Origin of the sequence: Clostridioides sp. ZZV14-6150, from assembly GCF_020657875.1 — a bacterium.
GTDB lineage: Bacteria > Bacillota > Clostridia > Peptostreptococcales > Peptostreptococcaceae > Clostridioides.
Map to the genome: position 1 here is coordinate 1 of NZ_JAGWDA010000019.1, position 57671 is coordinate 57671.

46 protein-coding genes, 1 pseudogene and 1 other annotated feature (1 of these 48 running past the window's edge) are annotated in these 57671 nt (G+C 28.1%); of the genes and pseudogenes, 1 reads left to right on the forward strand and 46 read right to left on the reverse strand.

Annotated features, from left to right (window positions below; all coding sequences use genetic code 11):
• Positions 1-70: 70 nt before the first annotated feature.
• From KGF41_RS17670 to KGF41_RS17840, 35 genes and pseudogenes are all read right to left on the reverse strand, one after another.
• Positions 71-364, reverse strand: a pseudogene (locus tag KGF41_RS17670) (fumarate hydratase C-terminal domain-containing protein); the annotation flags it as partial.
• A gap of 13 nt (positions 365-377) precedes the next feature.
• Complete coding sequence (locus tag KGF41_RS17675) at positions 378-1217, reverse strand: fumarate hydratase (RefSeq protein ID WP_227829822.1); 840 nt, start codon at positions 1215-1217, stop codon at positions 378-380.
• A gap of 184 nt (positions 1218-1401) precedes the next feature.
• Positions 1402-1881, reverse strand: coding sequence for a Cys-tRNA(Pro) deacylase (gene ybaK, locus KGF41_RS17680; RefSeq protein ID WP_227829823.1), 480 nt, complete (start codon positions 1879-1881; stop codon positions 1402-1404).
• 120 nt (positions 1882-2001) lie between these two features.
• Entirely contained in the window at positions 2002-2700 is a 699-nt protein-coding gene (locus KGF41_RS17685; protein WP_227842966.1) for an ABC transporter ATP-binding protein, read from the reverse strand.
• A complete protein-coding gene (locus tag KGF41_RS17690) occupies positions 2688-3473 on the reverse strand; it encodes an ABC transporter permease (RefSeq protein WP_227842967.1) in 786 nt (261 codons plus the stop codon). The genes KGF41_RS17685 and KGF41_RS17690 overlap by 13 nt, the downstream gene beginning before the upstream one ends.
• Positions 3445-4440 (reverse strand): ABC transporter substrate-binding protein, encoded by a 996-nt coding sequence (locus KGF41_RS17695; RefSeq protein ID WP_227842968.1) that lies wholly within the window; start codon positions 4438-4440, stop codon positions 3445-3447. Before KGF41_RS17695 ends, KGF41_RS17690 begins: the two co-directional genes overlap by 29 nt.
• A gap of 115 nt (positions 4441-4555) precedes the next feature.
• Positions 4556-6490, reverse strand: coding sequence for a YgiQ family radical SAM protein (locus tag KGF41_RS17700; protein WP_227829827.1), 1935 nt, complete (start codon positions 6488-6490; stop codon positions 4556-4558).
• Positions 6491-6723: 233 nt separating this feature from the next.
• Positions 6724-10269 (reverse strand): diguanylate cyclase domain-containing protein, encoded by a 3546-nt coding sequence (locus KGF41_RS17705; protein ID WP_227829828.1) that lies wholly within the window; start codon positions 10267-10269, stop codon positions 6724-6726.
• Positions 10270-10988: 719 nt separating this feature from the next.
• A complete protein-coding gene (locus KGF41_RS17710) occupies positions 10989-12239 on the reverse strand; it encodes a DUF1015 domain-containing protein (RefSeq protein ID WP_227829829.1) in 1251 nt (416 codons plus the stop codon).
• A gap of 31 nt (positions 12240-12270) precedes the next feature.
• Positions 12271-13212, reverse strand: coding sequence for a D-2-hydroxyacid dehydrogenase (locus KGF41_RS17715; RefSeq protein ID WP_227829830.1), 942 nt, complete (start codon positions 13210-13212; stop codon positions 12271-12273).
• A 239-nt stretch (positions 13213-13451) separates the two neighbouring features.
• Entirely contained in the window at positions 13452-14528 is a 1077-nt protein-coding gene (locus KGF41_RS17720; RefSeq protein WP_227829831.1) for a pyridoxal-phosphate-dependent aminotransferase family protein, read from the reverse strand.
• A 354-nt stretch (positions 14529-14882) separates the two neighbouring features.
• Positions 14883-15398, reverse strand: a complete 516-nt coding sequence (locus KGF41_RS17725) for a PaaI family thioesterase (RefSeq protein WP_227829832.1) — start codon at positions 15396-15398, stop codon at positions 14883-14885.
• Between the two features lie 309 nt (positions 15399-15707).
• Positions 15708-16778: a 3-isopropylmalate dehydrogenase gene (gene leuB, locus KGF41_RS17730; RefSeq protein ID WP_227850715.1), complete on the reverse strand. Its 1071-nt coding sequence runs from the start codon at positions 16776-16778 to the stop codon at positions 15708-15710.
• A 6-nt stretch (positions 16779-16784) separates the two neighbouring features.
• Entirely contained in the window at positions 16785-17276 is a 492-nt protein-coding gene (gene leuD / locus KGF41_RS17735; protein ID WP_227850716.1) for a 3-isopropylmalate dehydratase small subunit, read from the reverse strand.
• A gap of 14 nt (positions 17277-17290) precedes the next feature.
• Positions 17291-18568, reverse strand: a complete 1278-nt coding sequence (gene leuC, locus KGF41_RS17740) for a 3-isopropylmalate dehydratase large subunit (protein ID WP_227850717.1) — start codon at positions 18566-18568, stop codon at positions 17291-17293.
• Complete coding sequence (gene leuA, locus KGF41_RS17745; RefSeq protein ID WP_227850718.1) at positions 18525-20267, reverse strand: 2-isopropylmalate synthase; 1743 nt, start codon at positions 20265-20267, stop codon at positions 18525-18527. The genes leuC and leuA overlap by 44 nt, the downstream gene beginning before the upstream one ends.
• A gap of 129 nt (positions 20268-20396) precedes the next feature.
• Positions 20397-20641: a binding site (T-box leader), on the reverse strand.
• A 156-nt stretch (positions 20642-20797) separates the two neighbouring features.
• Positions 20798-21244: a hypothetical protein gene (locus KGF41_RS17750; protein WP_227857023.1), complete on the reverse strand. Its 447-nt coding sequence runs from the start codon at positions 21242-21244 to the stop codon at positions 20798-20800.
• Positions 21245-21264: 20 nt separating this feature from the next.
• A complete protein-coding gene (locus KGF41_RS17755; protein ID WP_227857024.1) occupies positions 21265-21984 on the reverse strand; it encodes a phosphatase in 720 nt (239 codons plus the stop codon).
• 117 nt (positions 21985-22101) lie between these two features.
• The gene (locus KGF41_RS17760; protein WP_227829839.1) at positions 22102-23367 is read right to left on the reverse strand and encodes a 30S ribosomal protein S1; all 1266 of its coding nucleotides are present in this window, start codon (positions 23365-23367) and stop codon (positions 22102-22104) included.
• A 212-nt stretch (positions 23368-23579) separates the two neighbouring features.
• Positions 23580-24947 (reverse strand): MATE family efflux transporter, encoded by a 1368-nt coding sequence (locus tag KGF41_RS17765; RefSeq protein WP_227829840.1) that lies wholly within the window; start codon positions 24945-24947, stop codon positions 23580-23582.
• A gap of 242 nt (positions 24948-25189) precedes the next feature.
• On the reverse strand, positions 25190-25627 hold the full coding sequence (locus KGF41_RS17770) for a COG2426 family protein (RefSeq protein WP_227829841.1): 438 nt from the start codon (positions 25625-25627) through the stop codon (positions 25190-25192).
• A gap of 31 nt (positions 25628-25658) precedes the next feature.
• Positions 25659-26288, reverse strand: coding sequence for an HAD family hydrolase (locus tag KGF41_RS17775; protein ID WP_227829842.1), 630 nt, complete (start codon positions 26286-26288; stop codon positions 25659-25661).
• Positions 26289-26309: 21 nt separating this feature from the next.
• On the reverse strand, positions 26310-27197 hold the full coding sequence (locus tag KGF41_RS17780; protein WP_227829843.1) for a decaprenyl-phosphate phosphoribosyltransferase: 888 nt from the start codon (positions 27195-27197) through the stop codon (positions 26310-26312).
• A 28-nt stretch (positions 27198-27225) separates the two neighbouring features.
• On the reverse strand, positions 27226-28449 hold the full coding sequence (locus KGF41_RS17785) for a DUF6080 domain-containing protein (RefSeq protein ID WP_227857025.1): 1224 nt from the start codon (positions 28447-28449) through the stop codon (positions 27226-27228).
• A 488-nt stretch (positions 28450-28937) separates the two neighbouring features.
• Positions 28938-30080: an aldo/keto reductase gene (locus KGF41_RS17790; protein ID WP_227857026.1), complete on the reverse strand. Its 1143-nt coding sequence runs from the start codon at positions 30078-30080 to the stop codon at positions 28938-28940.
• 139 nt (positions 30081-30219) lie between these two features.
• Positions 30220-31086, reverse strand: a complete 867-nt coding sequence (locus KGF41_RS17795) for a cation diffusion facilitator family transporter (RefSeq protein WP_227829846.1) — start codon at positions 31084-31086, stop codon at positions 30220-30222.
• A 253-nt stretch (positions 31087-31339) separates the two neighbouring features.
• Positions 31340-32887: a glycine betaine ABC transporter substrate-binding protein gene (locus KGF41_RS17800; RefSeq protein WP_227829847.1), complete on the reverse strand. Its 1548-nt coding sequence runs from the start codon at positions 32885-32887 to the stop codon at positions 31340-31342.
• Positions 32880-34016 carry an ABC transporter ATP-binding protein gene (locus KGF41_RS17805; protein ID WP_227829848.1) on the reverse strand — a complete coding sequence of 379 codons (1137 nt, stop codon included), beginning with the start codon at positions 34014-34016 and terminating at the stop codon, positions 32880-32882. Before KGF41_RS17805 ends, KGF41_RS17800 begins: the two co-directional genes overlap by 8 nt.
• Before the next feature lie 271 nt (positions 34017-34287).
• Entirely contained in the window at positions 34288-35385 is a 1098-nt protein-coding gene (dinB, locus tag KGF41_RS17810) for a DNA polymerase IV (protein WP_227829849.1), read from the reverse strand.
• A gap of 396 nt (positions 35386-35781) precedes the next feature.
• A complete protein-coding gene (locus tag KGF41_RS17815) occupies positions 35782-37287 on the reverse strand; it encodes a DUF1846 domain-containing protein (RefSeq protein WP_227840885.1) in 1506 nt (501 codons plus the stop codon).
• Between the two features lie 261 nt (positions 37288-37548).
• A complete protein-coding gene (locus KGF41_RS17820; protein ID WP_227842975.1) occupies positions 37549-37899 on the reverse strand; it encodes a DUF6483 family protein in 351 nt (116 codons plus the stop codon).
• 222 nt (positions 37900-38121) lie between these two features.
• Positions 38122-38313, reverse strand: coding sequence for a hypothetical protein (locus KGF41_RS17825; RefSeq protein ID WP_003418667.1), 192 nt, complete (start codon positions 38311-38313; stop codon positions 38122-38124).
• A gap of 120 nt (positions 38314-38433) precedes the next feature.
• On the reverse strand, positions 38434-39348 hold the full coding sequence (locus KGF41_RS17830; protein WP_227829852.1) for an MBL fold metallo-hydrolase: 915 nt from the start codon (positions 39346-39348) through the stop codon (positions 38434-38436).
• Positions 39349-39518: 170 nt separating this feature from the next.
• Positions 39519-41015, reverse strand: a complete 1497-nt coding sequence (locus tag KGF41_RS17835) for a 4Fe-4S dicluster domain-containing protein (protein WP_227841404.1) — start codon at positions 41013-41015, stop codon at positions 39519-39521.
• A 262-nt stretch (positions 41016-41277) separates the two neighbouring features.
• On the reverse strand, positions 41278-42768 hold the full coding sequence (locus tag KGF41_RS17840) for a 4Fe-4S dicluster domain-containing protein (RefSeq protein ID WP_227829854.1): 1491 nt from the start codon (positions 42766-42768) through the stop codon (positions 41278-41280).
• Between the two features lie 466 nt (positions 42769-43234).
• Here KGF41_RS17840 and KGF41_RS17845 point away from each other — a divergent pair, with 466 nt between their 5' ends.
• Positions 43235-43435: a cold-shock protein gene (locus KGF41_RS17845; protein ID WP_227436749.1), complete on the forward strand. Its 201-nt coding sequence runs from the start codon at positions 43235-43237 to the stop codon at positions 43433-43435.
• Positions 43436-43597: 162 nt separating this feature from the next.
• Here the strand turns inward: KGF41_RS17845 and speB are convergent, their stop codons facing one another.
• From speB to glgD, 11 genes are all read right to left on the reverse strand, one after another.
• Positions 43598-44476, reverse strand: a complete 879-nt coding sequence (speB, locus tag KGF41_RS17850; protein WP_227857027.1) for an agmatinase — start codon at positions 44474-44476, stop codon at positions 43598-43600.
• Positions 44466-45317, reverse strand: a complete 852-nt coding sequence (gene speE / locus KGF41_RS17855) for a polyamine aminopropyltransferase (protein WP_227841431.1) — start codon at positions 45315-45317, stop codon at positions 44466-44468. The genes speB and speE overlap by 11 nt, the downstream gene beginning before the upstream one ends.
• Before the next feature lie 35 nt (positions 45318-45352).
• The gene (gene speD / locus KGF41_RS17860) at positions 45353-45766 is read right to left on the reverse strand and encodes an adenosylmethionine decarboxylase (RefSeq protein ID WP_227436754.1); all 414 of its coding nucleotides are present in this window, start codon (positions 45764-45766) and stop codon (positions 45353-45355) included.
• A 60-nt stretch (positions 45767-45826) separates the two neighbouring features.
• Positions 45827-47302, reverse strand: a complete 1476-nt coding sequence (locus KGF41_RS17865; RefSeq protein ID WP_227857028.1) for an aminotransferase class I/II-fold pyridoxal phosphate-dependent enzyme — start codon at positions 47300-47302, stop codon at positions 45827-45829.
• 533 nt (positions 47303-47835) lie between these two features.
• Positions 47836-49140 carry an MATE family efflux transporter gene (locus tag KGF41_RS17870; protein WP_227857029.1) on the reverse strand — a complete coding sequence of 435 codons (1305 nt, stop codon included), beginning with the start codon at positions 49138-49140 and terminating at the stop codon, positions 47836-47838.
• Positions 49141-49237: 97 nt separating this feature from the next.
• Positions 49238-50050 (reverse strand): MerR family transcriptional regulator, encoded by an 813-nt coding sequence (locus KGF41_RS17875; protein ID WP_227829867.1) that lies wholly within the window; start codon positions 50048-50050, stop codon positions 49238-49240.
• A gap of 170 nt (positions 50051-50220) precedes the next feature.
• Positions 50221-50859 (reverse strand): GntR family transcriptional regulator, encoded by a 639-nt coding sequence (locus tag KGF41_RS17880; protein WP_227829859.1) that lies wholly within the window; start codon positions 50857-50859, stop codon positions 50221-50223.
• A 234-nt stretch (positions 50860-51093) separates the two neighbouring features.
• Positions 51094-52959 (reverse strand): glycoside hydrolase family 13 protein, encoded by a 1866-nt coding sequence (locus KGF41_RS17885; RefSeq protein ID WP_227842982.1) that lies wholly within the window; start codon positions 52957-52959, stop codon positions 51094-51096.
• Between the two features lie 6 nt (positions 52960-52965).
• The gene (locus KGF41_RS17890) at positions 52966-55386 is read right to left on the reverse strand and encodes a glycogen/starch/alpha-glucan phosphorylase (protein ID WP_227857030.1); all 2421 of its coding nucleotides are present in this window, start codon (positions 55384-55386) and stop codon (positions 52966-52968) included.
• A gap of 13 nt (positions 55387-55399) precedes the next feature.
• Entirely contained in the window at positions 55400-56842 is a 1443-nt protein-coding gene (gene glgA / locus KGF41_RS17895) for a glycogen synthase GlgA (RefSeq protein WP_227857031.1), read from the reverse strand.
• A gap of 28 nt (positions 56843-56870) precedes the next feature.
• Positions 56871-57671 carry the 3' portion of a glucose-1-phosphate adenylyltransferase subunit GlgD gene (gene glgD, locus KGF41_RS17900; protein WP_227829863.1) on the reverse strand. 330 nt of this gene lie beyond the right edge of the window, so the window shows 801 of its 1131 coding nt (coding positions 331-1131); its start codon lies beyond the right edge, outside the window; its stop codon occupies positions 56871-56873.

Sequence of the window (57671 nt, forward strand, 5' to 3'; positions counted from 1 at the left end):
TTTCCCTATATGCTGACTATTTTAGCTACTAACTCATGACTAAAGTCACGAGTGTGCGTAGCTATTTTTTAATCAATCTAAGACCTCTCTCTAAAAGAGGTATAGTTAAATCATCCATTCTATAACTCGTCGTTGGACCTGCTGCTCCTATAACTTCTCCTGGTTTTGTTGGAGTAGGACCTACATAGTATATACCTTGACCATTTACATCGAATGGTAACTCTTCACCTTTATTTATACAATCTATCAATCTTTTATGAGCCGCATCTCTTGCTGTATAAAGTATACCGCTTAGACTAATTGTATCTCCACAATTTAATTTAGCTATATCAATCTCACTTACAGGTGTAGTTATCTTTATCATTTTATTTTTCCTCCTAAATTACTACCTTTTTATGTCTCGATGCATGGCAGTTTATATTTACAACAACAGGAAGACCTGCTATATGTGTAGGAAAAGTCTCTATATTTAAACCTAAAGCTGTTGTAGTTCCTCCTAACCCCTGAGGTCCTATACCCAATTTATTAATAGAGGCTAATAATTCACTTTCTAATTTTGCAATATTTTCATCTTCATTAAATTCACCTAGTTCTCTAAAAAGTGCTTTTTTAGCTATTTGAGCACATTTATCTACCGTTCCACCTATACCAACTCCAATTACCATAGGAGGACATGGATTAGGTCCAGCTTCTGAAACTGTATCAATAATAAATTTTTTAATTCCTTCTAATCCATCTGATGGCTTTAACATCTTCATTTTACTCATATTTTCGCTTCCAAATCCCTTAGCAGCAAACTCTATTTTAATTTTATCACCTTTTACCATTTCATAATGAATAATGGCAGGAGTATTATCCTTTGTATTTATTCTACTAATTGGACTTACAACAGATTTTCTCAAGTATCCTTCCTCGTATCCTTGTCTTACTCCCTCATTTATAGCGTCAGTAATTGTATCTCCTTCAACTAAAACCTCTTGTCCTATCTCAACAAAAAATACAGCCATACCAGTATCTTGGCATATTGGTATATTTTTTTTCTTTGCTATTTCAGCATTTTCAACTAATATATTTAATATGTTTTTTCCAACTTCACTTTTTTCAGTTTTAGCTTTCTCTTTTATACAGCTTAAGACATCATCTCCTAAGTATAAACTAGCTTCTATGCAAAGTTTTTTTACTTGTTCAACAATTTGTTCAGATTTTATCTTTCTCAAGCGAACATCCCTCCATTACTTTATAAAAAATATTCGTAATCATATTTACACTTTACCATCATTTTTAAAATTTCTCAATATTTTTATGTCAATTACATAATAGTAGTTAAATGTTTATTTTTAAGTCATTATTTATTTTATTAATTATATAATTTTTTTGTCATTAATTTTCTATCTACAATACCTATTTTTTTATTAAATCTGCAAACTCTACTTTTATAAGTTTCTGTAAGTCAAGTGGTGATAATTCTATTTGGTATCCTATTTTACCAGCACTTACTATAATTGTATCTAATTGTTTTGCACTTTCATTTAAAAAAGTCTTATAAAGCTTCTTCATCCCTACAGGAGAACAACCACCTCTAATATATCCTGTAAGCTTATTTATATCTTTTACATGAATCATATCCACACTTTTTTCTTTAGCTACTTTTGCAGCTTTTTTTAAGTCTAAACTTTCATGTACTGGTATTACATATACATAAATATTCTTACTAACTCCTTGAGTTACTAGAGTCTTATATACTTCATTTACATCTCTTCCTATATCATGTGCTACCTCAACACCATCTACATGTTCACTTTTGACTTCATAAGATAGTACCTTATAATCAATTTTGTTTGAATCTAAAATTCTCATAGCATTAGTTTTTACTTTAATCATACATTCACTTCCTTTTTATAAAATACGAACATTATCTATATTTTCGAATATTCTGTACTATTTTAATAGAGTATTATAGTTAAAATAATTATATTTTAAAACAACAATATTATTATAACTCTATATTAACTTCAAAACTTCATTTTTTTCCAATTCTCTAGAATTTTTTAGTTCTTTTTTTATTATCATAGGAGAATCTCCTAAAATAAATATATTATCTGCTAAAAATAATGCTTCTTCAATATCATGAGTTACAAATAACACAGTTCTTTTTTCTTTTTTAAGTATATTTTTAAAATTATCAATTATTATTTGTTTATTCTTTGCATCAATTGATTTAAAAGGTTCATCCATTATAATAGTCTTTGATGGATAAATAAAAGCTCTAGCAATGTTTACTCTTTGTCTAATGCCCCCACTAAGCATCTGAGGATAAAATTTTTTATATTTAATAATTCCAACCAAATCTAAATATTCATCACAAATTTTATCTAGTTGAGTTTTACTGTAATATTTATTTACAACTATCTTTATGTTTTCTTCTACAGTTAGCCAATCTATTAGCCTGTCTTCTTGAAATATGTAACTTACCTCTAACTTACTCCCAATTTTATTTGAACTTTCTTTAATATTTAAATTACGAGTATCATTTTCTATAATACCACTTATTATATTTAAGAGAGTAGTTTTCCCACATCCAGACTTCCCAAGTATACAGTTAACATTATCTATGTAAAAATCAATATTAAAATTTTTAAATATAATATGATTATCATATTTTTTATTTATATTCTCAATACTTAACCTTATCTTTTCCATAAAAAAGCTCTCCTTGACAAAAATTTTTGAGCTACTTGTAAAATGGCTGAAATTAAAACTATTATAATTATCCATGCAAATATCCCAGATGTATTAAAATTAATTTTTTCAGTTTGTATCATAGTCCCAATACCATATGTAGGTTGACTATATACCTCTCCTGCTATAGCAACTTTTAAGCTTAGTGAAAATGTCGATACTAATATAGATATAATTTGAAATTTTATAGCTGGTAAATAAATTTTCAATACCTTATCTATAAACCTTATCTTATACACACTTGCCATTTCTAATAAATTCTTATCAATATTCAATATTGCTCCTAAAACACTATCGTATAAGATTGGAAAAACTATAGCAAACCCAACTATAAAAGGTGTACTATCTTTTTCAAACCAAATTAGTGCTAGTACTACTAATATCATCGTTGGTATTGAACGTGCTAGAGCATTAATTGGCTTTAATAAATTTCTAAAAATCCTGCTTAAATATGCTATTATTGACAATATGATAGCAAAAATCAAAGCAAATAAAAAACTAAAAAAACATCTACCTATTGAATAAAGTATGTCTATATAGAAATTAGAATTTAATACGATTTCTTTAATACTATCAAAGACTTGATTTATTGTTGGTAAGAATATATCATTGTTAATTTTTAAAGCAATAATTTGCCACAAAAATAAGAGGATAACACAAGAAAGTGTTACCTCTAATTTGTCTATAAATTGTTCTTTAATTTTCTTATTTTTCAACAAAGTATATTGCTTCATCTGGTACTTTGCCTCCTACCGTCTTATCATCAAAATTAGCTAATTTTTCATAGTAGTTTTTGTAATCATTAATCATATCTTTAACTGGAATGTACTTTAAATTAGCCCTTTTAAGAGCTTTTCCTATTATTTTAGGTTCAGTAGATATCTTTATATTCTCAGAATATTTACCTAATTCCTCAGGATTTTTATTTGCCCAATCTACACTATTTGATAATTGTCCTAAAAAAGAATCTACAAATTCTTTATTGTCTCTTAAAAAATCAGATTTTATAATTAATGTAGATTGAGGATATCCATCTTTTGAACCACTTACTTCTTTCCATGAATCATTTAAACTTTTTATAATTTTTATATCTGGATTCTTGGACATTAAAGTACTAAGTGCAGGTTCTGGAACAATCCCTGTTGTAATTTTTCCTGCAGCCAATAACGGTACTAGTTCACTTGCAGAATTTACATAATTAAAATTTATATCTGCTGGACTTATATCCTTTTGTGATAAAAGACTTCTTATCGTTATATCTGGAGTAAGACCTTTCCCTGTACATCCAACTTCTTTCCCAATTAAATCAGAATAATCCTTTATATCATCTGTTGATACTAAATAAAGCGACCCCATACCTACAGTACCAACTATATTATAACTTGAAGTTTTATTATACGCTATTGCAGCCATATTTGAAGGAACTATAGCTATATCTACATCTTTTTTCATTACTCTAGTAGAAATTGCTTCTGGTGTTTTCTCAATGCTATACATTGTTTCATATCCATCTTTAATTGCTGGATTTTCATTTGCTAATTTAGCTACTGCTACCGCTGGCAATCCATCTGGAACAGCCACCTTTACTTCTTTAACAACTGCTGGTTCTTCTTTTGGCTTTTCATTTTGTCCTTGTGAACACCCCACTAAAAAAATTACACTTAATGCTACTGATAATATTATATAAATATACTTTTTCATCTCGTCCTCCCAAAACTAACTTTTTATAAAATAATTATATTTATTTATATTAATTTCTGTTAATTTATCGAATAATCCTTTTTATTTAAATCTTTTTATTTACCTATGCTTTATTTTAATATTTTTTCTTTCTCTTACTTGGACTTTTTTGTTGTTTTTTATTGTTTCTATTATTTGCATTATGTTTTTTATTTTCAGTAGAAGTCTTAGACTTATTTTTATTAGAATTATTTCTATTAAAATAAGGCTTCTCATCCTTAGGTTTTATTAGACATCGATGTCCAAAACCTATCAAATCCTCTCTTCCAGCTTCAACTAATGCAGAATATACCAAATCATAGTTTCTAGGTGCTCTATACTGTAATAAAGCTCTTTGCATTGCTTTGTCACGTTTTGATTTTGGAACATAAACTGGCTTCATTGTAAGTGGGTCTATTCCTGTATAAAACATTGTAGTTGATAGTGTTCCAGGAGTTGGATAAAAATCTTGAACTTGCTCTGGTTGATAATGAGTATCTCTCAAATATTCAGCTAACTCTATAGCACTATTTAATGTAGACCCTGGATGACTAGACATTAAATATGGTATCAAATATTGTTTTTTACCTAATTCTTCATTTATAGCAAAAAATTTCTGTCTAAACTTATCATAAGTTTTTCCTGCTGGCTTTTGCATATATTCTAAAACTTCTTCTGATATGTGTTCTGGAGCCACCTTCAATTGACCACTTACATGATGTTCTATTAGCTCTCTAAGAAACTTATTATTTTTATCTGCCATTACATAATCATACCTAATACCAGAGCGTACAAACACTTTTTTTATGTTAGGTAATTTTCTTACAGCTCTAAGTAAATGTAGATACTCACTATGGTCTGCATCTAAGTTTTTACATGGTGATGGAGATAAACATTGTCTATTTTTACATGCACCCTTAGTAATTTGTTTGTTACATGCTGGTCTTCTAAAATTAGCTGTTGGCCCTCCAACATCATGTATATATCCTTTAAAATCATTTAATTTTGTTATTCCTACTGCTTCATCAATAATTGATTTCTCACTTCTACTTTGAACAGCTCTTCCTTGATGAAATGTTATTGCACAAAATGAACAACTACCAAAACACCCTCTTGAACTTACTATGCTAAATTTTACTTCTTCTATAGCTGGTATACCACCAGATTTCTCATATACAGGATGATATGTTTTTTGATATGGTAATCCATAAACTTCATCCAATTCTTCTCTATTTAGAGGCTTCTCTGGCTTATTTTGAACTAAATACTTACTTCCATGAGGTTGAACAATTATATTTCCTCTAAATGGGTCTTGTTCATCATATTGAATTTTAAAAGCCTCTACATATTTCATTTTATCTTCACATATTTCTTTATATGAGGGAATCAATATATAGTTATCATATATTTCTTCTAATGTATCTGAAACATAACATGTCCCATCAATATGTCTAATATACTTTGGGTCATATCCATCATTAAGTGCATTAGCTACATCCACAATCTGCTTTTCACTCATTCCATAAACTAATAAGTCTGCTCCACTATCTATCAACATTGACTTTCTAACCTTATCACTCCAATAATCATAATGGGCAAATCTTCTTAGACTAGCTTCAATTCCTCCTATTACTATTGCAACATCGCTATATGCTTCTCTTATTTTATTACAATAGACTATTGTGGCTCTATCTGGTCTATAACCCATTTTTCCACCAGGAGAATACATATCCTTATCTCTATGCTTTTTACTCACTGAATAGTGATTCACCATTGAATCCATATTCCCTGCATTAACCAAAAATCCAAGTCTAGGCTTTCCTAATTTCATAAAATCATCTGTCGTCTTCCAATTTGGTTGTGCTATTATACCTACCTTATATCCAGCATTTTCTAAAACTCTAGATATTATTGCTGTACCAAAACTATGATGGTCTACATATGCATCACCTGTAACCAACACAAAGTCTAGCTCTTCCCATCCTCTATCTATCATATCTTGTTTACTTATTGGTAAAAACCTATTTTCCATATCATCACCTGCTCAATATATATTTAACAAATACTTTCTTAAAATTAAAAGTATCTTTTAATTTTGTTCTTAACGCTTAATTATAACACAAAAAATACTTAAAACCACAACTTAAATAATTTATATGAACGTTTTAGGTTCAATAAATCAAAATTGTGATTTTAAGTAAATCTATAATACAGTAATTTAAACGTTTTATTCAATTAGTTAGGAAATCTTTACAAGAAGCTCATTTAAATATTTGCTTCAAACTCAACACTATTTACTTCACTACCAAATATTAAGCATGCATCTTTACCATCAAACCATTTTAAAGCAGTTGTCGTTATGTTTACATTTACACCAAACTTTCTGTTACGCATAAATGATTTATAAGTATCAGTTCCATCTTTTAAACAGCTCATAGGGCATTTCCTACATTGTTTATTCTGATTGTTCCATAGTGCTTTATAACATAAATCACCTACATGTGTATCTGGGGCTGACTCAAGCATCTTTTTATTGATAAATAACAGTTCATATGTGTTTCTGTCAACAACATAAGCCCATATGTCCATGTTATCCATTACAGACTTTTGAACTTCTAAAGAGTCCTCTAGTTTACTTTGGATACGCATTTTTAATAAAAACATACTGAGCATCTTAGAAATAAATGTCAATGTATCCACTTCATCACTAGTCCACATACGATTATAGGAACATTCATCAAATCCTACAAAACCTCTAAATTCATTACCTTCTAAAATTTTACATTGTAATATTGAACATATCCCTTGTGCTTTAAGCAAATTTTTTAAATCGCTATTGAGATTATCAACATCATTACAATAAAACAATCCATCTGCATTGAAATTTAAAAGATAATTACCTAAATGACCATAGTAAATATTCTTAAGATTCTCAATTTCTGCTGTTATTCCTTCATTACACCATTCAAATGTATTTTTACAGTAGAGGTTATCATCCGAGTTTTCAAATATATAGACACGACTCACATTAAAATGTTTACCCACAATATCAAGAATCAAATTTACAGCCATTTCTATATTATTTGATTCATACAGTATATCAAATATATAATTTGTAATATGCTCCTTAAAAGACCTTTCTATATTGGTATTTTCATCTGTATTTCTTGTATTTGCTATGTATTGTACTTTATCAATTTTTTTATCATACAAGGCATAACGATTCTTTCCTTTACCCTTAGCTGAATAAAGAGCTATGTCTGCATTTCTAAACAACTGCATGTACTCTGTGCCATCTTTTGGAAATCTAGCAATTCCTACACTCAAAGATATTTTATAATTATATCCTTTACCTACAAAAGACCTCTCAAACGTTTTGACCAATTCCTCTGCTTTGTTCATAATGTCTCCTGTTTCAGAAATATCTTTCATAAAAACAATGAACTCATCTCCACCAATTCTTCCTACTATATCAGATGCTCTAAATAAATTTATTAAATCATTTGCAATTTCACTTAATACAGCATCACCATATAAATGACCTAAATTATCATTTATACCTTTAAAGTCATCAATATCAATAATCATTAAAGTCCCTTGTCTGTTTTTATCCAATGTTATATATTCTTCTATAAGTGCTTGTGATGCTTTTTTATTATATAAGCCTGTTAGTGGGTCTTTTTCCGCTCTCTCTTTTAATTTTTCAGCTTCTCGCTTTGATTCATCAATATCAGTTAAACTACCTACAACTTTATAAGGTATTCCATTATCATCAAACAGTGTCGTTGCTTTTATACTAAACCATGCATAAGTAGTATCTCTAACTCTAAGTCTAATCTCACACTCCTCATATTCACTGCCTGATGAAGTAAGCTTGGTTAATGAAATAAACTTATCTATATCATCAGGATATATGTCAACTGATTTGATTATATTTTTAGTTGCATTTTTAGTTATAGGGTCATAGCCAAATTTATTATACCAATTAGGAGAAATACTCATTTGGTCTTTTTCTATATTCCATTCAACTATAATATTTTGTGTCTGCTTTATAATAATCTCATGACGTTCTTCACTCTTTTTAAGCTCTTGTTCTAATAATTTAGCAGAAGTAATATCGACAATTACACTACATAGTACTGAGTTTCCACTTTCATCAACTATTTTTCTTCCTTTTAATAAAATCCATATAATGCTACCATCTCGTTTTTCAACTCTTCGTTCACATGCAAATGTATCATTTACTTTAAGTTGCTTATTTATATCATCAATCATTCCAGCTCTATCATCTTTGAAAATCAGCTTGATTAATTTATTATCTAGTTCATCTTCTAACTGTTTACGTGTGTATCCAATCATATTTAAATAACCTTCATTTAAATATATACTATCAAAATCATCATTTATCTCAGTTATCACTATTCCACCAACAATGCTATCATTGATAGTCTCTATTTCAAACATTTTTGAGTCTAATTCTTCTTGTATTTTCTTGAGTTCTGTTATATCAGTTAAAACGCCCTGTATATATTCATTCCCTTTACTATCTTTTATAGATTTGCTTCTATCTAAAACCCAAATTATACTTCCATCTTTTTTTACAATTCTATATTCAACTTCAATTTTATCCTGTCTTTTTAATTGATTCAAAACAATACTATTAACCTTGTCTACATCTTCTTTATAAATCATATTTTTAAATTTATTTTTAAAAACTATATCTAAATCCTCTTCAGAATAACCTGTAAGTTCCAAAAACCCCTGACTTACATAGGTCATAGTCATATATTTATCTTTCAAGCAGTTTTTAACACCACCTAATATATTATCAGTAAGTGCCTTGAATTTTTCTTTTTCATTTATAATAGTCTTAGTATTGTTATTTATAATATAAGCTATATATACCACAAAAATTAATATAACTAATAATATTTCTAGCGCAAATATATATACATCAAATGAAATATTATCTGACTGAATAGATACTACTTCATTTGGTACAACAGAAAAAATATACCAATCATTAATTCCAAGTGGTTGATAATTTAACATAAATTTCTTATTATCTAAATTATAGTTAGAATATCCAGATTTATTATTTTTCATATTTTCTTTTATAACTTTTAAACAATTTACTTCATCACAATTATCATTATTAAAAAGTTTAAATATACATGATAATATTTTACTATTTTCATTTGAATTTTGAGCAATTACATCTCCATTTTTTTTGGCAATATAAACGTGTGCTTTTTTATCAAATGCATATAACCCCAACAATTCATTTAATTTTGTTGAATCATAAGCTCCACTTAAAACACCTGCTACTTTTCCATCTTTATAAATAGGGGTAGCTAAAACTATTATTTCTTTTTTATCAATAATAGATTTTAAAGATTCTGATATATTTCTTTCACCATTTTTAGCTTTTTTAAAATAATCTCTATCTTTTACATTACTAATGATTCCATCATTAGAATAACTTTTTCCATCTAGTGCAGAAATAGACATTCTAATTAAAGAACTTCGCTTTACTCCAGACTCCATTAAATTAATCATCATCTCATTATTTATATTATCTAAATTTCCCATAAAACTAGCAATAGATTCAAGCATGTCAAATTGACCACTAAGTTTTGTCTTAAGATTAATTATATTATGCTCTGTAAATTCTGACAAATATGTATGTGTAGTCTCTTTCAATGTATTATCCAATTTAAACTTAAACTTAAAAATAGCCCCACAGGTTAAAATAATTATAATAATAAACAAGACACTAATACCTAAAAGTTTTGGCTTTAGTCTGTTCACCCATACTCACATCCTCATTATATATAATATATTATATGTTTATATTATTTAATTCTTCAATAGGAAGTGATTTAAAGAAAAAATAAACCTCTCAACTATAAATCAAATTATTGTTAAGCTATTTTGTAAACCCTTGCACTTATTTATATTATCTCTTCCTATTTTAATACATATTTTATTTCTTCCTATATTAGAATCAAACAACATATATTTAAATTTATCTATAAAATTTTTATTTTACATTCCTTATAATTATATATTAATTAATATATAAAAATTATTCTCTTTTATAATACTTATATTAATAAATTCCTTATAATTCTTTTCATGCTTATAAACACCTCAAACAATTTAACTAAGTATAAGTTTCATACTCATACTTGAAACTTAGTTTCCGAATAATAATTCTAGCCTGTCACTTTAATATCCTTTTATTTTTCCACTTTTGCTCATATAACAATATAGTCTATAATAATAAAAAATAGCTTTCAAGGTTTGTCATAAATACTATCTATACAAATTTCCATTCTAAATTATAACACACAATATTGCTGTATTCCTGTCAAATGTAAATTTTTTCCATATAGAAATCTAAAAAAAAGATAACTTTTTTAGAAAAATTATCTCTTATAATTTACAATTAATATACTATTATTTTTAATAAAAAATTAAAGGCCAAAAAGTAGTAAAGTTTACTTTTTAGCCTTTAACTTTATTAATTATTCATTTATTTCGTGTAAGAATAGTCCACATCTTACCTTAGGTTCAAACCATGTTGACTTAGCTGGCATTATCTTGCCTGCATCTGCTACGCTTATTAAATCCTCAATACTAGTAGGATACATTGCAAACGCTACCTTCATATCTTCATTAACTCTTCTTTCTAATTCCTCAATACCTCTAATTCCACCAATAAAATCGATTCTCTTATCTACTCTAGGGTTTTCAATTCCTAAAATAGCATCAATCACATAATTTTGTAGTATAGAAATATCTAATGAGTCAACTGGGTCTTCTATGTCTAACAAATTCTTATTTGCCTTCATTTTGTACCATTTATCACCTAGATACATCCCGAAAGTTCCTTTTTTGTCAGGTTTATATTTTTCTTTACCTTCCATTTGTTCTATATCAAAATTTTCTTTTATTTTATTTATAAATTCTTCTTCATTTAAACCATTTAAGTCTTTAATAACTCTATTATAATCTAAAACCATTAGATTTTCATCTGGTGCAATCATTGCTATAAAATAATTAAATTCTTCTCTTCCAGTATAGTTTGGATTTTTAGCTCTCATTTCTTTAGCTACATTTTCTGCTGAAGCTGTTCTATGATGACCATCTGCAATATATAAATAATCTAATTTTCCAAATTCATTTACTAAATTGCATATTATATCATCACTATCAATCTTCCACACTGTATGCTCTATCTTGTCATCTGTTACAAAATCATATAAAGGTTCATGATTATCCATAAAATCATTTATCATATCATCTATTAATCTTTGATGTTTGTAAGTTACAAGTATAGTTCCCGTATTAGCATCACAGTATTTTATATGATTAGTTCTATCAACTTCCTTTTCTGGTCTAGTGTACTCATGTTTTTTTATTGTTCCATCTAAACTTTCATCAACTGATATACATGCAACTATACCAACTTGAGCTCTGCCATCCATAACTTGTTTGTATATATATATACAATCTTTTTCATCTTTTACTAGAATTTCTTGTTTTCGAAATTCATCCAAATTTTCTCGTGCTTTTAAATAAACTTTTTCATCATATAAATTTATATTTTCATCTAAATCAATTTCTGATTTATCTATATGCAAAAATGAATATGGATTCCCTTTTGCAATTTCTCTAGCTTCTTCACTATTCATAACATCATAAGGAAGTGCTGCTACTTTATCTACTATATATTTATTTGGTCTAATCGCCTTAAATGGTTTAATCGTTGCCATTACTAAATTCCTCCTAATTGTATAAAATATTTTATAATGCTACCCCTATTAGATTGTTGAAGTCAAGAAAGTAGTCTTGAATCACATTTACAATTTCTTCTCCAATTCTTTCTTGAGCTTCTACTGTAGATGCACCAATATGAGGTGTAGGAGAAACTCTTGGGTGATTTACTAAATCTAGATTTAATGTAGGTTCTTGCTCATAAACATCTATAGCTGCTGCTGATAATTTCCCCTCATCTAATGCTTTTAGTAAATCTTTTTCGTCAACCAAACCTCCTCTTGCACAGTTTATTAAATAAGCTCCATCTTTCATCTTATTTATTTCTTTTTCAGTTATTACTGCCCCCTTATTCTTATCAAAAGGTATGTGTAAAGATAAGAAATCTGCTTTTTGTAAAACTTCTTCCATATCACAGAATCTATATTTGTTAAAGCCTTGCGCTTCACCCATTATATCAGTATATATAACATTCATACCTAATAGTTCTGCCCTCTTTGCAACTTCTTTTGCAATTCTTCCAAAACCTACAAGTCCTAATGTTTTTCCATTAATTTCTGTACCTTTGTATTTTTTCTTCTCCCATTTTCCATCTCTCATAGTTACATTTGCAGTATTTATGAATCTTGCAAGTACAAATAATTGACCTATTGTAAGTTCTGCAACAGATATACTACTTGCATTTGGAGTATTCATAACTTTTATGCCATTAGCTTCTGCATATTTAACATCTATATTGTCTAATCCTACTCCACCTCTTACTATCAATTTTAACTTTTTACCTTCTAATGCTTTGTCTATTACATCCTTAGTAACCTTAGTGGCTGAACGTACTACAAGTACATCAACATCTTTAAGTTTATCTCCTAAAACATCCTTTTCATAAAACTCCTCTATCACATTAAAATCTAACTCTCTCAATTTTCTCGCTGCATCTTTCTCTATTCCATCAGTAATTAATATATTATACATAACAAACGCCTCCAATTATATTCACTTAATTTTTCCAATTTTTATTTTTTAAAGTATTTTCATCACTAAAAAACTTTATTTAATTACACTTTCTATTTATATAATTTTCAAAATATTTTTTATTAAAGTCATATCAAATTTTATTAATATTTGTTAAAAATTTAATATGTAATTTTCATAAAACACATTTTATTTTATATATTTTAAATTTAACTTAAAATACACATAATTTTGTAATATTACTTATTAAAACCTAATATATCATCAATATTATTTAATAATTCTTGTACATCTTCGACAGTATAGTCACCCATATGTGAAATTCTAAAAGTTTTTTCTTTTAAATTGCCATAACCATTTGCTATTTGGAATCCTCGTTCTTGTAATTTTGAATTTAAATTTGATACACTAATACCTTGAGTATTTTCTATAACAGTAAGTGTATTGGATAAGTGATTTTCATTGGTAAAAATTTGGAAGTGTTTTTTAGCCCAGATTCTAACTAAGTTTGCCATGTCTTCATGTCGTTTGAATCTGTTATCTAGGCCTTCATCTAATATATTATCTAATTGGAAATCTAAAGCGAACATGTGAGAAAGAGATGGTGTTGAAGGGTATTGGTAGTTTTTCTTGATTAAGTATTCATACATTTCTAACAAATCAAAATAAACTCCTCTAAAAGGTACTTGCTTAGCTCTATCGATTGCTTTTTGAGAAAATGTGCAAATAGACATTCCTGGTGGTAATCCCAGTGCTTTTTGTAATGATGTTATACAAATATCTATTCCAATCTTATCAACCTCGACTTTTATTCCACCGGCTGAACTTACAGTGTCTACACAGTAGACCACATCTTTATATTTTTTAACAACTTCTCCAATTTCTTCTATTGGATTTCTTATTCCAGTTGAAGTTTCATTGTGAGTTACGGTTATTAAATCATATTCTCCAGTAGAAAGCACCTTATCAACCATTTCTGGTGTTGTTGCCTCTCCTAATTCAACTTTAAATATATCCGCTGGGACATTATTAGCCACTGCCATTTTGTACCATCTATCACCAAAGGATCCACAGGAAAATACTGCTGCCTTTTTGGATGTACAGGAACGAATGGAGCCTTCCATTAAACCAGTTCCGGACGACGTGGATAAAAGTATCGTGTTGTTGGTATAGAATAATTTTTGCATTTTTTCACTTATACTTTTTTGAAGTATAGATGCATCTTTCCCTCTATGCCCTATCATTGGTGTAGCCATCTTTTCCAAGACTTCTGCTCTAACATCAATAGGACCAGGAATAAATAATTTCTTACTCATTATAATTCCCTCCTTTTTTAGTTTGTAATATGGATAGTGTGTTTACTGTCCTTATTTTTAATATCTATAATATCAAGCTAAATTAAGTATGTCAACATAAAAATTATTTTTTATATATAATTTATTTTCTATATTTTGTGAAACCATCCATTTTGCACCTTATCATTAGTTCGAATTTTCTGAATTTATGTACTAAAAAAAATACACTTTTTAAATATATAAATTATTTTTTTTAGCATATAAATTTAACGCTATTATAAGATTTTTTTTAAGTATAGCTAAGTTATTTTTATCTTATATTTTTTAATTTTATATTTTTTGATATATCATTTGACATAGTAAATATGTAATTACTTAAAGTTCAATATATTCAACTTTTTCTTCTGATTCAGCAAAAAACCATTCTTCATCAGAAAAATCACCTTCTGCTATTTGACCAATAGGCATCTTCATATATTTTCCAGTTGCTGTTACTGCTATCTCTCCATTTGGCAAAATTATTTCCCCTGTACCTTCAAATAATTTTCTATTTTCTTTAGTTATCCTTCCAACTACTCTTATAGTAGCATCTGTTGGTACTGGTTTTTTATATTTCAATTCTAAAGATACTGTCACACCCCATATTTGGTCATCATTTATACTTACAGCTCTTCCAATAGTCTCATCTAATATTGCAGCAGACATACCTCCATGAACTCTCCCTGGATAACTCTGATGCCAATCTTTTGTATTACAAATTGATACAAGTTCTCCATTTTCAAGTTCATAAAAATCTGCTTTTAATCCTAATTCATTTTGTGTTCCACAAACTAAACAAGATTTACTACTATTTTGCTTTTTTAAAACCTTATACTTTCCCAAAAACTCCATCTCCTAACTAATATTGATAGCCACTTAATATTCATAAATACTAAAACATATTATATAATATTAATTAAATCCCTGCAAATTTCTAATAAGCAAAAATAGGCTATTTCAGCATTAAAATCTTAATCCAAAGTATTATTTTCTAAAAAAAGCACAATATGATTTTATGTAATTAAAATTACCTAAAATCACATCGTGCTTTAAAAATAAAATATATCTTATACCCTAAATATAAAACTATGCCACAATAAATTTTTTACTAATTCCCCCAATTATATGACCCAATTATATTATATAAATTAAACTATAATTCTAAATTTCATTTACTATTAATTCTCCCATTTTCTTTGTACCAACAACAGTTCCTATACTATTATATATATCACTAGTTCTGTATCCTTTTCTAAGTACATTTTGTACTGCATCTTCAATGCATTTAGCTTCATCTTCTAGATTAAAGCTATGTCTTAACATCATTGCCACAGATAAAATAGTTGCAATTGGATTTACAATATCTTTTCCAGCTATATCAGGAGCACTCCCATGTATTGGCTCATACATTCCAAAGCTATCTTCTCGAAGTGATGCAGATGGTAACATACCTATAGAACCTGTAACCATGGATGCTTCGTCAGATATTATATCTCCAAATATGTTATTAGTCACTATTACATCAAATTGGCTAGGGTCTCTTACAACTTGCATAGCAGCGTTATCAACATACATATGTGATAGCTCTACATCATCAAATTCTTTAGCTAAGTTCTCCATAATACCTCTCCAAAGTCTTGAACTTTCAAGCACATTTGCTTTATCTATACTGACAAGTTTCTTCTTTCTATTTCTAGCGATTTCAAAAGCCCTTCTTCCAATTCTTCTTATTTCATTTTCATTGTATACCTCTACATCATAAGCCTCTTCAACACCATCAATAATCTTTCTTCCACGTTCTCCAAAATAAATGCCCCCTGTTAACTCCCTCACAACAACAAAATCAATGCCTTTTTCTACTATATCTGCTCTAAGTGGTGAAGATTCCTTTATACTTTCATATATAGTTGCTGGTCTCAAATTTGCAAATAAACCTAAGGATTCTCTCAATTTTAAAAGACCTGCTTCTGGTCTTGTATCTCCCTTACATTTATCCCACTTTGGACCTCCAACAGCTCCAAGTAATACCGAATCGTTTTTTCGACATATTTCAACAGTTTTATCAGGTAGAGGTTCTCCAGTTTCATCAATTGCACATCCTCCAGCCAATACATATTCACAATCAAATTTATGATTAAATTTATAACAGATTTTATTTAAGACCTTTATACCTTCTTCTATAATTTCTGGCCCAACACCATCACCTTTTATGACTGCTATTTTACAATTCATACACCATTACCCCCTGTTTACCTTTATTGAGTTAATTAGACCTACATTTGTTATGATATTTTGCATAAACTCAGGAAATGGTTCTGCCTTATATTCTGCTCCTTTTGTTATGTTTTTTATTACACCTGTTGAAAAATCCACTTCTATAGTATCGCCTTCTTCTATACTATTAGCAGCTTCCTCACATTCAAGTATTGGAAGCCCTATATTTATAGAATTTCTAAAAAATATTCTAGCAAAAGTTGACGCAATTACACATGATACTCCACTTTCTTTTATTACGATTGGAGCATGTTCTCTTGATGAACCACACCCAAAATTTTTAGTTGCAACTATAATGTCTCCAGCCTTTACTTTAGATACAAATTTATCATCAATATCCTCCATACAGTGCATTGCCAATTCTTTATAATCAGCTATATTTAAATATCTAGCTGGTATTATTACATCTGTATCTATATTATCACCAAATTTAAAAACCCTTCCATTAGCAATCATAAATTTTACCTCCCTTAAATTATTTCTGATGGTTTTGATATTTTTCCAGTTATAGCTGATGATGCTGCTACAGCTGGACTAGCAAGATACACTTCTGAATCAACATGACCCATTCTTCCTACAAAGTTCCTATTTGTTGTTGAAACTGACCTTTCTCCTGCTGCAAGTATACCCATATGCCCTCCAAGACATGGTCCACATGTTGGTGTAGAAACAGCTGCTCCTGCTTCTATAAAGGTAGTAATATAGCCTTTTTCTATTGCTTCAAGATATACCTTTTGAGTTCCAGGAAATATCATTACTCTAACTCCATCTGCAACTTTTTTACCTTTCATGATTTCAGCTGCAACTTCAAGGTCTGATATTCTTCCATTTGTACAAGAGCCTATTACAACTTGGTCTATCTTTATATCTTTCTCAATCTCATCTACTGTTTTAGTATTTTCAGGAAGATGTGGAAAAGCTACTGTTTCTTTTAATTCAGCTAAGTCAATTTCATATATTTCATCATAAATTGCATCTTCATCTGCTTCGTATACATTTACAACTTTTTCTGTTGTTGTACACTTATGTGAATTTATATATTCTATAGTTTTATTATCTACTGGAAAAATTCCATTTTTAGCCCCTGCTTCTATTGCCATATTACAAATAGTAAATCTATCATCCATAGATAGATTACTTACTCCATCTCCACAAAATTCCATCGATTTGTAAAGTGCTCCATCAACACCTATCTTCCCTATTATATGAAGTATCACATCTTTTCCAGTTATCCATTTATTTGGCTTATTCTTTAGGACAAATTTTATTGCACCGGGTACCTTAAACCAACATTTTCCTGTAGCCATCCCAGCTCCCATGTCAGTTGAACCTACGCCAGTGGAAAAAGCACCTAATGCTCCATATGTGCAAGTATGAGAATCGGCACCTATGATTACATCTCCTGCTGTTACTATACCTTTTTCAGGAAGAAGAACATGTTCTATTCCCATATCCCCTACATCAAAGAAATTGACCACTCCTTTGGATTTTGCAAAACTTCTTGTAAACTTACACTGCTCTGCACTCTTTATATCTTTATTAGGTGTAAAATGGTCCAAAACTATTGCCACTTTAGACTTATCATAAACCTCTTCAATTCCTAACTTTTCAAACTCTCTAATAGCTACTGGTGATGTTATATCATTTCCTAAAACTATATCTAGGTTTGCTTCAATCAATTGTCCTTTCTTAACCTCATTTAAATTAGCATGTTTCGCTAAGATTTTCTGCGTCATAGTCATCCCCATTTTCTGCTTCCTCCTCAATATAACTTTTATTTATTGCATTCATAAGAGCATTAATAGCTGCTGTGTTTATATTTTCTGATATGCTTACCCCAAAATAAACTTTATCATTATGTTCTATTCCAACATAGGCTACACCTCTTGAATGTGAACCTTCCTCTAATGCATGTTCCCAATAATATCTAAATTTATAATCTTTCATGCCACATTGTTTTAATGCGTTGTTAAATGAATCTACAGGACCATTTCCTATTCCAACAATTCTTTGTTCATTACCCATATAGGTTACTCTTGCAGTCATCTCAATCACATTAGTATCATCAGAATCATCATTCTCATAATTTATTTCATCCATCGATTTTATCTTATACTTCTTAACTTTATAAGGACTCTCAACATCAATATATTCCTTCTTAAATAAGTTAAATATTGATTCACTACTAAGTTCCTCTCCTATTCTATCAGATTCCATTTTAACTACATTTCCAAAATGAGAATGCATATTTTTAGGTATCATGAAACCATAATCTGTTTCCATTATATAAACAGCTCCGCCTTTTCCTGATTGACTGTTTATTCTAATAATTTCTTTGTATTCTCTACCTATATCATGAGGGTCTATTGGTAGATATGGAACTTCCCAACAACCATCATTTCTAGTGTTAATTGCTATCATACCTTTTCTAATAGCATCTTGATGAGAACCTGAAAAAGCACAATGTACAAGATTTCCTGCATATGGATGTCTGTCATGTACTGTAAGTTTTGTACAATCTTCATATATTTCTATCATTTTATCGATATTACTAAAGTCTAACTCTGGATTTATTCCCTGTGTATAAAGATTAAGACCCACATTTACTATATCCATATTTCCAGTTCTTTCACCATTTCCAAATAATGTACCTTCAAGTCTATCTGCTCCAGCTAATAACCCAAGCTCACTTGCCGCTGTACAAGTCCCCCTATCATTGTGAGTGTGTAAGCTCATTATAATAGAATCTCTACAGCTTATATTTTCACAAAACCATTCTATTTGGTCTGCATATACATTTGGTGTTGCCATTTCTACTGTTGATGGAAGATTTATTATAACTTTCTTTTGTGGTGTTGGTTTCCACACATCTATAACTGCCTCACATATTTCAAGTGCATAGTCCATTTCTGTACCTGTGAAACTTTCAGGTGAATATTCAAAAATAAAATCTGTTTCAGGATATTTTTTTGCTTCTTCATTGAATAATTTTGCTCCCCCAACTGCTATATCTATGATTTCTTGTTTACTCATATTAAAAACCACTTCTCTTTGAAGAACAGATGTAGAGTTATATAAATGTATTATTGCTTTCTTACATCCTTTTACTGATTCAAATGTTTTTTCTATAAGATGAGCTCTGGATTGTGTAAGTACTTGTATAGTTACATCATCTGGAATCATATTTTCATCTATTAACTTTCTTAAAAATGTATACTCTGTATTTGATGCTGATGGAAAACCTACTTCTATTTCTTTAAATCCTGTATCCAAAATCATTTTGAACATTCTGACTTTTTCTTCTACATTCATAGGTGTTGGTAGTGATTGATTTCCATCTCTTAAATCGACACTACACCAAACTGGAGCTTTTGTTATTTCATTATCTGGCCATTTACGATTTGTCATTTTCATTCTATTATATTTTTTATACTTTCCATATTTCATGTTATTCCCCCTCTTCTTTGTTTTTTGTATTCAGTATACCTTATATCGACGCAATTCTTCCCCTTTTTAATTCATAAGTACAAATGTTAAATTTATCATTAGAATAAAAATAACCTCATCTCTAGTAAAACTAGAGACGAGGTTTTGCTCGCGGTACCACTCTATTTAGCTTTTTAAAAAGCTCCCTTAGTAATAGTTACTACTAATTATTATAATAACTATTTTTCCTGTAACGTGGAAATACGGTTATCCTAAATTTTAAAACTTAGGAAACAGCTCCTAGACAAGTTCAGAATTATCAACTGCTAAATCACACCATACTTTAGCTCTCTGGAAGTTTCATGCTTCTTACTACTTCTATTCATCGCTTTTTAAATCATTTAAATTTTCTAAATATTTTGATTTAATAGTTATTATATACACATTAAAATGTATTGTCAACACAAAAAAATAATTATCTGTATTTTTTTATTATTTATTTTTGTCAAGTAATCTTCTAAATCATGCTAACGATTGAAAATAGTATGATATTACTCCTTAAATTTTTTTATCTTTTCATCTATTATACTCAATAATTTTTTTTCATCTTCCAAACTCAACGCATTTAATCTAACTTTGTAATTAAAATTATCAGCATATACATTTAATATTTTTTTTGTCACTTCTATTTTTTCTATTACTTTATAATTAAATTTTTGATTTTTTCTAGCTTTTATACTGAAGATACATTGATTATTTATTGATATTGAATGATTATCAAGAGTAAGATATACTTTTCCCTTATATCTATTTGAAAAATCACGACCTTGTTTAAAAAGAAAAACTGCTGTTATTATACATAAAAGATACAAAAATGTTGTTGAATATATAAAAATTGTGGCCAAGATTATAAGGGCTAAAACCATATTTATAACCATTCCCTTTTTGAAATAACCATTGTCATAATAATTCATATAGATAAACTTATTTTTACTCAAATTTTCTCACTCCTAAAACTCTAAAAATTTATATTAAAAAACTCTACAATTTCATCTTCATGATAATTTATTACTAGTTCTTCTGGAAAATTTACTGATTTTAAAACTTTCTCTGCACTTTCAAATTCACCTATAGAATAACATATATGAGAATCTGTACCAAGAATAACTCTTACACCATATTGTTTACATAACAGCAACATTTCACTTGCATTTTCCCAAGTTCCAGTTCTATGAGAATTCGAACTTAATGAAGAGTTGTTTATTTCTAAAAGAATATTTTTATCCTTTGCTTTTTTTACTATAGACTCATAATCTAAAGGGTATCTACTATCATCTGGATGCCCAATTATCTTTACTTTAGGTTTATCCATCACTTTTAAAATAGCATTTGTATTTTCTCCTTTTGTACCTGAAGCTATACAAGGTCTATGCAAACTTGCAATTATATAATCTAAATGTTGTAGCATATCTTCTGGAACATCTAAGTTTCCATCATAATCCATGATATTTCCTTCTATACCTCTAAGAATCCTTAAATCTTGTATTTGACGTGGAAGTAGATGTAAATTATAGAAGTAAAATGGATGTGGTCCTCCTGGCATATTAGGACCATGATCTGATATACCTAAATATTTTATATTTTTTTGAATTGCTTCTTCAACGTTTTCTTTAAAAGTACTATGTGCATGTCCACTTATTAAAGTATGACAATGTACATCTATAATAGCTTTTTTCATTAATTTTCCTCCTAATATCTTATATAAATTTTGTAGATAGTTAAAGGGCTATTTTAAAACTAAAGCTGTCAAAATAGACAGAGTAATGTTTTAAAACAGCCCCCCTTTTTGATTATTTTATATTTCTAAGTCTTTAAATTTATCTTTAAATAATTCTCCAATACTTCCTAGAGATTCTTCTACTTCTAAAAACTCTGTTATATCTTCTTCTGGTTCTCTAGTTGCCTCTTTTATTGAAACTAACATTCTCTTAGTTTTTGGTTTAAAATCAAGAATTTTAACTTTAATTTCGTCTCCAATATTAACAACATTAGTAACTTTAGCTACTCTAGTATCACTCAATTCAGAAATTGGTAAATAAGCATCTACACCTTCTTTGATCTGAACAAAGGCTCCCTTTTCTATAATTCTAAGAACTTTAGCATTAACAACATCATCAACTTGTAATTCTTTTGCTATTAAATCCCATGGGTCGTTGTTTATATCTTTTAATGCTAGTGCAATTTTTTTAGTTTCTTGATTTACATCTAATACATAAACTTCCACTTCTTGGCCTTCAGAGACAACATCTTCAACACTTTCAACTCTTGCCCAAGCTAGGTTATTTATATGTGCTAATCCTTCAATTCCACCAATATCTATAAAGGCACCATAAGGCATTATCTTTGTTACTTTACCATCTCTTTTTTGACCAACTTCAAGAGAATTAAATAATTCTTCTTTAGCTAATTTAATACGAGCTTTTTCTTCTTCTCTTTCATGTTTAATTCTAGCTCTTTCGGCTTCCTTTTCTGCCTTAATTTGAACTCTTCTTTCTTCTCTCTCTTTATTTATACGTTCTTGTAATACGTCTCTATGAGATGCTACAAATCTATTTTTTCTAGCATCCATTTCTTTTATATATACTTCTAAGTTAAGACCAACAAATTTAGACGTATCTGTAATAAATTTTGTGTCAAGCTGAGAAATTGGTATAAAAAATGTATATGTATTGTAATTAGCAAATACACCTTTTTCTATATTTTTTTCAACATTTACAGTTATTATTCTATGTTCATCATAAGCTTTGTGTAAATCAGCAAAATCTTTTTTTCTATCTAACTGTAACTTAGATAAAGTTATTGTTCCATCTTTTTGAGATACTTTTGTTATTATAGCAGTTATTTCATCATCTATATGATACAAATCTTCTATAGGTTGATTTTTTTCTATATTTAATTCACTTATAGGTATTATTCCATCAAACCCATAACCTAATTCTAGTTGTACTTCGTCATTTCTCACTGCAGTTATTTTTCCAGTTATCAATTCCCCAACTTTCACTTTGCTGAACACTTGCTCTTGTTGCTCAAGTAGCTCTTGCATTGTTAAATCATTTTCCATTATATAAACATCCTTTCCTCTTATTGATTATCATATCTGTAAATATTATACCATTAATATTGCAAATACTTACATTTTTCTTACTATAATTTTAAATTTTAATTCTAGTTTATATCTTTGTAAATTATAAAAAATATCTTCTTAAATTAAAATACAAATTTTAATTTTTATCTAATAAGATATTCTCCTAAAAACCTTATACTATTTAGATTTTACTCCTGTATTGCTTTAGGTTTTGATAGAGAACCTTTATAAAATATAAAGAAACAAATTGCTGTAATAGTAGCTGCTGTTATATCGGCAACTGGCTCTGCTAAAAGTACAGCAAAAAGTTTTTCATCAAAAAACATTGGAAGTATAAATATTAAAGGTATTAAAAGCACAACTTTTCTAAGAAGAGCTAAAATTAAAGATATTTTTGCTTTTCCAAGCGCTAAAAATGTTTGCTGGCAAGCTAATTGTATTCCAAACATAAAAGAACCAGCAAAATATATTTTTATACTCCAACTAGTCATACTAAGTAATTGTGGATTTTTGTTAAATATACTGACAAAAACCGTAGGGAATATCATAAGTAGAATCCACAAAATTGCAGAATATGTAAAACATGACAATAAACATAACTTAAAGGTCTTTTTTACTCTATCAATCTGTCCTGAACCATAATTGTAACTTATTATCGGCTGTGCCCCTTGTGTAAATCCCATGTTAGGAAGCATAAGAATTTGCATTATACTACTCATTATTGCCATTGAACCTACTGCTAAATCGCCTCCATACATCTGTAATTTGCTATTTAATGCTATAAGCACTAAACTCTCTGTAGATTGCATTATAAAAGGAGAAATTCCTAGCCCCAATACTGGTAAAATAATACTTGCTTTAGGCATCATGTATTTCTTTTTTATCTTAAGTATACTTTTCTTTCCAAATAGAAATACCAATACCCAAATAGCAGAAACTCCTTGTGCAATTATAGTGGCTAATGCAGCTCCTTTTACTCCCATACCAAATCCAAATATAAAAATTGGGTCTAGTATTATGTTTATCAAAGCTCCTATAGCAACCGTAATCATACCCGTTGTCGCAAATCCTTGAGTATTTATAAAAGTATTCATACCTAATGAAATTTGAACAAATACTGTACCTATTAAATAAATATTCAAATAATCCATTGAGTATCCAATTGTAGATTCGCTTGCTCCAAATAGCCAAAGTAAGGGTTCTTTTCCAATCTGAAAGCCTATAGTCAAAAGTATCGCCAAAATAACTAACACAGAAAAACTATTACTCATTATTTTCTCTGCTCCATCATTATCCTGTTCGCCCATTTTTATAGCAGCTAGAGGACCTCCCCCCATACCAATTAAATAACTACATGAAGTTATTATAATTATTATAGGAAATGCTACTCCGACACCTGCCATAGCAACTTCTCCACTTTCCATTCTACCAATAAAGATTCTATCTACTATGTTGTACAAAACATTTACAATTTGTGCAATAATAGCTGGTGTAGCCAATTTAAAAAGCAATTTACCCACATTCTCACGACCTAAATCAGTATTTGAATTTTCCATCTTAAAACCTCCTTAATAATTTAATATTTAAATCTATTACTATTAAAAATACATTTTATATAAAAACTTTATTTTATTGATAGACAAGTTTAAATTAATTTCCTCATAAATAATACTATACTATATTTCTTTTATCATAGTAAATATTTTAATACCAAATGAATTTAAATATTTTGCCTAAATAAAAAATATTTTTCACATACTTTCATAAAAAAACTATCCAAATATACTATTGGATAGTTTTATATTATATGTAGAGAAAGGGCTGATACTATAACTCCAGACAATAAATTGCCCAAAAATACCCCTATAAAAGCATCTTTTATTCTCATTTTTAGGATTGAGGCTATCGCAGATGCAGTCCATGTTCCTGTTGTTGGAAGTGGTATACCTACAAATAGTATTATACCTATTATTGAAACGCTTTTTAATTTCTTCATTCTTGAATTTATTTTTTTATCAATTGTGTTAGCAAGTCCCTTAAATAACTTTTTCCCTCTCAAAAACTGCAAGATGTGTCTAAACGTCAATATCAAGGGAATTGATACCAAGGTAGAACCAATCACACTAAATACATAAACCCATATAGGATTTAAGCCCATTGCAATGCCTATAGGAATGGCTCCTCTTAATTCTGTTACAGGAACCATAGACAAAATTAATATGTGCAAATATCCCAAACTATCCCCTCCTATTCTAAGTGATATAAAGCTACGAATTTATTTGTTCTATAACCTCACCATTTTTCTTGTTAACCAAAAATGCATTTTTAGCTAAGGAAAGCATAGGTAAATCACTTTTGGAGTCTGAGTATGCATATGAATTTTCATAATCAATCTCAATTCCAAGTTTATCTAATACAGCATTTATTCTCTGTATTTTTTCAATTCCCTTGCAGTTTTCGCCAATGAATTGGTTTTTGTATCTTGAATTTTCACAAAATAGTTCCGTACCTATAACCTCATCTGCAAAATCATAGTACTTAAAGTACTTCATATATGCATATGGAGATGCAGTTATCATAATTACAACATTATGTTCTTCTTTGTTTTTATAAATTACTTTTTTCATAGACTCATTAATTTTTTTCATTATACAACTATCAAAAAAATCTTTTAACTCATCTTCGCTAAAATCTACTATTGGATAAAAGATTGCCTCTTTGGCTTTTTTCAAAGGGACTATTTTAACCAAATACATGATTAGAGTAAAAATTATGTATGGCAATTTTATAATAGTCTTAAGTGTTTTATTTTTTAAAGAATAAATAAAAAAGTCTACCATACTATCAGTATTTATAACAGTATAATCTATATCGAGCAATAATACACCTTTTTTCATAAGTATTTCCCCACCCTATCACTAAAAAATTAATATTATTAAACATGCAATTACCCATAAAATTACGTTTATTTTTAAAGCATTATCTTTTAGTACAATGTCAGTAGGATTTCCTTCATTTGTTTTATTAATTATATAATTATATCTAAGTACACCATAAACTACAAATATTGTTGTAAATATCATATCTGGCTTTTCTGGATTACTTGTAGAATATAATGCATAACATACAATTGTAGAACTTAATATAACTATCATCATTTGATTTAAATTTTCTATATCATAATCTTCTAGTATTTTTCTATGCTCAACTGCATCATCTTTTAAAATTATTATTTCTTTTTTACGTTTTCCAAGAGCTAAATACAGAGATAAAAAAAATGTACATAATATTATCCAGTTTGATAATCTAACATCTATAGCTACACATCCTGCATAAACTCTAAGTATAAAACCAAGAGATATAGAAAACACATCTAATAGAATTATATTCTTTAACTTAAGAGAATATAATATATTATTTATCAAATATAAAATGAGAATTATAGTCAGTTTGAAATTAATAATCGTTGACAAGCAAATTGAAATTAGAGCTAAAACAACAAATAATATATTCGCACTTCTTTTACTTATTCTTCCACTTGCTACTGGTCTATTACGTTTTTTAGGATGTTTTTTATCTTTATCCATATCTATAGCATCATTTAATGCATATGCTGATGATGATATCAAACAAAAACACACAAAAGCTATAAATGTATTTAACAATAGACTTATATTTAGTATATTGTTTGAAAATATTATAGAAGCAAATATAAATAAATTCTTTATATACTGCTTTATTCTCATTAATCTTATATAATCTGAAATTTTAGTAAGAAGATTAATTATTGTATTTGTCTGTTTCATAAACTTACTACCCTTTCAACATTATTTTTTAAACAGGATATGATTTTATCCCAATATTTAAAATTTCTATAAATCCATTGATATTACTAATTATTATAGTGACTAGCAACAATGATAAAAATATATTGTACATGCTTTTTTCATTTTTTCTAAGTGCTTTAGTAAAGTAAGCTAATAAAACTATAACTGCAAAACTAAAATTTATAGTCATTATACTTGAATTAGTTAGATTGTACCCTATTATACCATGTAAAACTAAATTAAATAAAATTATTCCCATACACAACTTAGGAACTCTTTTTTCTGAGTTCTCAATAACTGCTAAAACACAAAAACAAAATGCTAATAAAGTAAGAATAACTGGTATTGTTGCAACTTCTCCATTTTGCAAAAATAGTCCTTTTTTAATCTCCGCTCCAGGAAAATAAAAAACTGAATACAATAATCTTTCTATAATCATTGCAACTTTTTCTAAAATAGGCTCTCCACTTATAAACTTTGTATCATATTGTATTACATTTCCAAGATTCATAAAACTTTCATAAGATTTTGTTGAAACTACACAAATATATGCCATTAAAATAAATGTAATTAAATGCTTTAATATTTTACCTATTTTCAACTTAAATTCAAATATTATGTTAAAGAAATACAAATATATATTACTAATAGTTATTCCAAATAATGGTATAGCTGCTAATTCTACTAAATAAGAGTTTTTTCCATTCATTTTATTTGCAATAAATATAAAAAATATTAATGTAAACTGACTATATATAAATCTTTCTACATTCAAGGTCATAAATAGTTGTGGAAAAGAAAATATCATTATCATAGTAAGTAAAATTAAAGTTAATCTCTGCATTTTTATTTTTTTAATATGATTAAAAACTAAAGTTATAGATGTAGCACTAGTTATTATTTGTAGACAAATCAATCCAAATCCATAAGCACTATTAAAATCGGTTGTCCCTGGATTTGCTATCGAGGTACATAGTAAATATATTGGATATGCAAAAATTGATATAATAGCTGAAAATAATACATGCTTGCTATTATCTTGATTTATAGCAAATACATTTAAATTGAATAGTACACCTGTATCTGTATCTAATAATACATCATAAGTGTTGTTCAAATCATAAAATATTGTAGTTTTAGAAAAGAATGCTATCGTTATTATTAAATAAGTTATTGTGACTAATATAAATAAAAACATCTCATTTTTATATTTAAATATATTATTTTTCAATATATATCACCCTCCATTCATTATATAGGATTTGTTACTACCTACAATTTATTCTTTTAATTATAATAATCATTTTTATAATATCCTTACTTGTTTTATTGTAATTGAATAATTCCTTATTTACAACCACAATATTTACTTTATTAAAAGCTATAATTAAATAAAAATTATTTGTGTAATATATATTGGAAGCCTATAAAATTAGAGTTTGCAAGTGATTTCAATGTAAAATATTGGAATGATTCAATATAAAAATAGATGCTGTCAGTTAGTGTAGATAAAATTTCACTACAATAAATCAAAGCATAATATAAGGTGCTGTATCAAAATAGAGATAAGCCTCTTTTTCATTGTTGAAATGCTGAAAATATATTTGATTTCATACAAAAAAGAGTGCCTCATGAACTAAAAAGTTCATTTTGAGACACACCCTTATAAATTAAGCTATTATTAAATACTATACAAATTTTAAGTACATTATAAATTGATTATACTGTAACATTATTAACTCCATTTTCTTCCCATTGTTTAATTTCTTTTAACCTAGCAATTATCGGCAAATGCTGAGTACACTCAATTTCACATTTTCCACAAGCTATACATTCTTTAGCTTTTGCTTTACTATTCATTGTATAATTCCAATGTGCTAGCCCATAAACCGATTTTATCATTTCTTCATCACTCTTTTTAAACATCTGTTTTTCATTATAGAAAAGCATATATGCTGGAGTGTTTATATCTTTTGGACATACTTTACAATATCCACAACCTGTACATATTTCATTCATGTTTTTACTTAATCTAGTTTCAATATCATGTATATCTTTATCTGAATATATTTTGTTCTCATCTGCAATTTTACAAGCATCATCTATATCCTGCTTTTTATTAACTCCTATTAACGATATATTTATTTGTGGAATTCCTATGTTAAATCTTAAAGCTGATTCTACAGTACTTTCACCTTCTCTTGCTAGAAAAGAAAGCTCTTCATTGTACTTTGGAATAGTTCCACCACTTAATGGATTCATAGCGACAACACCATATCCATTTTCAACAGCATGTTTAGCACCCTTTAATCTATATGGAAAGTTTAATATATTAATTCCCATAGTAACACCTTCAAACTTATTTTCATCAAGAACTTTTATGACTTCATCTCCTGGCTGATGAGATGAAAATACTATGTGGTCTATCAATCCTTCTTCTTTACATTTTAATAGACCCTCATACTGACCTCCAGGTCTCATTGCAAATTCATAATGTTCCATTTTTCTAATATTCCATATATGATAGAAATTTATTTTAGATACGCCCAATCGCTCTATTGACTTTTTTACAGCATCAATTGCTTTTTCTGCTGTGTCGTATTCTTTTGGCTTCCCTTTTGTAGATACGTAAAAATCTGTTTTACCACCTTTTATTATTTGTCTAAATGCTAGTCCAAATATATCCTCGCTTCTATCATCACAATACCCTGGTGCTGTATCAAAATAATTAATGCCTTTTTCATATGCATATTTAATTAAGTCAGCATTTTCTTGGTCGCTTTTCTCTAAATCAAATCTTAATCCTCCATATCCAACTACTGAAACCATTTTCCCAGTCTTTCCATATTCAACGTATCTCATAATAAATTCCTCCTTAGGTATATTAAGACTTAATTTCTCTATAAAAAATATTATACCATAAATATTTTCAGAAAATATTTATGGTATAATATTTTTTTTATGAATTATAAATTTTTATACTTAGGTCTTCATAGTCAAATTAAAAACTATAAAAAGGTTCAATATGCACTATTACTTGAGCATTTTCATTAATTTCTTCTTGTATTTGTTTCTCAATTTTATGCGTTAAGTCATGAGATTGCTCTACACTTATAAATGGGTCTACCATTACATGCATATCAATATAAATAACACTCTTACTACCTCTACTTCTAATATTATGCACATCTCTCACTTCATTAAATTCAAATACAATTTCCCTTACATACTCTTCATCTACAGCTACTCTATCAACTAAAATTCCAATAGATGGTTTAAATATTCCATAAGCTGAATAAATTATAAACCCAGAAATAATAATAGGAACTACAGATTCTATTATTACTGGAAATCCTAACTTAACACCAACTAAAGTAACCAATACTCCTAAAGACACAAATATATCACTTCTTGTATGCAATGAATCTGAAATCAAGACATAACTATTCAGTTTAGTTCCAACTCTATATTCATATATACAGACAAAAATATTTATAAAAAGAGTAATGACTAAAGCGATTAAACTTTCTATAGTTATAGAAGGTGTAACTGGGTTTGCTAGTCTTGATATAGAACTAAGAATTATCTTAACTGCTATAACAAATAACATACCACTAATAAATAAACTGGTTATAATTTCAAATTTTTTATGCCCATAAGGATGATCTTTATCTTTTGGTTTAGATGCAAAAAAAATACCTATTAATCCTACTATATTAGATGCTCCATCTGACAGAGAATGAAACCCATCTGCTGTCATACTATAGCTTTTAATTTTATTACCAATAATTATTTTTAATAATGCTACAGCAAAATTGGCAAATAAAATTATCCATAACACTTGCTTCACTTTTTTATAATTATCCATAACTGTATACCTCCTCCCTTCGACTTAATCGAAAAAAGACTATGTATCAATATCAATTGACTAGATAAGCAAATTGTATATAAGCACACTTACTATATTTATATTCAAAGTTGGTTGTACTTGTTCATTCAATTTAAAAATTAATTATGAATTAAAAACTATAATATAGGTTTTGTATACAAAAAAAATAAGTTATAGATAGTATTTAAAATACTATCTATAACTTAAGTTCATAATATAAACTATTAATTTTCTATACTAAACCTTCTTTAACTAAGAATGAATGAGCAACTTCTTCTGGTGATTTTCCAAGCTCATCAACTTGATAGTTAAGTTCTCTCATAGTTTCTTCATCTATTTTTCCTGAAAGCATATTCATCACTTTCTCTAACTCAGGATATTTCTTTAGAGTATCTTGTCTCACTAATGGAGCTGCATAATATGGAACAAAGAAGTTTTTGTCATCTTCTAATATCTTAAGATTAAACTTTTTAATAAGACCATCAGTTAAAAATGCATCTACAACCTGAGATTCATCATTGTCTAAAGCTGTATATCTTAAACTTCCATTCATAGCTTTTACATCTTTGAATTTTAGACCATAATCTCTAGAAATACCTACAAAACCATCTTCTCTATTTTCAAACTCTAAAGTTGGTGAGAAAGTAAAGTCACTACTATATTTAGTTAAATCAGAAATAGTGTTTATTCCATACTTCTCTGCAGTTTTAGGCATCATGGCCAATGTATAAGTATTGTTAAATCCAATAGGGTCAAGTAAAGTTAATTGATTCTCTTTTTCCATAGTATCTTTAACAACTTTATATGCTTCATCAGCATCTTTAATTGGTGCATGCTTCATTACATTTACTAAAAGTGTACCTGTATAATCTACATACATATCAAGTTCACCAGACTTAATAGCATTAAATGCAACAGAAGAACCACCTAGATTTAAATTCTTTTTAACGTTAAGGTCTGTATTTTTCTCTATCAATTCAGCATAAACATTACCAAGAATAAGTTGTTCTGTATAATCTTTAGAGCCTATAGTTATTGTCTCTTTTTTGCTTGAAAAACTTGAACCAAAAGTAACAAATAACATTGCAATAATTATTATAGCAGACACTACTTTAAGTCCTATATAATTTTTCTTTGGAACCTTTGGGTTTAACCCTTTTGGAGTAACTGCAACTTCAATCTTACTAAATAAATAATCAACTAATAATGCAATTATACATGATGGAATTGCTCCTGCTAAAATCATATTGTTATTTACAGTTTGTACACCTGAAAATACTAAATATCCCAGACCACCAGCACCTATAAATGCTGCAAGAGTCATAAGACCAACCGCTGTAACAGCAGATATTCTAACCCCACCCATTATTATAGGCAAAGCTAAAGGAAACTGTATTTTAAATAAAGTTTGGTTTCTTGTAAGACCAATACCTTTAGCAGATTCTAATACTACTGGGTCAATACTTGTTATACCTATATATGTGTTCTTTACAATTGGTAATAATGAATATACTACTACCATAAATATTGCTGGTTTGCTTCCTATACCAAGTACTGGTACAAGAAGACCCAAAAGTGCCATTGATGGAACTGCTTGAACTAAGTTTACAAATCCAAGCACAATTTTTCTAAGAGATGAGATTCTTGAAATAATTATTCCTAGAGGGACACCCACTAGTATAGCTATCAAAATGGATGTAACAGTTAAGCTCATATGTTGTATCAAAAGCTCTATAATCTTATCTTTTTGCAATAGTATAAAATTGAAAAAATTACCCAAGGACACTCACCTCCATTTCTAGGAATTGCTCACTTAAAACAGAAAGTAAACTACTTCTAGTAATCAGTCCTACTAGTTTATTTTCACTTGAAACAACTGGAATATATCCAACTGAATTACAGTTCATTATATTTAGTATTTCCACTAAATTATCACCTTCATTTACATGCAAAGGCTCTCTTGACATAATATCACTAAGCAATGTCGATTTATCATGAATATCTTTCATATCTTTTACAGTAACAATACCTTTTAGTGTTCTAGCTCTATCTATGATTAGTAAGCTATCAACCTTACTGCTTCTCATAATTTCTATACCTTGAGTTACAGTTCTTGTTGAATTAACAGCAATAGGATTTTTTATCATAATATCTTTTGCTTTTATATATTCTGGATTATCCCAAACTCTATCTTCTCCAATAAAATCTTTTACAAAATCATTTGCTGGATTTCTAAGTATGTTCTCTGGAGTATCATACTGTGCTATTCTTCCATCTTTCATAATACAAATCTTATCAGCTATCTTTAAAGCTTCATCCATATCATGAGTTACAAATATTATAGTTTTTTTCAGTTCATCTTGAAGAGAAAATAATTGTTCTTGTAAAGATGTTCTTGTTATTGGGTCTAAAGCACTAAAAGGCTCATCCATTAATATTATTTCAGCATCAGTTGCAATGGCTCTTGCAACACCAATTCTTTGCTGTTGACCCCCACTAAGCTCTGAAGGATACTTATTTAGAAAATCATCACTATCAAGACCTACCATTTCAAGTAGTTGTAAAGTTCTTGCCTCAATTTCTTCAACTGACTTTTCCTTTTTTAGACGTGGAATTAACTCTATATTCTCTTTTATTGTAAGATGAGGAAATAGACCTGTGTTCTGTATAACATATCCTATTTTCCTTCTAAGTTCTATTTCATTTTCTTGAGAAATTGGTTTACCATTAATATATATTTCACCAGATGTAGGTTTTATTAATTTGTTTATAAGCTTCAAAGTAGTAGTTTTCCCACAACCACTTGAGCCAATTAAAACCACCAATGTGCCTGTTTCAACGGCTAGAGAAATATCATCTAATACTACATTATTTCCCATTTTCTTGGTTACGTTTCTTATCTCTATCATAATTTATCATCCCCTCTTTCGACAAGCAACCTTTGTCATCGCAATAAGTTGTTTTTATAATTATATCACAATATCCCCTTTATGTAAACAAAGTACGACTTTTGGGTTAATACATATTAGTAAACATTACTGTAAATACCAAGCATTTGTATACAATATTCAAAATCAAAAAATATAAAAAATAATAAAAAAATCTCGATAAAATAATACAACACTAGCCTTAATTATATATAATTAAAACTAGTGTTAATTCATTCATTTAAACAAATAGTTATAGTTGAATACTATCCATATACTCAAATAAAGTAATATCTTTATAAGTTTCTTTTTTATCACTTAAGTTTGATATTGTGACTCCTAATAGTCTAATTTGTTTTCCATTCATTTCAACATTTCTCAATAAATTGTCAACACCACTTCTTATATCATTATATTCATCAATATAATGTTCTAAACTAAGACTTCTAGTTATCTGTGTAAAATCCTCATACTTAATTTTTAATGTCAACGTCTTTCCAAATTTCTCAGAGTTTCTTAATCTATGGCATACTTCCTCACAAAGTTCATCAAGGATATTACGTGTTTCCTCTTCGTCAATATCTAAGTTATGACTTAGTGTGGTCTCTGCTCCAACAGATTTTCTAACTCTATTTGGCTCTACTGGTCTGTCATCTATACCCCTCGCAAATTTATATAAGTCATATCCTCTCTTCTTAAATATACTCTCAAGTTCAAATAAATCTAAACATCTTAAATCATATCCTGTTTTTATACCTAAATTTTTAAGAGTATTTGAAGTGACTTTTCCAACACCAAAAAATTTACTTACAGGCAATTTATCTAAAAAATCCTGAACATTTTCTTCATTTATTACAGTCAGTCCATTAGGCTTTTTTAAATCTGATGCTATCTTAGCAAGAAATTTATTATATGAGATACCTGCTGAAGAGGTAAGTCCAACTTCCTTAAATATATCTCTTTTAATTTGCTTTGCTATTTCAATTGATGAATCAATATTCTTTTTATTTTTCGTTACATCTAAATATGCTTCATCTAAAGATAGTGGCTCTACTAAATCTGTGTATCTATAAAATATATTTCTTATTTGATTTGATACACTTTTATAGACCTCAAATCTAGGTCTTACAAAAACTGCATATGGACACCTATTATAAGCTACAGCGGATGGCATAGCTGAATGTATGCCAAATTTTCTAGCCTCGTAAGAACACGTTGCAACTACTCCTCTGCTTTGTGGATTTCCACCAACAACCACAGGTCTACCTTTTAATTTTTTATTGTCTCTTTGTTCTATAGACGCATAAAAAGCATCCATATCTATATGAATTATTTTTCTATGAAGCTCCATTATTATCACCTTTTAAAGTATAAATAGATTAAATTTATTTACATCACTGTTTTAATTATACCAAACTTATGTTTCTTTATGCTATTTTTTCATTTATTTTATTTATATATCAATATTTTCTCTTACTAAAATAGTTTATAATCAACTAATTCAATATAATTTATAAAAAATCATAAAAAACACTTGCAAAAACTAGGTAAAAGCTTTACAATAGGTATTCCAAGGAACTAAATTAAAATTCCTTATGGATAACAGTATATATATTAATTTAAATGGGATGTTTTAAAAATAAAAGACTGCCTTATACAAGACAGTCTACTGATTTTATTATAATTGTAATGGACTGCTCAAACTATTACTTTAAAACAGCCCATATTTTTTTGTATAATTATATTTTTAGCTATAGTAAAGATTTTGTGAAGGATACTCTGGGTCACAAGTTACATCTATACCAAGCTTTCTAAATGTTTGTTCATCATCTCTATTTAATATAGTAGTAGAATGAGCTTGACACCCTTTTAATAAAGCTAACTTTTCCATAGCAAATTGTGCAGTTGGATTAGTTACAGCGCAAATACTAAGAGCAGTTAAAACCTCTTGACAGCTAAGTGAAACATTTCTACTTGCTAAAGTTTTTGTTTTTAAATTTATAATAGGCTCTAATATTACAGGTGATATTAAATGCATATCATCAGATATATTGGCTAAATGTTTAATTGCATTTAGTACTGCTGCTGCTGTTCCATTCATTAAGTCAGAACCTTTACCAGTTAATATTGTCCCATCTTCTAATTCTAGTGACACTACAGGACAAGTATCATTTTTATCAGCATTTTCTTTTAACTTATTACTGTAATTTCTAGCAGGTAAAACAACGTTTCTATCTTCTGGCTTTAAGTTAAGTTCTTCCATAATCATTTTCATTCTATCATAAGCACCTTTATCAACTTGTCCCTTTTTATACTCACAGGCAGTTTTAAAGTATCTTCTTATAATTTCTTCTATAGAAGCTTTTCTTATTACTTCATCATCTATTATTCCAAAACCAACTCTATTAACACCCATGTCAGTTGGAGATTGGAAAATTGATTCTTTTCCAGTTATTTTTTCTATTATTTTTTTAAGCACTGGGAATAACTCTAAATCTCTATTATAGTTTACTGACATTTCACCATAAGTTTCAAGATGGAATGAATCTATCATATTTACGTCTTTTAAATCTACTGTAGCTGCCTCATAAGCTATATTTAAAGGATGTTTCACAGGTATATTCCAAACTGGGAATGTTTCAAATTTAGAATATCCAACTACATTTCCTCTTTTATTTTCATGGTATAACTGACTTAAGCAAGTACCAAGTTTTCCACTATTAGGTCCTGGTGCTGTTACTACTACAATTGGCTTTGTAGTTTCTATATAATCATTTGCTCCATATCCTTCATCACTAACTATAGTTTCAACATCTGAAGGATATCCCTTTGTTGGATAATGTTTATAAACTTTGATTCCTCTACGCTCTAACTTATTTATAAATACAGTCGTTGCAGGTTGTCCCTCAAATCTAGTGATTACTACACTATTTACATCTAGTTCATAACCTCTTAAATCATCTATTAATCTTAAAACTTCCATATCATAAGTGATACCAAAGTCACCTCTTATTTTATTTCTTTCTATATCTCCTGCATACACGCAAATTACAACTTCAACTTTTTCTTTCATATGTTGTAATACTTTTATCTTTGCATTTTCATCAAAACCTGGAAGTACTCTTTTTGCATGAAGGTCTCCCATTAATTTTCCTCCAAACTCCAAATAAAGCTTGTCAAAATTATTTACTCTCTCTAAGATATATTTAGACTGCTCTTCTAAATATTTTTTGTGGTCAAATCCTATTTTCATCTTAACACCTCACTAAATTAAATTTCTTTTTGATAACAGTATGTTTATATATATTTTTTTAGTAAAACATCTTATAAAAAAATGTTAATACTTTTTCACTCAAAGTAATATTATACATTTAAGATTAATTTTTTTCAAGATAGTTTTATGGTAAATAAGATATACTTATATTATTAATAAAATAAGAATATTATATTTTATATATTTAAATATAATATTCTCATCTTAATGTTAATTTATTTTAATATTTTTATACATACTTTATTCTAAATTTAAAACCTTCCTAATATCTTCTATACCTTGATAAACTTCTTGTTTAGAAAAATTCATAGACTCTAATTCTTCATCAGTTTTTTCCATAAGCATAGTATAAAATTCTATTGCTATATACTGCATATTTTCACTATTTACAGTTTTAGCTTTATCAAATAAAATTTCTTCTGCTTCATTCACATTTCCCTGGAAAACTAATCTTTTTAAAGTTATTAATATAACTTCTTCTTCAGTATTATATACTAAATCTTTTTCTTCATATTCACTGTATTTTTTCCCCAATAAGAATCTTGCAACCATAAGTTTTATCTCATTGAAAATCTTATCCACTATAGCCATATTTACATCTCCTATAAATAAAATTTATTTTCTTTTTAATTATACCAAACTTTCTAGAGAAAATTATTGTATGTAAATAAAATAATGAATAAATAATTTTTGAATAATAAAAAAAGAAGGTAGCGGGGGATATCCGACTACCTTCAAACACTAGATTGTGATTGGTTTGGTATTTTGTTTATACCCACCATAAGCTTCTTTAAATCATTTAAATTGATTTTTTTAGCATCCACATCCTCCATCAAAAACGTCACCACATTCGCAAAGTATTAATAATAATATTAAGAAAGGTATCCATGCACATAAGTCCATTTCAGCCCAACAGTCTTGGAATGCTAAGAATAAGAAAAATAATATTATTATCCACCAAGCACATCCGCCAAATCCGCCTTCACCAAAAAATCTATCCAACATAATATGTTACCTCCTAGTTATTTTGTATGTGGAGTTTCAGCTCCTAAAATATACTATGTTTAAGGTCTCATATTTGCTAATGATTTTTTTAAATTTTTTTATACAATTTTTCAGAAAACACTATTGACTTACACTTAACTTATTTCCGTCACTATCTATAACTATGTCTCCATTAGAAGTAAGAAAAGTTTTTATATCTAATTTTTTTAATATTTCTAATACTTCTTCATCAGGTTCTTTTTTCTGTGAGCAAGTAATAGCAGCATATTTTGGTGAAATAGATTTAAAAAATGCTTCACTTAATTTATCATACCTTCCATGATGAGGAATTTTCACAAAATCGTATTTTAAAGTATTTTTACTTATAAATTCAGCTAAACGTTCTTCTTCTGCATCTCCTGCAAACAAAAAGTTATGTGTTCCATAATTTATACTAGTGATTATCGAGTAATCGTTTGAACTCTCATAATTACTTTTTAAAGCTGGCTGTATGCTTATTTTTGCTTTATTGATTACAATATTCATTTTTTCTTTCAATACTGTAGGCTCTATACCAGTTTTTTTAAGCGAGTTAATATATTCATCATATTGTTTACTATCTTTTTTATAATTTGCTTGTATTAAATTATTCACTTTAACACTGGACAACACACTATCAACTCCACCTATGTGGTCTTTATCTAAATGAGTTAAAATTAGATAATCAAGCGTATTTATACCTTTTTCTTTTAAATTATTAACTATTTGTTCACCATCTTTATCTTCTCCTGTATCAATCATTATAGCTTTCTTGCCTATCTCAATTAATATGCAATCTGACTTTCCAGTATTTAGTATAGTAGTTTTAAATGCAGTATTTTCTATATCATTTTGAATATTATTTTGACTCATACTATTTTTCTCACTATCTAAATAAGATTTACTTGTTGATTCTGTCTTACCATTAGCAGTTACATTTACTACAATCAATAGCACTGCAATCAAAGATACTGTTGTAATTAAAAACATGATATCTTTTAATATTATTTTCTTCATCCAAAAGCTCCTATAAATTTTATTTATTACATATTTATAGTATAGCAATGCTGACATAATAAAATACACCTAGAAAAAGGGCAAATTCTAGGCATATTTGTGGCATTAAATATAACAAATAGTTTAGTTTTATAATTGTAACTAAGTATTTTTTAAAATATCAATTAACACTATCTTTCTAAATTTAAATCTTCAAACTCTTTTATTTTATCATTAGATAAAACACTCTTCTTAGTTGACTGTCCATTTTTTCTATCAAAAGTATTTTTAGCTTTTACACCTGATAAGAATTTACCAGCTCCATTAATACAGCCTTCTTCGCACATCATTCCTTCTATAAAATTACCTTCTAATCTACCTAATTTAGCCATTGTCATTGTTTTCTTAATTTGTCTTGGTCCAGAAACTTTTATAGGCTCAAAATCAAAACTGATACCTTTTTCAGCAATATAATTCTGTATTGATTTTGTGAGCCCACCAGACGCTCCAAATCCCCTTCCAAAAATTGAACCATCATTTATATCATCATTTGAGCATTTTGACAAATCTACATTAAAAGCTTCAAATAATGCCATTAGTTCTTCAAAAGTTAGTACATAATCCACTGCATCTTTTAAACATTCCTCAGTTGCCTCACTCTTTTTTGCAGTACATGGACCTATAAATACTACCTTAGCATCAGAATCAAATTTTTTTACGAATCTTCCTGTGGCTACCATAGGTGATACTGTAGAAGATATTTTATCAACTTCATCTGGGAACATTTTCTCTATATATTTAAAGAACCCAGGACAACATGAATTTGTCATATACTTATCTCCAGATTTTATTCTTTCAATGAATTCATTACTTTCACGAACTGTAACTGCGTCTGCTCCACAAGAAGCTTCTATCATATCTATAAATCCTAGTGATTTTACAGCATTTTTTAATTGTCCATATGTAATGTTACTATCAATTTGACCTGTTATTGCTGGAGCTACTATCGCATACATATTTTCTTTTCTTGCAAGTTTTTTTGCAACTGGTACTATCAAACTCTTGTCAGATATTGCTCCAAATGGACAAGCTGACATGCATGCGCCACAATTTATACAATTATCTTCATGTATCATAGCTTTCATAGTATCTCTATTAAAATCTAACGCACCAGTTGGGCATACACTTTTACATGGTCTTATAACCTCTGAGATAGCATCATATTGACATGAACTTTTACACATTCCACAAGCTTTGCATAAATCATGGTTTATATAAGCTCTTCCATTTATATAAGAAATTGCTCCAAACTTACAAGCTTCTTTACATCTATGTGCCAAACACCCTCTACAAAGTTCTGTTACTGTAAATTCATTTATTGGACATCTATCACATGCAGCTTCCACTATATACATAATTTGCTCATTGGAGCCTAAATTTACTGAATCTGGATTTATATTTTCATATTTAGTATTTGGTGTCAAACTCAGTGCAAGTTGTGCTCGTTCAAGAACTACCTCTCTCTCTTTATAAACGCAGCATCTATATCTTGCTTTCTCTCCTTTAATTATTTCATATGGAATTTTTTCTATGTTCTCTTTTGTTAAATTTTCCTCAATTGATAGCTTTGCTACAACTGTTAAAATCTCATGTTTCAATCTTTTTAGCTGTGTTTCAAACTCAAACATAAGTACTCCTCCCTATAAACCACCTATTTCACCTATATTTATACTCTTATGTATATTGTATTTTTTATTTATTTCCATAAATTATTATAACATAGGCATGGTCTTTGTTAAGTTATATACAAAATATTATATATCTAATTTTTATTTTAAGCACTTAAATATATTAATATAAATCTAAATAAAAATAGAGTTATCCTAATGTTAAATTACAACTTAGAACAACTCTATTCTCCATCTATATTTTTTATGATTATCTATAAATCTATTTTTCTAGATTTATATCACTAAAATCTTTTATTTTTGTATTTGCTAAAATACTTTTCTTAGTTGATTGAGAATTTTTTCTATCAAAAGTGGTTTTAACCTTTGCACCTGATAAGAACTTACCAGAACCATTTATACATCCACCTTCGCACATCATACCTTCTATAAAGTTTCCTTCTAATTTTCCTAAATTAGCCATAGTCATTGTCTTCTTAATCTCTCTTGAACCAGAAATTTTTACAGGTTCGAAATTAACTCCAATACCTTTTTCAGCAAGATAATTTTCTATAGCTTTTGTAAGTCCACCAGCAGCACCAAATCCTCTTCCAAATATTGATGCATCATCTATATCTTCATTTGAACACTTAGCTAAGTCTATATCAAATGCTTCAAATAGTGCCATTATTTCTTCAAAAGTTAGTACATAATCAACAGCTCCTTTTAATTCCTTTTTAGCCGCTTCATTCTTTTTAGCTGTACAAGGACCTATAAATACTACTTTTGCATCAGGTTCATAATTTTTTATAAATCTTCCACTAGCTATCATAGGAGATACAGTAGAAGATATTTTTCCTACAAGGTCTGGGAATGTCTTTTCTATGTAACCAACAAATCCTGGACAACAAGAGTTTGTCATAAAAGAGTCTCCTTCTTCCATTCTTTCAGCAAACTCTAAACTTTCATGAACTGTAACTGCATCTGCTCCACAAGCTGCCTCTAGTACATCGACAAAACCTAATGATTTTATAGCATTTTTTATTTGACCATATGTAACATTTGCTTCAACTTGACCTGTTATAGCTGGAGCTACTACTGCGTACATTTTTTCTTTTTGTACTAATTTTCTAGCTACTGGAGCTATCAAACTCTTATCAGATATCGCTCCAAATGGGCATGCTGACATACACGCACCACAGTTTAAACATTTATCTTCATGTATCATAGCTTTCATATTTTCTCTATCAAACCCTAAAGCATTAGTTGGGCATACACTCTTACATGGTCTTACAACCTCTGAGATGGCATCATATTGGCAAGCTTTTTTACACATTCCACAAGCCTTACATAATTCATGATTTATATAAGCCATTCCCCCAACATGTGTAATAGCACCAAATTTACAAGCTTCTTTACATCTATGTGCTAAACAACCTCTACATATATCAGTTACTGTAAATTCGTTTATTGGGCAACTATCACATGCTGCTTCTAAAATATATATTATTTGTTCATCTTCTCCTACATCCATTGTATCTAAATCTATTTTATCTTGACCTGGCAATAGTCCCATACTTACATTTACTCTTTCAGATATTATAGCTCTTTCTTTATAAACACAACATCTGTATGTAGGTTTCTCGCCTTTTATTATTTCATATTGAATATTATCCATTGCTTCTCTTGTAAGGTTATCTTCTTTTCCAAGCCTAGCTATTGCAGTTAAAACATCATGTCTTAATTTGTGTATTTGTGTTTCAAATTGAAACATGTTAATACCACCCCCGTAAATAATTTTATACGGTACTATTATAGCATAATATTTCCTTTTATTAATATATATGTAAAACATTATATATTTAATTTTTATTTTATCGAATTTATACACTGTTTTTTTGTTTTATTATATAATAATAGTGATATTTCTGAAATTTCACTATTTTTAAATTTTATTTTTAGTCTATTTTATAATATTTTTTATTATTTTTTTATATTTTACTCTTTATTTTTTAATTTATATATTACATTTTTTGATATTAAATTTGCTAAACCTCATCAGATTTCTATTTTATTTTCTTTCATTGTTAATATATTTTTTAGCAAAATTTTTTAAATTCTAAAATTGATTAACTTTTTTAAAAATTTTAATTGCTTTTTTTTAAAATTTATGCTATATTAATAGAACAGACTTAATTTATTTAGTTTGTATTTTTTAATAAAGCGGAGGTTTTTTTATAATGAAAAACGGAATAGTAAAATGGTTTAATAGTGAAAAAGGATTTGGATTCATATCAGTAGAAGGAGAAGACGATGTTTTCGTACATTTCTCAGCTATACAAACTGATGGATACAAAACTTTAGAAGAAGGCGAAAAGGTTAGCTTTGATATAACTCAAGGTAATAGAGGACCTCAAGCTGAAAACGTAAATAGAATATAATTATTTAATTTAAATATATATATTTTAGAAAAGGAGCTACATAAGGCTCTTTTTTGTTGTCTAAAAGAAAATAAAGAAGTTACCTTAAAAAAGTACTAAACTTAAAACAACTTATTTAAAGTAACTTCTTTCTATTATAGTATATTATTCATATAGACTACACTACCTAAATTTACTTGATATTATTAAGCACAATTCTCTCAATACTTTACATGCTATAACTGTTGATACTCCTGTCGTATCATAATCAGGGCTTAGCTCTACAATATCACAACCAACTATATTTATATTAGATTTTTTTATAATCTTAAAAATATCTTGAAATTCTCTATAATTTATACCACCAGGTTCTGGTGTACCTGTTCCTGGAAATACAGATGCATCCAACACATCTAAATCTACAGTTAAATAAACATTTTTCCCATTCAATTTATTAATTATCTTTTCAAATGTATTTATTCCACCAACTTCCATATAAGTATGTTTTTGTTCTATTGCAAATTTAAATTCTTCTCTTGTTCCAGACCTTATTCCAAATTGAAATATTTTATCGTCTCCAACAACATCCCATACTCTTTTAATTACTGTTGCATGAGAATTTTTATTGTTATTATATTCTTCTCTTAAATCTGTATGAGCATCAAAGTGAATTACATACACATCATTATACTTCTCATAGACTGCTTTAAAAGCTGCTAAAGTAACTAGATGTTCACCACCAATCATAAATGGAACCTTTAAATCTTCAACTATACTAGCAGTTTCATCATATATTTCTTTCAAAACTTGTTCTGTATCTCCAACACTAATTTCCAAATCTCCATAATCACATATATTATAATCTTCTAAATCCAAGTCTAAAAAAGGACTATATGTCTCAAGACCATAAAATTCTTTTCTCATCGAGCTACTTGCAAATCTAGCTCCAGGTCTATTTGAAGTAGTTCCATCAAACCCTACTCCAAACACTATCAAATTTGATTCTTCATAACTTTTATCCATACCCATAAATGTATTTATATGATAGAAATTACTCTTCATTTAACATCTCCTTTACATATTGAGGTAGCATAAATGAACCTAAATGGATATCACTATTATAATACTTCGTTTTTAAATTTAATTTTTCCCAACCATCTCTATCTTGATTTTTTATTGGGTCTAGTTTTTTTGAAGCAAAACCAAATAACCAGTGTCCAGATGGATATGTTGGTATATGTGCTTGATAAACTTTAGATATTGGAAATATACCTTTTAACTTATCGTTGGCTCTTTTCATTTCTTTAGCATTAAACTCAAAATAAGGACTTTCACTTTGATTTACTAAAATTCCATCATCAGTTAGTATTCTATAACAATCTCTATAAAAATCATTTGAAAAAAGTCCTTCTCCTGGTCCTATTGGGTCAGTTGAATCTACTATTATTAAGTCATAAGATTTGTCATAAGCCTCTTTAACAAACTTAACTCCATCTTCAAAATATAAATTTACTCTTTCATCGTCTAATTTACATGAACATATATCTATATACTCTTTAGACACATCCACAACCATTTTATCTATTTCAACCATATCAATTTTTTCTATTTTAGGATAACGACTTAACTCTCTTACTGTACCACCATCTCCACCACCTATAACTAAGACTTTTTTGATATTTAAATTTGTAGCCATAGGAACATGAGTTATCATGTCATGATATATAAACTCATCTTTATATGTCACCATCATTAAACCATCTATCGTCAGAAACTTTCCAAACTCCTCACTATCAAACACATCTATTCTTTGAAACTCAGACTTCCCTTCAAATAAATGTCTATCTACTTTTATAGAAAATCTTACATTTTCTGTCCATTCCTCTGTATACCAAAGTTCCATATAATAATCCTCACTTTCATTTATCTACTTTATGTTTATACTGCTTCAGGTTTATGAGTGATTTTACCTAAATCTTTCTTTGAATATTTTTTTATTTTTGTTGTCAATCCTCTTGGAATTTCTGTGGACTCACTTCTTTCTGATTTTAGAAGTTGTTCCAATAATTCGAAACTTTTCCATGGGTCTATATCACCACAAGTAAAAAAATCCGCCGCTGCATAACCATATTCAGGCCAAGTATGTATTGTCAAATGAGATTCAGCAATTATGACAGCACCCGAAACCCCCCAAGGATTAAAATGGTGAAATACAGAATCAACAATTGTAGCCTTTGCATTTAATGCTGAATCATTCATAAAATTTTCTATAAGATGTGGGTCTTTAAGTATGCTCTCATCACAGTTATAGTATTCTACTAGTATATGTCTTCCTAGTGTTTCAAATTTCATTTCAATCTCAACTCCTTTTACATATTTATATATACTATTCTATTTATCCAATAACACAATTTATTTTATAACGAGTATTGTATCTAAGTTTTTATCTTGCATATCAGTCAAATACGCATTACTCTCTTTTAAAAAAACAATATACTCCATAATTTCTTTTGTTATTAACTCTCCTGGAGTAACAATTGGTATACCTGGTGGGTATGCCATTATTGATTCTCCACAAATTCTACCTATACATGACTTGATTTCTACACTTTCTTTAGATGCATAAAAAGCTTCTCGAGGATTAAGCTCAATAGTTGGATTTATTTGAATCATATTAAACTCATTTAACTTGGCTTCTTTTCTATAAGTTTTTTCAATTATAGAAAGAGCCTTAACCAATCTATCAATATCTGATTTATTAGTTCCAATAGATACAAGTGCTAAGATATTGTACAAATCTCCTAGTTCTACTTGAATTGAAAACTTTTTATACAACAAATCATACACTTCAAAGCCAGTTAAATTTAACCCTTTTACATTTATACATAATTTAGTTTCATCTATAAATTTAACACCTTTTCTTTTTAATATTTCGGTAGACAAAACATCTATTCCATCTATTTTATTTAATCTAGCTTTTGCGTATCTCGATAAATTTAATGCTTTTGATAATTGTTCTTCTCCATTTTCAACTAGGTTAACTCTCGCTCCATCTATACTTGCCATAAGCAAATAAGATGCAGATGTAGACTGTAACATATTGATTGACTGAAGTACTTTTTCAACTCTTATATTTTCTCTATTCAATAAAAGTGCTGAAGATTGTGTCAATGCTCCTCCAGTTTTATGTATACTTATAGCCACCATATCTGCTCCTAAACTTATTGCAGAAGGAGGTAAATCTAAATGAAATGGAAAATGAGCACCATGAGCTTCATCTACTAACACTAAAAGATTATTTTTATGGCATAATTCTATGATGTTCTCAAGGTCTGCACAAGCACCATAATAAGTTGGATTAAGTAAAAATAAAGCTTTTATATCACAGCTTTTTTCTATTTCCTCTTTAACTTTCTCAATAGTAATATTTAAACTTATACCTAGTTGCTCATCAAATTCTGGTTGTATAAATACTGGTATTCCTCCACAAAGTATTAAAGCATTTATTACTGACTTATGAATATTTCTTGGGAGCAATACTTTTTCTCCTGGATTTATTACACTTAGAATCATTGCATGTATTGCTTGTGTAGTACCATTAGTTATAAAGAATGCTTCATCAGCCATGTATGCCTGCGCTAATAAATCTTGTGCATTTTTTATGACTCCAGTTGGATTAGATACATTATCCATAGTGGGTGATGAGTTTATATCCATTTTCATGAGATTTTCACCTAGATATTTATTTAATATATCTACACCTCTATTTTTCACATGTCCAGGTACATCAAAACAAGCTATATCTCTTTTTGAATATTCTTTTAATGATTCCAATAAGGGCGCACATTCATAGCTCAATTCAACTGCATTTGCGAACTCACTGTCCATGACTTTAAATTCATCTCCTCTCTATTTTAATATTTTTATTGTTTTTATTTATTATTTCTATTTTTTATTTTTACTTTTATTAAACTCATGATATTTATTATATTAACAAACAAGTCTTTTTACAAGTATTTTTTTATTTCGTACCAAAAACCTATACCTTAGTATTATCAATATTTATAAACTTTTATATTTTTTATTGTTTATATTAATTTTTTTATAAATTAGTATTTGTAAACTTTATCACTTTTAGTCAATTTCATATTTTTATTTTTTTCAAGTTTTACTAACGCTTTAAGTTTAATATTTTTAATTTGTATGTATTCTATTACTAAACTTTCATACTATTTTTATTTTATATATTAAAATCTATAGTTTAGTGTAACTAAATAATTTTCATATTTACACATTTAAATTTTTTATAAAAATTATTAAAATTTAATCTAGTACTATAGAATAAATTCTATTTGTACAAACAAAAATAGAGTAGTGAATAAATTCACTACTCTATATAAATAATTTATAGTATCATAACATTATAAACTTATAGCATTTTTTGTACATTCCTTTACATTTACTACTTTATTCATAATTAGAACTGTCAAGAGTTCTGAAACAGCCATACTTACCCATATTCCATTTACTCCAAATAACTTAGAAAAAACAAGTAGTATAATCGGCAATAGTAAGATTGAACGTAAAACTCCTATAATATTAGAATGTACTGGCATTTCTATCGCTTGATAATACATCATAGTTGTTAAATTTTTTCCAATCATAAGATAGGCTAAATTAGCCATGTTAAGTGCAACATAAGCCATTAAAATAATTTCTTTATCACTCGTAAATATTTTTATAATTTCTTTTCCAAATAAAAAACATATTACTGTGAATATTATAGATACACAAAAACTCATTTTTGTTGCCATATTATAATAGCCTAACATTTTTTTAATTTCTTTAGAGCCAAAATTATAACTTATAAGTGGTTGAACACCTAAAGTTATCCCCATTAAGAGATTATAAATATTAGTAGTTACATAGTTTACTACAGCATAAGCAGAAAGACCTACATCTCCAACAACTCTTGTCAAAACTATATTATGTGCAAGTATAATTATTGAAAAAGCACTCTCTGCAAAAAATGAAGGAAATCCTATATTAAATAATTCTTTTAAAACATCCTTTTCTATCTTTGCTGGCCCAAAGGATAACTTACCTTTTTTAAACATAAAATGAGGTAACATTATTATAAGTGTAGATAGTTGACCTAAGCCACTTGCAATTGCTGCACTTTTCACACCAAATCCAAGCTTAAATATAAATATATAATTTAAAGTTATATGAAATATTGTTCCTGACACGGTAGCTATCATGGCAAGTTTTGGTCTTCCATCATTTCTTAAAAAACTACAAAAAACAAGACCTAGCAAATTTGGGAAACAGAAAACAGCATAAAATGTTAAGTATTCAGAAGATAATCCGACTAAACTTTCTGTTGCTCCCATAATTCTAACTATATGCTCTGAAAAAAGTATACAAATTATTGTAAGAGATAAACTACCTATTATTAAAACTTTTATTACTTGCCTAAATATATTTACAGCCCTTTCATCATCTCTAGAACCAAATTTTTTCGAAACTAGTGCTCCTCCTCCAACTGCCATTAAACTGGATAATCCTAAAAATACCATTACAAGAGGCATCACTATACTAACAGCTGTAAGTGCTGAATCGCCTAGTCCTTTTCCCAAAAATATTCCATCTAATATTGTATTAAAGGATGATACAAACATAGCAAGAGCTGATGGTATAGCATACTCTAAAAATTTTTTTGACATTAAAAATCTCCCTCCCATAGATTATTATAATAAATATTATTTCACTATATAAAATACTAATCTATCCTCTGAGGGTAGAGTCAAGTTTTTTTGTATACTATTTTTTTCTTATTTCTAATTGAACCAATGTCTTTTCTTTTGTGTCTGAATCCACTCTAGAAAGCATCCATATTTCATTAAAGTTTCCAACAAGTTCTATATTATTATCATTTGCATAATCGATTATTTTTTTATAATAATCATAGGCATTATTCCAATTATCATCATATATAATTGTTAAATATTCACCTGCTGGTAAAATGTGCTGATTTTCATATTCTTCTCTTTCTGTAAAATCTACTATATAATCATATAATAGTGCTTTACCTTCTTTAATTACTTTCTCATATGAAATACTACCTGAAATTATAGGATATACATCATTATACTTATCTTGAATGTGTAAAATAATATGTCTCAGATACATCTCAAGTTCAACTTCATCCTTTGAATTACATTTATAGACATTTACTTTTCTTTCTTTATTGTATTTTATAAATACATTATTTAAATCATATTTTAACAATTCATTTACTTTAAATTCTATATCATTTAGATAATTTTTCACATCTGATAGTTCTTTTATTTTACTTTCTATCATTTTATTTTGTCTATCAATTGTATTCATCATAGACTCAATTGAGCTATCTGAATCAATTAATTTTTTTATATCTTCAAGAGCCATACCCATAATCTTACAGTACTTAATTACATCTATACTCATAAACTGCTCTCTTGAATAATACCTATATTTATTTTCTTGGTTTACATATGCTGGTTTTAATATCCCTACTTTATCGTAGTATCTTAGAGTTTTTATTGACAAATCAAAAAGTCTAGATACTTCTCCTATCGAAAAATATGTTTTTATATTATCCCCTCCTTTATATTTTGCATTAAAATGGTACTACATTAATCTATAAATATCAATATAAAATTAGTTGTATTTTTAATTAATTTTATATTGATATTTATAGATTAGAAATAATAAAATAATGATAGAATTATATAAAAAATAAGAGAAGCTTTTAAAAGCTTCTCTTATTCCATCTCTGCTATAGGTATCGTTTTCCAATGTTTTCTTAAAATTGCTTCAACATTTTCTGAATCTTTCGCTCTCATAAACTTCACTGCCTCAATATGTTGATTATTGCTGTAAGTTAACATTTTATACAATTCTTCTTCATTGTCGCTAGTATATGACTTTGACATAAAATTATATCTAAGAGAATTCAACATATTTATTAATACTTGATTATCTGATTTTGCTATGTATATATCGTGAAATTCATTGCTTAGTTTTAAGTAGTTATTGTAATTTTTATACTTTATAGAGATAGCCATCATTTCTGTTAGCTCGTCCATTTTTATTAAATCTGATTCAGTTAAATTTTCTAAAGATGAAGAACCTGCTAACGCATCTAACACACCAATTACAGAATATGTGTCTAGTTTTTCCTTTTCCTGAAACTCTTTTACCACAAATCCTTTATTAGGTATCTTTTCTAGTAAATTTTCACCTGCCAATCTCGTTAGTGCTTCCCTTGCTGGTGTTCTACTAACTCCAATAGAGTTGCAAATTTCAGATTCAGTAATTCTCTGATTAGCTTCATACTCTCCATTTTGGATTTTTTTTGATATATAGTCATAGACTTGAGTTGTAAGTGGATCTACTTTCATAAGACACTCCTCCATATTAAGATTATAAAAGTTAAATCTCCCTACAACTTCAGTAGAGAGGTTTTGTTTTATCTTACTTATCTATATAATATCATAACTTCTATATTTTTTACACTTCTTTGTAATATTTTGAAATACTAAAATTTTTATGATAATTTAAAACAAAAATGTAGCAAAACCTTTGATAAATCAAAACTTTTGCTACATTTTTACTTTTAATTTAAATTATTGTACTTAAAATACACTAAAAATAATAAATGATTTAGAATCCATATGGATTTTTAATTCGTTATTTTCTATCGGTATATTTTTATTTACATTTTTAGAATTATACTTTATAGGTATTTCCTCTATAAAGCTACCCTCTATATTTAATGACATATTTTCAGGATTGTTACTTCTGTTTATTAAAATTAGTATCCTATCATTATCTTCATTAAATCTTATAAATGCAAACACATTATCATTTCTAGTATATATAAATTCTGTTTCTCCTGAACTTAAAATTTTATTTTTATTTCTGATTTTTATAATATTTTTATAAAAATTTAACATATCTTCATCTTCATTTTTCCATGGATATGTTCTTCTATTGTCTGGGTCTACATCTCCGCAAAGACCTGCCTCATCTCCATAGTATATATATGGTACTCCTTCAAATGTCATTTGTATAGCTACAGCAAGTTTCATCAAATCTATATCATTATTTAATTCAGTTTTAGCTCTTGTAACATCATGTGTTCCAATTAAATTTAAATTAGACTTAAATGATTCTTTTGGATAATTTTCTTTAATTTGTATATATCTATTGCTAAGTTCATATGAATTAATTTCTCCTTTTAAAAAAGAAAACATATTATTTCTAAATGGATACCCCATAACAGAATCTAATTCTTCACCTAATAAATAGCTTCTTCTTTGACCATAACTAATCTTATTTGAGGCGTCTTCCCATACTTCCCCTATAAGTATCGAGTCATTATCAGCTTCTTTTAATTCCTTTTTCAGCTCTCTTATAAACTCAGTTGGAAGTTCATCTGCAACATCCAATCGCCACCCTTTAATCCCCATATTCATCCATTTGTTTACGACACTATCCTTGTCATATATTATATAATCCATATAGCTTTTTTCTAATTCATTTGTATTTGGCAAGGTCTTTATATCCCACCAACTTTTATATTTATGAGGAAATTCTTCAAACATATACCATGAATAATATGGTGATTCCTCTGATTGATATGCACCTAAACTATCATAATTTCCATACATATTAAAATACTTACTATCAGCTCCAGTATGACTAAAAACACCATCAAGTACTATTGATATATCTTTTTCTTTTGCTTTATCAATTAATTCTTTAAATGTATCTTCATCTCCAAACATAGGGTCAATATTTTTATAATTTCCTGTATCATACTTATGATTACTAGAGGCTTCAAATATAGGACTTAGATATAATATACTCACTCCTAATTTTTTTAGATACCCAAGTTTATTAATTATTCCTCTTAAATTTCCACCATGAAAATCCCACCTTATAATATCCCCTCTACTGTCCTTTATGTACATAGGTATATCTTCCCAATTACCATATATAAAGCTGTTTTTTTTAGGATTATCAACCTTCCCATTACGATTTCCATTGTTAAATCTATCTACAAATATATGATAAAGTACTCCTTCTTTATACCAGGTTGGCACTTTAAAGTCTTTATAAACAGTAATTTGATATTTATTGATATCATTATAATTATATTCACAAGCGTATCCATTTTCTCTATTCTTTCCATAGAATACAGTCTTTTTCTCACCATCTATTTCAACAATTACTTTAAAATAATAGAAATAAACACCTGTTATATCAAATTTTTCAACCTTACAATAAAAATACTTTCCAAGTGTATTATTGTTTAATTCTTCATTTAAAATTATTGTCTTTGTTTCATCTTCTTTGTTTATTTCTAGGGAAATAGACTCAACATTATATCCTTCATTTACTTTAACTTTAATTATCAATTCTTCATTAAATTTTAAAGCTCCAAACGGAGCCTTAAAATTTTTATCCCAAGAATTATATTCTATTATGTTTTGCATTTATAATCACACCCTTTTAAACCAAATGTCTTTTGCATATTCAGAAATTGTTCTATCAGAAGAAAAAAATCCTGAATTAGCTATATTAACCAAAGACATTGTATTCCATTTTTCTTTATCACGATATAGTTTGTTTATATTTGCCTGAGCTTGACCATAATTTTCAAAATCCCTCAATACAAAGTACTCATCATTGTAAGTGGTAAGTGAATTATAAATACTTCTACCTTCTTCACCTAGGTTAGGAATAAATCCATTTATTAAATCATCTACTACCCTTTTTATATTCATGTTAGAATGATACAAATCAAGTGAAGAATATCCACCAAACTTATTGTAATTCAGTACTTGCTCTGCACTAAGTCCAAATAAAAACATATTTTCTTTTCCTACTTGTTCACATATTTCTACATTTGCACCATCTAATGTGGCTAAAGTTATGGCACCATTCATCATAAATTTCATATTACTTGTTCCTGATGCTTCTTTTGTTGTCGTTGAAATTTGTTCACTCACATTTGCTGCTGGTATTATTATCTCTGCTAATGATACACCATAATTCTCTATAAATACTACTTTTAACTTGTCCTTTACTCTAACATCATTATTTATAGTACTTGCAACTGAATTTATAAATTTAATTATACACTTGGCTAAATAATATCCTGGTGCGGCTTTTGCCCCAAATATAAAAGTTCTTGGGTCAATATTTAAGTTAGGATTGTCAAGTAATTCATGATACATATGGAGTACATTAAAAATATTCAATAGTTGCCTTTTGTAAGCATGCAACCTCTTAACCTGAACATCAAATATAGAATTAGGGTCGATATTTAAATCGTATTTATCATTTATAAAATTTGCTAAATTTACTTTATTATTGTATTTTATATCATCAAGTCTTTTTAAAACAGAAGAATCATTTTTAAATTTTTCAATATTCTTTAGCTGTAAAGTATCTGTTTTCCATGAGTCACCAATTAAATCTGTTATTAAATTACTAAGTTGAGGATTTGAACTTATAAGCCATCGTCTATGTGCAATTCCATTAGTTTTATTGTTAAATTTATTTGGTTCGTCTTGATAAAAATCTTTTAAAACTTCTGTTTCAAGAATTTGAGTATGAAGCTTAGCAACTCCATTTACACTGTGACTTGTTACAATACATAAATTTGCCATATTTATGTTGTCCCAATCTATTATACTCATTCTTCTTATTTTATCTTGGTCATATCCTTTATTATTTAACTCTTCTACATATCTTCTATTTATTTCTTCTATTATCATATAAATTCTTGGTAATAGCTCTTTTATCATGCTTACAGGCCACTTTTCCATTGCTTCTGACATTATAGTATGATTAGTATAAGATACTGTTTTTTTAGTTATCTGCCATGCTTCATCCCAAGATAATCCTTCTTCATCAAGTAGAATTCTCATAAGTTCTGGTATACATAAGGTAGGATGTGTATCATTTATATGAATTGCCACCTTATCAAATAAATTCCTGATATTTAGCTGATTCTTTTTACACTTCCTTATGATATCTTGTACACCTGCACTTACAAAGAAATACTCTTGCTTAAGTCTCAATAATTTTCCTGCATAATTTGAATCATCAGGATACAACACTTGTGAAATTTCTTCAGTATAATACTTGTGTTTTAAAGCTTCTTCATAACTTCCTGAATAATTTAGAGCATTTGAGGTAAGTTCTCCAAAGTCTCTTTTTGGTATCTCACTTTTAAATAATCTTAAAGTATTGATACATTGATTTTGGTATCCAATTATTGGTATATCATAAGGCATTGCCATTACAGGAAGATAGTTTTTATGGACTACTTTTAAATGAATTCCTTCCTTAATCAACTCTACTTCTCCACCAAACTTCACCATTGTTGCTTCATTTGGTCTTACAGTTTCCCATGCATAACGTCCTTCTGTAAGCCAGTTATCAGGTACTTCGACCTGATAACCATTTACAAATTTTTGTTCAAACAAACCGTATTTATATCTAATTCCATATCCTTGACCACTTATATTCAAAGATGCCATAGAATCTAAAAAACATGCTGCTAATCTTCCAAGACCACCATTCCCTATGGCTGGGTCTACCTCAGCTTTGATTAAATCATCTAAGTTAATTCCTAATTCTAGTAATCCTTCTCTAACTTCTTCTTCAATATTTAAATTTAATAAATTAGATTTTAATTGTCTTCCTATTAAAAACTCTAGACTAAAATAATAAACTTCTTTTTTCTTATCTAACTTCGTAGCAACCCATTTTTTTGCTATTTCATCTTTCAGTAGACTACATAGTACATTTAACAATTGTTCATCAGTAGCTTCCTTGATAGACTGTGCATATAAGCTATACATTTTCACTTCAAATTTTTGCTTGAATTTCTTTTTGCTTATTGTTACCAAAAAAACCACTCCTTTAATCACATATGTCTCTATATGTTTCTATATACTCCTTAGCTGATTTTTTCCAACTATTATCAGTATTCATTGCATTTTCAACTAGTTTCATCCATTTTTCTTTATCTCTAAAAACCTTAATTGCATTTTTCAAACAGAAAAACATCTCATGAGCATTGTAATTTTTAAAACTAAATCCATTACCTTCTCCAGTAAATTGATTATAAGGTGTTACAGTATCTTTAAGTCCTCCAGTTTCTCTAACTACTGGCAAAGAACCATATCTCATAGCTAGCATTTGACCTATACCACAAGGTTCAAATAGTGATGGCATCAAGAATATATCGCTTGCAGCATAGATTTGTTGAGCCAACGATGCATTAAATGTGATTCTAGCTGATACTTTACCTGAAAAATTAGAATCGTAATAATTAAACATTGATTGATATTGATGTTCCCCAGTTCCTAAAATGACAATTTGTAAATCTTCCCTCATAAGCTCAGGCATCATATAGGCTATTAAATCAAATCCTTTTTGAGAAACTAGTCTTGAAACTATTCCTATTAATGGAATAGAAGAATCTTTTTTTAATCCTAATATATCTTGTAATCTCAATTTATTTTCCAATTTTTTCTCAATAGAATTTACATCGTAATTAACAAATATATCCTTATCTTTCTCAGGATTATTCAAGTCATAATCTATACCATTTAATATACCTTTTAATTTTCCTGATTCCTTTCTAAGCAAACCATCTAATTGTTCTCCATAAAAAGATGTTTGTATCTCATTTGCATAAGTAGGACTAACAGTTATAACTTTATCTGCAAAATTTATTCCAGCTTTCATAAAATTTATTGAACCATAATACTCTATATCTCCATTATCAAAATATTTTTCAGGTAAATCTAATATATCATCTAAGACATACTTATCAAATACACCTTGATATTGTAGATTATGTATAGTATACATAGTTTTTATATTTTTATACCCCTCAAGGGTTGCATATCTCTCTTTTAAAATTAATGGTAACATTCCTGTGTGCCAATCATTTATATGTATTACATCTGGATAAAAGTCAATTCTACTTATAGCTTCTAAGACAGCATCTGTAAAGAATGTATATCTTTCTGCATCATCTCCATATCCATAAATACTCTTTCTCTCATCTTCTCTTCTAAAATAAAATTCATTGTCTATAAAATAAAATTTAACACCATCTAGCTCCATTTCTAAAAGACCACAATATTGATTTCTCCATCCAACACGTACACTAAAAACAGCTATTTCTTTTAATTGATCTTTTAAATAACTTGGTATAGTTGAATATTTAGGCATTATTACCCTTACATCTACACCTTCTTTTTTTAATTCTTTAGGCAATGCATAAGATACATCTCCTAATCCTCCAGTTTTAGCAAAGGGCCAACACTCTGCTGTTACATAAAAAACTTTCACTAGCTATTCCCCCTTCTAAAAAATATTTTTATATATTCGTATTTTTTTCTACTACAATAGGATATTTTTCATCTCCTTTTAACTCTTTTCCTTTTGATACACTTGTATTTTTATCTAGTATTGCATTATATAGTTTTGCATTTGACTTTATTACACAATTTTGCATTACTATTGAGTTTTCTATAACTGTTCCTTTTTCAACATTAACTTTTCTAAATATAATACTATCTTTTACAGTACCTTCTATTAAGCAACCTGATGCTATAAAACTATTTTCTACCTTTGCACTATCTGTGTAAATTGTAGGTGACTCATTCTTTTCTTTAGTAAATATTTTTCTTTCAGAATACAATAATTCATCAGCCACTTCTATTTCTAATAAATCTTTACTCATTTGAAAATATGATTCAACAGAATTTACACATTTCAAATATCCTGTATACTCATAAGCTCCTATTTTCATATTTTCTGCTTCTTCAACAATAAATTCTTCTAGATAACAATAGTTTCCTTTATTTACAATATTATATATACATTCTACAAAATCTTCACGCTTCATAATATATATTTCCATACATATATTTGCTCTAGGGAATTTTCCTAAATTATTTCCGACATTTATTACTCTGTTATTACTATCTAAGTTTAAAGTTAGATTACCTTCAAAATCTTTATTTGCATTGTTTACATTTTTATATATCATAGTTATATCATTATGAGATTTTTTATGGTATTCCAAAGCCTGAGAATAATCTAAATTGCATAACATATAACTTGGAGCTATTAAAATATATTCTTCTTCACTTTTCTCTATATAATCAAGATTAGC

Excerpts from the sequence above, each read along its gene's own strand:
- KGF41_RS17700 (WP_227829827.1), bottom strand. The coding sequence starts at position 6,490 with ATGGAAAATAGGTTTTTACCAATAAGTAAACAAGATATGATAGATAGA.
- leuC (WP_227850717.1), bottom strand. The coding sequence starts at position 18,568 with ATGGGGATGACTATGACGCAGAAAATCTTAGCGAAACATGCTAATTTA.
- dinB (WP_227829849.1), bottom strand. The coding sequence starts at position 35,385 with ATGGAGCTTCATAGAAAAATAATTCATATAGATATGGATGCTTTTTAT.
- KGF41_RS17865 (WP_227857028.1), bottom strand. The coding sequence starts at position 47,302 with ATGGACAGTGAGTTCGCAAATGCAGTTGAATTGAGCTATGAATGTGCG.
- KGF41_RS17825 (WP_003418667.1), bottom strand. The coding sequence starts at position 38,313 with ATGTTGGATAGATTTTTTGGTGAAGGCGGATTTGGCGGATGTGCTTGG.
- leuD (WP_227850716.1), bottom strand. The coding sequence starts at position 17,276 with ATGATTGCTAATGGAAGGGTTTTTAAATTTGGTGATAATATAGATACA.
- KGF41_RS17795 (WP_227829846.1), bottom strand. The coding sequence starts at position 31,086 with ATGGATAATTATAAAAAAGTGAAGCAAGTGTTATGGATAATTTTATTT.
- KGF41_RS17775 (WP_227829842.1), bottom strand. The coding sequence starts at position 26,288 with ATGAAAAAAGGTGTATTATTGCTCGATATAGATTATACTGTTATAAAT.
- KGF41_RS17690 (WP_227842967.1), bottom strand. The coding sequence starts at position 3,473 with ATGAAGCAATATACTTTGTTGAAAAATAAGAAAATTAAAGAACAATTT.
- KGF41_RS17885 (WP_227842982.1), bottom strand. The coding sequence starts at position 52,959 with ATGCAAAACATAATAGAATATAATTCTTGGGATAAAAATTTTAAGGCT.
- ybaK (WP_227829823.1), bottom strand. The coding sequence starts at position 1,881 with ATGATTAAAGTAAAAACTAATGCTATGAGAATTTTAGATTCAAACAAA.
- KGF41_RS17830 (WP_227829852.1), bottom strand. The coding sequence starts at position 39,348 with ATGAAGAAAATAATATTAAAAGATATCATGTTTTTAATTACAACAGTA.
- KGF41_RS17815 (WP_227840885.1), bottom strand. The coding sequence starts at position 37,287 with ATGAAAATAGGATTTGACCACAAAAAATATTTAGAAGAGCAGTCTAAA.
- KGF41_RS17715 (WP_227829830.1), bottom strand. The coding sequence starts at position 13,212 with ATGTATAATATATTAATTACTGATGGAATAGAGAAAGATGCAGCGAGA.
- speB (WP_227857027.1), bottom strand. The coding sequence starts at position 44,476 with ATGAAGAGTAATTTCTATCATATAAATACATTTATGGGTATGGATAAA.
- KGF41_RS17720 (WP_227829831.1), bottom strand. The coding sequence starts at position 14,528 with ATGAGTAAGAAATTATTTATTCCTGGTCCTATTGATGTTAGAGCAGAA.
- KGF41_RS17695 (WP_227842968.1), bottom strand. The coding sequence starts at position 4,440 with ATGAAAAAGTATATTTATATAATATTATCAGTAGCATTAAGTGTAATT.
- KGF41_RS17880 (WP_227829859.1), bottom strand. The coding sequence starts at position 50,859 with ATGAAAGTAGATCCACTTACAACTCAAGTCTATGACTATATATCAAAA.
- KGF41_RS17760 (WP_227829839.1), bottom strand. The coding sequence starts at position 23,367 with ATGGAAAATGATTTAACAATGCAAGAGCTACTTGAGCAACAAGAGCAA.
- leuA (WP_227850718.1), bottom strand. The coding sequence starts at position 20,267 with ATGAAATATGGAAAGTATAAAAAATATAATAGAATGAAAATGACAAAT.
- KGF41_RS17835 (WP_227841404.1), bottom strand. The coding sequence starts at position 41,015 with ATGTTTGAGTTTGAAACACAGCTAAAAAGATTGAAACATGAGATTTTA.
- speE (WP_227841431.1), bottom strand. The coding sequence starts at position 45,317 with ATGGAACTTTGGTATACAGAGGAATGGACAGAAAATGTAAGATTTTCT.
- KGF41_RS17765 (WP_227829840.1), bottom strand. The coding sequence starts at position 24,947 with ATGGAAAATTCAAATACTGATTTAGGTCGTGAGAATGTGGGTAAATTG.
- KGF41_RS17845 (WP_227436749.1), top strand. The coding sequence starts at position 43,235 with ATGAAAAACGGAATAGTAAAATGGTTTAATAGTGAAAAAGGATTTGGA.
- KGF41_RS17725 (WP_227829832.1), bottom strand. The coding sequence starts at position 15,398 with ATGGAGTTTTTGGGAAAGTATAAGGTTTTAAAAAAGCAAAATAGTAGT.
- speD (WP_227436754.1), bottom strand. The coding sequence starts at position 45,766 with ATGAAATTTGAAACACTAGGAAGACATATACTAGTAGAATACTATAAC.
- KGF41_RS17685 (WP_227842966.1), bottom strand. The coding sequence starts at position 2,700 with ATGGAAAAGATAAGGTTAAGTATTGAGAATATAAATAAAAAATATGAT.
- KGF41_RS17870 (WP_227857029.1), bottom strand. The coding sequence starts at position 49,140 with ATGTCAAAAAAATTTTTAGAGTATGCTATACCATCAGCTCTTGCTATG.
- KGF41_RS17710 (WP_227829829.1), bottom strand. The coding sequence starts at position 12,239 with ATGGCAACGATTAAACCATTTAAGGCGATTAGACCAAATAAATATATA.
- KGF41_RS17840 (WP_227829854.1), bottom strand. The coding sequence starts at position 42,768 with ATGTTTCAATTTGAAACACAAATACACAAATTAAGACATGATGTTTTA.
- KGF41_RS17790 (WP_227857026.1), bottom strand. The coding sequence starts at position 30,080 with ATGAGATACGTTGAATATGGAAAGACTGGGAAAATGGTTTCAGTAGTT.
- KGF41_RS17780 (WP_227829843.1), bottom strand. The coding sequence starts at position 27,197 with ATGAAACAGACAAATACAATAATTAATCTTCTTACTAAAATTTCAGAT.
- KGF41_RS17805 (WP_227829848.1), bottom strand. The coding sequence starts at position 34,016 with ATGATAGAGATAAGAAACGTAACCAAGAAAATGGGAAATAATGTAGTA.
- KGF41_RS17820 (WP_227842975.1), bottom strand. The coding sequence starts at position 37,899 with ATGGCTATAGTGGATAAGATTTTCAATGAGATAAAACTTATGGTTGCA.
- leuB (WP_227850715.1), bottom strand. The coding sequence starts at position 16,778 with ATGAATTGTAAAATAGCAGTCATAAAAGGTGATGGTGTTGGGCCAGAA.
- KGF41_RS17755 (WP_227857024.1), bottom strand. The coding sequence starts at position 21,984 with ATGAAAAAAGCTATTATAGATGTACATTGTCATACTTTAATAAGTGGA.